We start from the raw sequence: 55,807 nt of genomic DNA, 5'->3' as shown, positions 1-55,807 counted from the left end.
CTGCCCGCTTCATAGCGCAGCTCCAGCGGCGCCGCGTCATAGCCGGTATGGGTGACATAGTTGATCGCGCCGCCCAGGGCCAGTGCGCCCCGATCAAAACCATTGGCACCGCGTAACACTTCGGCACGGCTCAGCCACAGGGGTTCGAACAGCTCATAGGGCGTACCCCCAGGGCCGGTCAGCGGCAGGCCGTCGAACAGCGTGTAGACCCCGGAGCCATGGCTGCCGGGCGCGCGGTTGATACCCGATCCGCGAATCGACAGCTTGACCCCATCATTGCCCGCCGATTGCGCAAACACCCCAGGTTGGTAGGCCAGCACGTCCTGGTTGCTGGCGACGCGGCCCTGGCCCACGCGCTGCATGTCGACCAGGTTGGTTGCCCCGGACACTTGTTGCAGGCGTTCGCGGGCGGCGGCCAACTCGCTCTGCTGCTGGGCGTCGATCACCACCTGGTCCAATTCGACGGGCGTGGCGGCGTGGGTCTGGGTACTGGCGAGGAACAGGCCGAGCAGGCCAAGGGAAGAAGGGCGGGGCAAAGGGGGGCGCATCGTACAACTCCAACGGCTGCGACTGGCGGACATGAACCATCAGACGCACGAAGTCGGCGTCGGAGCACGCCTGTCGTTGCCCAGGAGGGTGCAGGTTTTTGTTACCTGCTTTTGTAGCCGCGTTCTCTACAAGTGCCGTCGCTGGCCCGCTTGCCACTGCGCTTCGTATGGTTTGTGCATTCCCATTCACGTAGTGCACACCATGATTGCTTCCAGCCAACTCCCCAAGCGAAACCCCGCGAGCGGCCCGATCGAGCGTACCGCCACGATTCACCTGACGCCCCGTGAAGAGCAGGTCCTGTACTACTGCGCCCTGGCCAAGACCTCCTGGGAGATCGGCACGATTCTCGGCTGCAAAGCCTCCACGGTGAACTACCACATCGGCAACATCCTCAGGAAATTTGCCGTCTGTTCACGGGTCGCCGCCGTCATCAAGGCGCTGCGCTACGGCCTGTTGAAGCTCCAGTAGCGCCACAGCACCCTTTACTGAAAAGGAAATCCCCATGCACAGCAGAAAATGCAGCCACTGGTTGGCCAGCCATGATCCGTTTTGGCCGCGTATCCATCTTGGCGCGCTGCGCGAGCAGCTCGAGCTGCCTGCGCAGGTCAGCGATGCCCGCCTTGAAGTTGCCGCGCTTGGCGCGGTGCGCCATGTCGGGCAACTGTTTGCACACTGGCGCAAGGACCTGCGCGCGTTGGGCTATCGGCGTCTGGACGATGTGTCCGCCAGTGGCGGTCAGTCGCGCTTGACCGGCAGCTACCTGCGCGCCGTACGGGTACGCACACGCCAGGCATTGCATAGCGGCCTGCATATCGTGGAGTGTCGGTCAGGGGCGCGCGGCGATGAGTGAGCCAACCAGCGCCAGCCTTTCCAGCCTGTTTGTCGGCTTGGGCCTGGCCTCGTTCATGCCGCCGGTCGATGGCAATGCGCTGTTCGGTGCAGTGCTCGGAGCCTGGCTGGTGGCCAGTACCCGGAGCATGCTCAAGGCCTGGCAACGCCTGGGTTCGTTGTTCCTGTCGGCGGGGGTGGGCTATCTGTTCTCGCCGCTGGTGCTGTCGATGGCGCCGTTTCTCGACCGGGGGGTGGCCGCATTTGTCGCCGCCGTGGTGGTGATCCCGATCAGCATCAAGGTGATGATCTGGGTCGACAGCACGGACCTGCGCGATATCGTGCGGCGATTGCGCGGTGGCAATTGAACGCCGCGGTGCTCAGGCCTTGGCGTGCAACTGCTGGTTCAGGGCCTGCACCTGTTGTTCCAGTTCGCGCAGGCGGTGTTTTTCCTGCACCGCCAGGGTAATGGCCTGCAGGTCGAGTGGGTGCAGGGTGCGCAGTTGCTCAAGCAACTGCACTTCGCTGACACACGCCTGGGCCGGCTGGCCACGCAACTGAGGGCCTTCACCCAGCAATAGCCAGTCGAGTGAGAGCCCGTGGCGTAGCGCCAGTTCTATGCAAATCGAGTAAGGCACGCTGTCTCGTACCTTCCAGCTGCTCAAGGTTTGGGGGCTTACGCCCAATGCACTGGAAAGCCCGGAATCGGTACTGGAGGCAGTCACGATCTTCATGCGGGTCAGCACCGCAGCAAACCCACTCGCACTCATTTTGCGTATCCCTGTCGGATATTTACTTGGCGTCTTGTAAAAGTATATTCAAATTGAGTAAATAAGCTCAGTAACATTGACTGCTACCCGGAAGGAGATGGTCCTAATGATGAGAAAATCCAAACAAAAAAGGAAAAAATCCTTCAGTTGTTTTCCCTTCATCCTACAGGTGAATAACGATTCAACAACTTGTAATTACGTAGATGGTTTGCTGTTCGGGAAGTGCAGGGGGCGTATGTGAGTACTTACAAACTGGTTTGCCCGCACTGTAAAAGCCGTATGCGCATCCGTACCAGCGAAGGCCGCCATATCTTCCTGCGTGTGGCGTACCTGCAGTGCACCACCGAAGCCTGCGGCTGGGCGGTACGTGCCGAATTCGAGATGACCCATGAACTGTCGCCGAGCGGGATGCCCGACCCGGAAGTGTTCTTGCCGCGTGCGGGTTCAGACCTGCGCCAGGCGGCGTTGAAACCGCAGGAGCAGAAACCGGTGCCTGCCGAGCAGCTTAGCTGCTGAGCCCAGCCGTTTCCCGCCCATAAAAAAACACCCCGCCGAAGCGGGGTGTTGTTTGTTGCAGCAGCAATCAGCCGAGCAACTGCAGGCCTGCATGTTGCACCAGGTCCAGCAATGGTTGCGGGTACACGCCGAGCACGAAGGCCAGGATCGCGATGGCCAGCAGCATGACGCCGCCGGTGCGCTGTTCCCAGTTCAACGGGGCATCGTGACGGCGCAGGTTCGGCTCCATCAGGTACAGGGTGACCATCACGCGCAGGTAGTAGAACACGCCGATGGCGCTACCAATTACCAGGGCACCGACCAGCCACCACAGCTGCGACTCGACGCCGGTCGCGATGATGTAGAACTTGCCGATGAAGCCTGCGGTCAGCGGAATGCCGGCCAGCGACAGCATCATCACGGTCAGTACTGCGGTCAGGTACGGACGGCGCCAGAACAGGCCGCGGTACTCGTACAGTGCATCTGCGTCACGGCCGTTGTACGGCGAGGACATCAGGGTGATCACGCCGAATGCGCCAAGGCTGGTGATCACGTAGGTGACCAGGTACACGCCGATGGCTTCCACGGCCATGCCTTTGCTCGCCACCAGGGCGATCAGCAGGTAACCGAAGTGGGCGATCGAGGAGTAACCCAGCAGACGCTTGAGGTTGCTCTGGGTCAGCGCCAGCAGGTTGCCGATCAGGATCGAGGCCACCGCAATGATCGACAGCACGGTGGTCAGCACGCCGCTGCTGGCAGCGGGGGAGATCATGAACAGGCGAACCACGACCGCGAACACCGCCACCTTGCTGGCAGTGGCCAGGAAGGCGGCGACCGGTGCCGGAGCACCTTCGTAGACGTCCGGGGTCCACAGGTGGAACGGTACCAGCGACAGCTTGAAGGCCAGGCCGACCAGCATCATGCCCAGGCCCAGTTGGGCCATCAGGCTTGGCATGCTGGTGGCCGCCAGTGCCTTGCCGATGCCATCGAAGCTCAGGCTTCCGGCGTCGGCGTAGAGCAGGGCCATACCGAACAGCAGGAACGCCGAACCTGCAGCCGACAGCACCATGTACTTGATGCCGGCTTCCAGCGAGCGCTTGTTGAAGAACGCATAGGCAACCAGGCCATAGACCGGCACCGAGAGCAGCTCCAGGCCGATGAACAGGCCCGCCAGGTGTTGCGCGCACACCAGCACCAGGCCGCCGAGTGCCGACAGCAACAGCAGCAGGTACAGCTCTTCGCGGTTGCCCGGGTAGCCTTTGCCGCCATCACCCAGGTAAGCGTGGGCGAGGGTGACGCAGGCCAGGGTGGCCACCAGGATCAACGCCATGTACAGGCAGGCGAAGTTGTCCACGGTGAGCAGCGGGGTGACCGCCAGCGGTGCGACTTTCAGGGTCGGGATGATCGACAGCAGGGCCAGGTTCAGGCCTATGGTCGACAGCAGGAAGGTTTGCGAATGATTGCGGCGCCAGGCGATGGCCAGCATCACCACGACAATCGTGATACTGGTGATCAGCAGCGGCGCAAGCGCGATAAAGTGTTGAATCGTCAGGTCCATAGCGCTCTTACCGGGCCGAAGCGAGTTGAGTGAAGGCGGAGCCGAGCCACTGCTGCACACCGCTCATGGTGGCGGCGGAAGTGTCCAGGAACGGCTGCGGGAAGACGCCCAGCAGGATCAGCAGGCCAGCCAGGCCCAGTACCATGATCATTTCACGCGAATCCATGCCAGCCAGCACTTCGTCCGACTTCGACGGGCCGAAGTAGGCACGGTGGATCATGATCAGCGAGTACACCGAACCAAATACCAGGCCGGTGGTGGCGATGGCGGTGATCCATGGCGAGCTGACGAAGCTGCCGATCAGGATCAGGAACTCGCCGACAAAGTTGCCGGTACCCGGCAGGCCCAGCGACGCGGCCGCGAAGAACAGGCTGATGGCTGGCAGGTAGGCAATGCGATGCCACAGGCCGCCCATCTGGCGCATGTCACGGGTGTGCAGGCGCTCGTACAGCTGGCCACTGAGGATAAACAGTGCAGCTGCCGACACACCGTGCGCGAGCATCTGGATCACCGCGCCTTGCAGGGCTTGCTGGCTGCCGGAGTAGATCCCGATCAGCACGAAGCCCATGTGCGAAACGCTGGAGAAGGCGATCAGGCGCTTGATGTCGGTTTGCGCGAAGGCCAGGAAGGCACCGTAGAAGATCCCGATCAGACCCAGGGTCATGGCAATCGGGGCGAACTCGGCCGAGGCGTTCGGGAACAGCGGCAGGGCGAAACGCAGCAGGCCATAGGCCGCTGTCTTCAGCAGGATACCGGCCAGGTCGACGGAACCTGCGGTCGGTGCCTGGGCGTGCGCATCCGGCAGCCAGGAGTGGAACGGTACTACCGGCAGCTTGACCGCGAAGGCGATGAAGAAGCCGAGCATCAGCAGGTATTCAGTACCGGCTGGCAGGTCAGCCTTGAGCAGCTGGGTGTAATCGAAGGTGATTACCCCGGTGTTGCCGTAGTTGACCAGTACCAGGCCGAGGATGGCCACCAGCATGATCAGGCCGCTGGCCTGGGTGAAGATGAAGAACTTGGTCGCTGCGTAGATCCGGGTCTTCTTGCCGTCCGAGGAGCTGTGACCCCAGAGCGCGATGAGGAAATACATCGGCACCAGCATCATTTCCCAGAAGAAGAAGAACAGGAACAGGTCCAGGGCCAGGAACACACCGACCACGCCGCCCAGAATCCACATCAGGTTGAGGTGGAAGAAGCCGACGTGGCGCTGGATCTCTTTCCAGGAACACAGGACCGACAGCACACCGAGCAGGCCGGTGAGCAGGATCATCAGCAGCGACAGGCCGTCGAGGGCCAGGTGCAGGCTGATGCCGAAGCGCTCGATCCAGAGCACTTTGAACTCATAGGCCCACTGCGGGGCAGCACCTGGAGCAGGGGCCAGGGTGTAGTCCCCGTTGGCCCACAGCCAGAGGCCGATACCAAGCAGCAGGGACATGGTCAGCAGCGCAATCCAGCGCGGCAGGGTGGCGCCGAAGCGCTCACCCAGCCAGCACAGCAGGCCGCCGATGAAGGGGATCAGGATCAGCCAAGGCAAAATCATGACGGGCTCAATTCCTTTCGCAAAGTCGCAAGATTCATATCAGACCGCAGCCATCAGAACGGCGCCAAGTACAAGCACGGCACCAACGGCGATCGAGGCGGTGTACCAGCGCAGCTGACCGGTTTCGGTTTTGCTCATGGCGGCATGACCGCCTTTTGCCATACGCGGAATCAGGCCAATGCCCTGATCAAGCGGATCCCTGCGCAGGGCGTGGCTGATCAGCAGGTAAGGTTTGACGAACAGCTTGTCGTAGATCCAGTCGAAGCCCCAGGCGGCGAACCACCAGGCCGAAAGGACGCGGCCGATGCTGCTGTTGGCGATCGCGGTAGCCAGGGTACGTTTACCCAGGAACAGCAGCGCAGCCAGCAGGATACCGGCGATGGCGATGGCACCCGAGGCGATCTCCAGGCTGTGCTTGGCTTCGCCACCGGCATGCCCGGCGCTCTGCGGCAGTACACCGGCCAGCGGCGGATGAATCCACGCACCGATGAAGGTCGACAGCACGATCAGCACACCCAGCGGCAGCCAGTGGGAGATCCCGTGGCCGGCGTGGGCTTCGGTCTTCGCTTCGCCGTGGAAGGCGATGAAGATCAGGCGGAAGGTGTACAGCGAGGTCATGAAGGCACCGACCAGGCCGGCGTACAGCAGACCGTTGTTGCCGCTGGCGAAGGCTTCCCAGAGGATCTCGTCCTTGGAGTAGAAGCCGGCGGTCAGCAGCGGCAGGGCAGCCAGGGCGGCACCACCGACGATGAAGCTGGTGTAGGCCAGTGGCAGCTTCTTCCACAGCCCGCCCATCTTGAAGATGTTCTGCTCGTGGTGGCAGGCAACGATCACCGCACCGGAAGCAAGGAACAGCAGGGCCTTGAAGAAGGCGTGGGTCATCAGGTGGAAGATCGCGCCTTCCCAGGCACCTACGCCCAGGGCCAGGAACATGTAGCCGATCTGGCTCATGGTCGAGTAGGCGAGGATACGCTTGATGTCGGTCTGTACCAGCGCGGCAAAGCCGGCCAGCACCAGGGTCACGCCGCCGACTACACCTACCAGGTGCAGTACGTCAGGGGCCAGGGCGAACAGGCCGTGGGTACGGGCGATCAGGTAGACACCGGCGGTTACCATGGTTGCGGCGTGGATCAGTGCCGAAACCGGGGTAGGGCCGGCCATTGCGTCTGCCAGCCAGGTTTGCAGCGGCAGTTGGGCGGATTTACCGACCGCACCACCGAGCAGCATCAGGGTGGCCAGGACCATCCAGAAGTCGCCGGCCTGGAATTTCTGCGGTGCCAGCACCAGCAGTTCCTGAACGTTCAGGGTGCCCAGTTGCTGGAACAGGATGAACAGGCCGATGGCCATGAACACGTCGCCGACGCGGGTCACGATGAAGGCCTTGAGTGCGGCGTTACCGTTGTTGCGGTTGCTGTAGTAGAAACCGATCAACAGGTACGAGCACAGGCCTACGCCTTCCCAACCGAAGTAGATGAACAGCAGGTTGTCGCCCAGGATCAGGAACAACATGCTGGCAATGAACAGGTTGGTGTAGGCGAAGAAGCGCGAGTAACCGGCTTCACCGCGCATGTACCAGGACGCGAACAGGTGGATCAGGAAGCCGACCCCGACCACCACACCGAGCATGGTGACCGACAGGCCATCCAGGTACAGGGTGAAGTTCGGTGCAAAGCCGTCTACCGACATCCACTGCCACAGCAGCTGGCTGTACGCGCCGCCGGCAGGCGGGGTGACGTTGAACTGCCAGATCACGTAGGCGGCGACGATGGCCGAAAGCCCGATCGAGCCTACGCCGATCAGCGCGGACAGGTTCTCCGAGAACCGTCCACGGGAGAACGACAGCAGCAGGAAGCCGATCAGGGGGAATACGAACGTCAGAAAGAGTAGGTTCATCCGCGCATCTCACTGGCTGCATCGATGTCGAGGGTGTGGAAGCGACGGTACAGCTGCAGCAGGATCGCCAGGCCGATACTGGCCTCGGCGGCTGCCAGGCTGATCACCAGGATGAACATCACTTGTCCATCCGGCTGGCCCCAGCGGCTGCCCGCCACGATGAACGCCAGTGCAGAGGCGTTCATCATGATTTCCAGGCTCATCAACACGAAAAGAATGTTGCGACGCACCATCAGGCCGACTAGGCCGAGGCAGAACAGGATACCGGCGACGGCCAGGCCATGTTCGAGAGGAATAGCAGGCATGTGATTACTCCTTCGCCTCGTTGCGGCCGAGGTGGAAGGCCGTTACCGCTGCGGCGAGCAGCAGCATCGAGGCCAGTTCCACCACCAGCAGGTAAGGACCAAACAGGCTGATACCGACGGCTTTGGCGTCGACCGAGGTGTGGCCGATGCCGGCGCCGCTCTGCGTGCTGAACAGCACGTACAGCAGTTCAGCCAGCAGCAGTGCACCGAGGATCACCGGGCCAAGCCAGATCCCCGGCTTGAGCCAGCCGCGCTCCTGGGCGACCGAAGCCGGCCCCAGGTTGAGCATCATCACCACGAAGACGAACAGCACCATGATGGCGCCAGCGTAGGCGATCACTTCCAGTGCGCCGGCAAACGGCGCGCCGAGGGCGAAGAAGGTCATCGCCACGGCGATCAGCGAAATGATGAGGTAGAGCAGGGCATGCACCGGGTTGGTGTTGGTGATCACCCGAAGGGTGGACACCACGGCGACACCGGATGCGAAATAGAAAGCGAATTCCATCTTTCTTCCTTAAGGGAGCAAGCTCTTCACGTTGATCGGCTCGGCTTCGTTCTGCGCGGCGCCTTTCGGCTTGCCGGCAACGGCCATACCTGCAACACGGTAGAAGTTGTAGTCAGGGTTCTTGCCGGGGCCGGAGATCAGCAGATCTTCTTTCTCGTACACCAGGTCCTGACGTTTGAACTCGGCCATTTCGAAATCCGGGGTGAGCTGGATCGCGGTGGTCGGGCAGGCTTCCTCGCACAGGCCGCAGAAAATGCAGCGTGAGAAGTTGATGCGGAAGAACTCGGGGTACCAGCGGCCGTCGTCGGTCTCGGCTTTCTGCAGCGAGATGCAACCCACCGGGCAGGCCACGGCGCACAGGTTGCAGGCCACGCAGCGCTCTTCGCCGTCGGGGTCGCGGGTCAACACGATACGCCCACGGTAGCGCGGCGGCAGGTAGACCGCCTCTTCCGGGTACTGCAGGGTGTCCCGTTTACGGAACCCGTGGGAGAACACCATTACCAGGCTGCGCAGCTGTGTGCCGGTGCCCTTAACGATGTCGCCAATATATTTGAACATGGGTCAAATCCTCACTGGGCCGCAACAGCTGGCGTGTTCATCAACACGATCGCAGCGGTCACCAGCATATTGATCAGGGTCAGCGGCAGGCAGAACTTCCAGCTGAAGTCCATCACCTGGTCATAGCGTGGGCGCGGGATCGAGGCGCGCAGCAGGATGAACAGCATGATGAAGAACGCGGTCTTCAGGGCGAACCACAGGAACGGAACTTGCGGCAGGATGCCGAACGGACCGTGCCAGCCACCGAAGAACAGAGTTACCAGCAGCGCCGAGATCAGGATGATGCCGATGTACTCACCGACGAAGAACATGCCCCATTTCATGCCGGCGTATTCAATGTGGTAGCCGTCGGCCAGTTCCTGTTCCGCTTCCGGCTGGTCGAACGGGTGACGGTGAGTCACGGCGACGCCAGCGATGAAGAAGGTACAGAAGCCGAAGAACTGCGGAATGATGAACCACAGGTTTTGCGCCTGGTAGTCAACGATGTCGCGCATGTTGAACGAGCCGACCTGGATCACGATGCCCATCAGCGCCAGGCCCATGAACACTTCGTACGACACGGTCTGCGCCGATGCCCGCAGGCTGCCGAGCAGGGCGTACTTGTTGTTCGACGACCAGCCGGCGAAGAGCACGGCATACACCGACAGGCCGGCCATGGCGAAGAAGAACAGCAGGCCGATGTTCAGGTCCGCGACGCCCCAGGTCGGGGTGATCGGGATGATCGCGAAGGCAATCAGCAGGGCGCTCATGGCCACGACCGGTGCCAGGGTGAAGATCATCTTGTCGACGAAGGGCGGGTTCCAGTCTTCCTTGAAGAACATCTTCAGCATGTCGGCTGCGATCTGGAACATGCCGAACGGGCCGACGCGGTTCGGACCGTAACGGTCCTGCCACCAGCCCAGCAGGCGTCGCTCGACGAAGCTGAGCAGCGCGCCGCAGACCACCACCGCCAGCAAGACGACGATGGCCTTGACCACGGTGATGATCACATCGATCACTTCGGGGGTGAACCAGGTCATTGTGCTGCCTCCTGCAGGCCTTCGACGGATGCACCGAAGATGGCGGGCGGAATGCCGGCCAGGCCTTTGGGCAGGGCAACCAGGCCTGCGCCCAGTTCTTCATTGATGCGCAGCGGCAGACGCAGGGTCTGGCCAGCCACGTTCAGGCTGAGCATGGCGCCATCGTTGACACCCAGGCGGTCCGCTTCGGACTTGGCCAGGCCAACGTAGGCCTGCGGGATGCGCTCTTGTACCGGAGCGGCGCGCGAGGAGTTCTCTTCGCTGCCGAACAGGTGGTAGAACGGCACCGCCTGCCAGGTGCCACGGGCCGGGGAGAAGGCGCCCGGAACGCTGGCGAACCAGTTCAGCTTGTCGCCCTGGGACTCGATCAGGCGAGTGCCCGGGTCGCCTGCGCGCAGGTGACCACCGACTTCATCCTGAAACTTGTTCCAGGCCTGTGGCGAGTTCCAGCCCGGCGACCAGGCGAACGGCACCTGTTGACGCGGTTCGGCCGAGCCCGAGTAACCTTCCATGGAGAAGGCGAACGCGGTGTCCTTGTCCTGCGGGGTACGCGGTTCGTGCACGCTGATGTTGGCGCGCATGGCGGTACGACCGGAGTAACGCAGCGGCTCACGGGCGAGTTTCATGCCCTTGATGCGGAACGCGGCGGACGGTGCTGCGCTGACGATGCCGGCCAGTTGCGGGGTGGCCATCGAGCAAGCGTTGGTGACGTGGTCCAGTTGGGTCCAGTCGACCGGCTTGTTCAGCAGGGTGGCACGCAGGGCGTGCATCCAGCGCCAGCCTTCGTGCACCAGGATCGAGGCGTCCAGGTACGTCGGGTCGAACACCTGGAAGAAGCGCTGGGCGCGGCCTTCCTGGCTGACCAGGGTGCCGTCGCCTTCGGCGAACGAGGCCGCCGGCAGGACCAGATGGGCACGTTCGGTGGTCGCGGTCTTCTGGTGGTCGGCAACGATCACCACCTTGGCAGCGGCCAGGGCAGCGTCGACCTTGGCGGCCGCAACGCGGCTGAACAGGTCGTTCTCGAGCACGACGATGGCGTCGGCTTTACCGGCGATCACGGCGTCCAGGGCGGCGTCGATGGACTCGCCACCGAGCATGGCCATGCCCAGGCTGTTGGCTTCCGGAACCACCAGGCTCAGCGAGCCGGCTTTTTCGCGCAGCTTGAGGGCCTTGGCGATGTTCGCGGCGGCTTCGATCAGGGCCTTGGAGCCCAGCGAAGTACCGGCAACGATCAGCGGACGGTTGGCCGCGACCAGGGCGTCGGCGATGCGCTTGGCCAAGGCCAGGGCGTCGTCGTCCAGGCCTTCAACAGCCGGGGCGCTCGGGTCGATGGCGTGGGCCACGGCGAAACCGATACGGGCCAGGTCATCTGGCGCTGCGTGTACGCATTCTTCAGCGACGTCGTCGAGCTTGGTTTCAGCCAGGCTGGCGATGAACAGCGGGTACATGGCGTGCTGGCCGATGTTCTTCACGGCCGCATCCAGCCAAGGCTGTACGCGCATGGCATCGGCCATGGCTTCGGCCTTGCCCTTGACCGACTGGCGCAGGGCCAGGGCAACACGGGCTGCGGTCTGGGTAAGGTCTTCACCCAGCACGAAGACGGCGTCGTGGTCTTCCATGTCGCGCAGGGTCGGCACCGGCAGCGGGCTGTCGTTGAGCACCTGCAGGGCCAGGCGCACGCGCTCCAGCTCACCGGCTTCCATACCCGAGTAGAAGTACTCGGCACCGACCAGCTCGCGCAGGCCGAAGTTGCTTTCCAGGCTGGCACGCGGCGAACCGATACCAACGATGGTACGGCCACGCAGCATGTCGGCGGCCTTGTCCAGCGCGGCGTCCAGGCTCAGCTTCTGGCCATCGGCGAGCAGCGGCTGACGTGGGCGGTCTTCGCGGTTGACGTAGCCATAGCCGAAACGGCCACGGTCGCAGAGGAAGTACTGGTTGACCGAGCCGTTGAAACGGTTTTCGATCCGGCGCAGTTCGCCGTAACGCTCACCCGGGCTGATGTTGCAACCGCTGGAGCAACCATGGCAGATGCTCGGGGCAAACTGCATGTCCCATTTGCGGTTGTAGCGCTCGGAGTGGGTCTTGTCGGTGAACACACCGGTCGGGCAGACCTCGGTCAGGTTGCCGGAGAACTCGCTCTCCAGGGCACCGTCTTCGACGCGGCCGAAGTACACGTTGTCGTGTGCACCGAATACGCCCAGGTCAGTCCCGCCGGCGTAGTCCTTGTAGTAACGCACGCAACGGTAGCAGGCGATGCAGCGGTTCATCTCGTGCGCGATGAACGGGCCGAGTTCCTGGTTCTGGTGGGTACGCTTGGTGAAACGGTAGCGGCGCTCGTTGTGGCCGGTCATTACCGTCATGTCTTGCAGGTGGCAGTGACCGCCTTCCTCGCACACCGGGCAGTCGTGCGGGTGGTTGGTCATCAGCCATTCGACGACGCTGGCGCGGAACACCTTGGCTTCTTCGTCTTCGATGGAGATCCAGCTGCCATCGGTGGCCGGGGTCATGCAGGACATGACGATACGACCACGGGTGTCGTTCTCGTCGGTGTACTGCTTGACCGCACACTGGCGGCAAGCGCCAACGCTACCGAGCGCCGGGTGCCAGCAGAAATAGGGGATGTCGAGGCCTAGCGACAGACACGCCTGTAACAGGTTGTCTGCGCCGTTGACTTCGAGCTCTTTGCCGTCTACGTGGATAGTGGCCATGGTTCAAAGTTCTTCGTTGGCCCGCGTGTGCGGGCGTGGCTAATGGAAAACTTGTGTGCCTGCAGCCCGCTGCGGGTATCCCCGGGCGAGCTGGCCAAGCAGCGGGTGGCACGGACCACCCGCGTTCTATTCGTTATGCGCCGACAACTATCGGCTTGGCCAGGTCCGGGCGCAGGGCTGCGGTGGACGTCGCAGCGATGCCAGCCTCGAATTCCGGGCGGAAGTATTTGATCGCACTGCCCAGCGGCTCGACCGCACCTGGGGCATGGGCACAGAAGGTCTTGCCTGGGCCGAGGAAACCGACCAGACCCAGCAGGGTCTCGATGTCGCCCTGCTGACCCTGGCCATTCTCGAGGGCACGCAGGAGCTTGACGCTCCACGGCAGGCCGTCGCGGCACGGGGTGCAGAAGCCACAGGATTCACGGGCAAAGAACTCTTCCATGTTGCGCAGCAGCGAGACCATGTTGACGCTGTCGTCGACCGCCATGGCCAGGCCCGTACCCATACGGGTCCCGACCTTGGCGATGCCGCCGGCGTACATTTGCGCGTCGAGGTGCTCGGGCAGCAGGAAACCGGTACCGGCGCCGCCAGGCTGCCAGCACTTGAGCTTGAAGCCGTCACGCATGCCGCCGGCGCAGTCTTCGAACAGCTCGCGGGCCGAGACGCCGAATGGCAGTTCCCACAGGCCGGGGTTCTTCACCTTGCCGGAGAAGCCCATCAGCTTGGTGCCGTGGTCTTCGCTGCCTTCGCGGGCCAGCGACTTGTACCAGTCGGTGCCGTTGCCGACGATGGCCGGCACGTTGCACAGGGTCTCGACGTTGTTCACGCAGGTCGGTTTGCCCCACACGCCCACAGCGGCCGGGAAGGGCGGCTTGGAGCGCGGGTTGGCGCGGCGGCCTTCGAGGGAGTTGATCAGTGCGGTTTCTTCACCGCAGATGTAGCGACCGGCACCGGTGTGGACGAACAGCTCGAAGTCGAAGCCGCTGCCGAGGATGTTCTTGCCCAGCAGGCCAGCGGCCTTGGCTTCTTCGACCGCGCGGGTGAGGTTGCGCGCTGCGGTGGTGTATTCGCCACGCAGGAAGATGTAGCCACGGTAGGTTTTCAGCGCGCGGGCGCTGATCAGCATGCCTTCGATCAGCAGATGGGGCTGTTGCTCCATCAGCATGCGGTCTTTCCAGGTGTTGGGCTCCATTTCATCCGCGTTGCACAGCAGGTAGCGGATGTTCATGGATTCGTCTTTGGGCATCAGGCCCCATTTGACGCCAGTCGGGAAGCCCGCACCACCACGGCCCTTCAGGCCGGAGTCCTTGACGGTCTGGACGATATCGTCCTGGGACATCTGCGCAAACGCCTTGCGGGCGGCGGCGTAGCCGTCCTTGGTCTGGTACTCGTCGAGCCACAGTGGCTCGCCGTCGTCACGCAGGCGCCAGGTCAGCGGGTGTGTCTCGGCGCTGCGCGCGATGCGGTTGGCCGGGCCGAAGGAAGTGATGGTCATGCGTAACCCTCCAGCAACTTGGAAACGCCAGCAGGCTGGACGTCGCCAAAGGTGTCGTCGTCGATCATCAGCGCCGGGGCCTTGTCGCAGTTGCCCAGGCAGCACACTGGCAGCAGGGTAAAGCGCCCGTCTGCGGTGGTCTGGCCCAGGCCGATGCCCAGCTCGCTCTGGATCTGGCTGACCACCGACTCGTGGCCACCGATGTAGCAGACCATGCTGTCGCAGACGCGGATGATGTGGCGACCGACCGGCTGGCGGAAGATCTGGCTATAGAAGGTGGCCACGCCTTCGACGTCGCTGGCAGGGATGCCGAGCACTTCGCCGATCGCGTAGACCGCGCCGTCCGGCACCCAGCCGCGCGCCTTCTGGACGATCTTCAGGGCTTCGATGGACGCCGCGCGCGGGTCCTCGTAGTGATGCATCTCGTGCTCGATGGCCGAGCGCTCGGTTTCGCTCAGGGCGAAACGATCGGTTTGGATAAGCGTGTTATTCATGCTTAGCGGTCCACGTCAGCCATAACGAAGTCGATACTGCCCAGATACGCAATGAGGTCCGCGACCATGCTGCCGCGAATCACCGAAGGGATCTGCTGCAGGTGCGGGTAGCTCGGGGTGCGAATCCGGGTGCGGTAGCTCATGGTGCCGCCGTCGCTCGTCAGGTAGTAACTGTTGATGCCCTTGGTCGCCTCGATCATCTGGAAGGACTCGTTGGCCGGCATGACCGGGCCCCACGATACTTGCAGGAAGTGAGTGATCAGGGTCTCGATGTGCTGCAGGGTGCGCTCTTTGGGCGGCGGCGTGGTCAGCGGGTGATCCGCCTTGTACGGGCCTTCCGGCATGTTGCGCATGCACTGGTCGATGATGCGGATACTCTGGCGCATCTCCTCGACGCGGACCATGCAGCGGTCGTAGGCATCGCCGTTGTTGGCCAGCGGTACTTCGAATTCGAAGTTCTCGTAGCCGGAGTACGGGCGCGCCTTGCGCAGGTCGAAGTCCAGGCCGGTCGAACGCAGGCCGGCACCGGTAACACCCCAGGCCAGGGCCTCTTTGGTGTTGTACTGGGCGACGCCGATGGTACGACCCTTGAGGATGCTGTTCTGCAGGGCGGCCTTGTTGTATTCGTCGAGGCGCTTTGGCAGCCAGTCGACGAAGTCCTTGACCAGTTTTTCCCAGCCGCGCGGCAGGTCGTGGGCGACGCCGCCGATGCGGTACCAGGCCGGGTGCAGGCGGAAACCGGTGATCGCTTCGATCACGGTGTAGGCGCGCTGGCGGTCGGTAAAGGTGAAGAACACCGGGGTCATGGCGCCGACGTCCTGGATATAGGTACCCAGGAACAGCAGGTGGCTGGTGATACGGAAGAACTCGGCCAGCATGACGCGGATCACGTCGACCTTCTGCGGCACCTGGATGCCCGCGAGTTTCTCGACGGCCATCACGTACGGCAGGTTGTTCATCACCCCGCCGAGGTAGTCGATACGGTCGGTGTAGGGAATGAAGCTGTGCCAGGACTGACGCTCGGCCATCTTCTCGGCACCACGGTGGTGGTAGCCGATGTCCGGGACGCAGTCGACGATCTCTTCACCGTCCAGCTGCAGGACGATACGGAACGCACCGTGGGCAGAGGGGTGGTTGGGGCCGAGGTTGAGGAACATGTAGTCCTCGTTCGCGCCCTGACGTTTCATGCCCCAGGCTTCCGGGTTGAAGCGCGCGGCTTCTTCCTCGAGCTGTTGCTTGGCCAGGTTCAGCGAGAACGGGTCGAACTCGGTGGCGCGCGCCGGGAAGTCCTTGCGCAGCGGATGGCCTTCCCAGGTGGGCGGCATCATGATGCGGGTCAGGTGCGGGTGGCCTGGGAAGTCGATACCGAACATGTCCCAGACTTCGCGCTCGTACCAGTTGGCGTTTGGCCAGATACCGGTCACGGTCGGGATGTTCAGGTCGCCTTCACTCAGGGCCACCTTGATCATCACGTCGCTGTTACGTTCTACCGACATCAGGTGGTAGAAGACCGTGAAGTCGGCACCTGGCAGGCCACGGCGCTGGATGCGCAGGCGCTCGTCGACGCCGTGCAGGTCGTACAGCATGCTGTACGGCTTGGCGACGTTGCGCAGGAAGTTCATCACGTCCATCAGTTTGGCGCGGGCAACCCAAAGCACCGGCATGCCGGTGCGGGTTTCCTGGGCGATGAACGCCTCAGGGCCAAAACGTTGGTTCAATTCGACAACCACATCCTGGTCGTCAGCCTTGTAAGGCGGAATATAAATAGCGGTGTCCGCTGTCATGGTCTCGGTCGCTTTCGGTCAACGGTGAGAATGAAGCCAGGCCGCCTGTTCAGGTGAACAGGCAGCAGGTCGCTGGATCAGACTTCGTCGGGGCTGCGCAGGTGGGTGACCTGGATGCGCTGTTCACGACGCTGCTCTTTCTGCGAAGGCATCTCGGCGCGGTATACGCCTTGATCGCCAACGACCCACGAAAGAGGGCGACGCTCCTTGCCAATCGATTCCTGCAACAGCATCAGGCCTTGCAGGAATGCTTCAGGGCGAGGCGGGCAGCCAGGCACATAGACATCCACGGGGAGGAATTTGTCGACCCCTTGAACGACCGAGTAAATGTCGTACATGCCGCCGGAGTTGGCGCACGAACCCATGGAGATGACCCACTTGGGCTCGAGCATCTGCTCGTACAGGCGCTGGATGATCGGCGCCATCTTGATGAAGCAGGTGCCGGCGATAACCATGAAGTCGGCTTGACGCGGCGATGCCCGGATGACTTCCGCGCCGAAGCGGGCGATGTCGTGGGGCGCCGTGAAGGCCGTGGTCATTTCCACGTAGCAGCAGGAGAGGCCGAAGTTGTAAGGCCACAGGGAGTTCTTACGTCCCCAGTTGACCGCGCCACTGAGCACATCTTCAAGTTTGCCCATGAAGATGTTCTTGTGGACCTGGTCCTCTAGCAGCGAGTCGGAGACGGTTTCCCGGTCACCGATTGGATACTGCTCGTTGGGCGCATCCGGGTCGATTCTGGTGAGATTGTATTGCATTGCCAAAGCCTCATTGTTTCAGCTTCGCTTGCCGCTTACGACGAGCTTCCGGAGCCCAATCAAGCGCCCCCACTCGATAAAGGTAGACAAGGCCTGCCAACAGAATTGCTATGAAAACGAGAGCTTCGACGAATCCGGTCCAGCCGCTTTCGCGGACGGACACAGACCATGCAAAGAGAAAGAGGGCTTCGATATCGAAGATCACGAAGAGCATCGCGACCAGATAGAATTTGGCGGATAGACGCAGGCGGGCGCCGCCTGTAGGCAGCATGCCGGACTCGAAGGGTTCGTTCTTGCTGCGGCCCCAGGCCTTGCTGCCGAGCAGGGCGGACAGACCGAGCATGAAGGCGCACAGGCCGACGACACCCAAAAGGAAAATGGCAAAGCCCCAGTTGTGGGCGATGAGTCCTGTCGAATCGGGCATGCTGAAAATCCTTAACAGAGAGCAGTGGTCTCTGAGCTTGAAAAGAAGTAGAGCAGTGACGATATGTCGCAGCGAAATCTATCGTGCTGATTTTATGGGTAAACCTGGTGCAAGTAAAATTTCTGCAGCAAATTTATTCGTAGCATTAAGAACAAAACCCTTTGCCAATGCCCTGCAGGCCACGTAATACGGGCATTGCCCCGCCTTTTGTTAATTATGTTTCTTGCCTGGCGTAATGAAAGCCAAGTTTCGTAATGATAATTGATATCATTTAAGGGCGACTGTTTAATCTGTACTGAACAGTGCGCTGTCAAGTTCATTTGCGTCGTCATCAACTGCAAGTTTCTACACCCTCCGTTCTAACAGCTTTTCGGTGTGGAGTTGGCGCTCTGGATCAATGCTTTGAGCGGTTGGCGGTGGTGCACCGAGGCGCTGATTGCCCATTGGCCGAGCCAGTAGGCGAGGATAATCAGGTACTGCGCTGCAGCGAACGGCCTGACGAAGCGGTCGATGCCGATCAGGCTGTCGGAAAACACGAAGGCCACTGCGCCCAGGGCAGCGAGGCCGGCGCAGGCCAGGGCGCGCCAGAGCATGGCGGTGATTGCCAGGGCGTACACGCTGACCGGAATCAGTAGCTCGCCCAGGCCGCCGCGGATCAACAGGTTGAGCAGCAGGCCACCGCACAGCAGTGAGGCTAGCAGCGCCCAGGGTGCGAGGTTGCGGTTTTGCCCTGTATAGGCGCGCAGGTAGGCCAGGTGGGCGCAGAGGAAGGCGGCGAGGCCGAACACGAACAGGTCGCCGGGCCAGGCTAGCAGAATGTCACCCAGTACCGAGAAGCCCAGGCCGGTGGCAATCCAGCGGCGGTAGCTGTCGTTGGGCGCGCTGCGCAGCCACAGCAGCAGGGCGAGCACGGGAATGGGTTTGACCAACAAGGCCAGTAGCGGATGCCCGCCAGCGAGTGCGTATATATAGAAGGCAGCGGCGCACAGCGCGATGCACAGCAGGGTGATGGGGCGAGACATGGCCGATCCTTGGAGTTCTTGTGCTGCAAGGATAGTCAATTGTGCGGGTTTGCGGGAGCGCTTCACCTGTGGGAGCCGGCGTTGCCGGCGATAGGCTGCGAAGCGGCCTGTCTTGGCAAGGCTGTGTCTTGCTTCGCCGGCAAGGCCGGCTCCCACGGTGGCAAGCCAGAAAGCACAAAACCCGGAGCCCCATCACAGGCCCCGGGTTTTGCGTGTTACCCGAATGTCAGCAACCGATCACTGATCAGTGGAACTGCTCTTCTTCGGTGGAACCGGTCAGCGCGGTTACCGAAGACTTGCCACCCTGGATCACGGTGGTCATGTCGTCGAAGTAGCCGGTGCCCACTTCCTGCTGGTGCGCCACGAAGGTGTAGCCTTTCGAAGCGTCAGCGAATTCCTGCTCCTGCAGCTTGACGTACGCGGTCATGTCGTTGCGAGCGTAGTCGTGCGCCAGGTTGAACATGCCGTGCCACATGTTGTGGATACCAGCCAGGGTGATGAACTGGTGCTTGTAGCCCATGGCCGACAGTTCGCGCTGGAACTTGGCGATGGTCGCGTCGTCCAGGTTCTTCTTCCAGTTGAAGGAAGGCGAGCAGTTGTACGACAGGATCTGGTCCGGGTATTCCTTCTTGATCGCCTCGGCGAAGCGACGGGCTTCTTCCAGGTCTGGCTTGGCGGTTTCGCACCAGATCAGGTCGGCATACGGCGCGTAGGCCAGGCCACGAGCAATGGCTTGATCCAGGCCGGCGCGGACTTTGTAGAAGCCTTCCGGAGTACGCTCGCCCAGGACGAACGGCTGGTCGTACGGGTCGCAGTCGCTGGTCAGCAGGTCAGCGGCGTTGGCGTCGGTACGGGCCAGGATGATGGTCGGTACACCGGCAACGTCGGCAGCCAGACGGGCAGCGGACAGCTTTTGTACGGCTTCCTGGGTCGGTACCAGTACCTTGCCGCCCATGTGGCCACATTTTTTCACCGAGGCCAGCTGGTCTTCGAAGTGAACGCCGGCGGCGCCTGCTTCGATCATGTTCTTCATCAGCTCGTAGGCGTTCAGTACGCCGCCGAAACCGGCTTCAGCGTCGGCCACGATGGGTGCGAAGTAGTCGATGTAGCCGTCGTCGCCCGGGTTCTTGCCGGCTTTCCACTGGATCTGGTCGGCACGACGGAACGAGTTGTTGATGCGCTTGACCACGGTTGGAACCGAATCCACCGGGTACAGCGACTGGTCTGGGTACATGGACTCGGCCGAGTTGTTGTCGGCAGCCACTTGCCAGCCAGACAGGTAGATCGCCTGGATACCGGCTTTAACCTGTTGTACTGCCTGGCCGCCGGTCAGGGCGCCCATGCAGTTGACGAAGTCTTTTTCTGGGCGGAAGGACGGGTGGGCACCTTTGGTTACCAGGTTCCACAGCTTCTCGGCGCCCATGCGGGCCAGGGTGTGCTCTGGCTGCACCGAGCCACGCAGACGTACGACATCAGCGGCAGAGTAGGTACGGGTCACGCCTTTCCAGCGCGGGTTCTCGGCCCAGTCTTTTTCAAGGGCTGCAATTTGCTGTTCGCGTGTCAGTGCCATGGAAGTAAACCTCGTCGCATAGGTCGGTAAAAAGTGTTCGCTCTGTCGGCTGCGCTGTTCATTACAGGGGCAGCACCGATGGCTCGCTCATCAGAAGCAGGCGCAAGTCGTGTCTGGCGAAATGTGCGACGGTTGAACGCTGGTGTTCGAAAGGGGAAGCAGGTAGGTCCCTGGTGCGGACTGTCGGGCAGGGTGGCTCGTGGATGCCGAACTGCTTCGATCAGGCGTTACCGTGTACCGTTTGATGCGCTTCCGTCCCTCGGGACAACTTCGTTCCAGTCGCAATCTCGTCAAACACGCCTTGTGGGCTGTACAGACACGAGTCGACTCAGGTGGGTGAGTTGGAGTGCGACTCGAAGGCCCTTGCCAGGGCCTCTGATTAGCGGGAGCGGGGCCATCATGCCTCTGCCATTTGTGGTCGTCAAATGTTTTGTAGTGCTTTTTTATCGCCACTACATCTTTGGTCTAATGAGACTCCCCAGTCAGTTTCAAGGCCTTTGGTCGAGGCCTTGATTTGCGCGGCTTCAGTCCAAAGCGTCGACTTTTACCCGCAATGTCATGTTTTCACCGCGTTGCGTGCTGTAACTCAGGGCGGAGGCGCTGCGCTCGGACTGGCTTTGCTGATTGACCCCTGCCAGGGTGATCCACTCACCGAGGCGACCGGTGACTTTTGTGTCGGTACTTTGTACTTTCACTACATCAGGACGTTCCTGGCTCATGCGGTCATTGTTTGTGCTGATGTTCAGGTGAACGGTTTCGCCGGAGACGTTTGCAGTGACATAAAAGCCCTGGGTGACGTTGCGATACTCGGTCTGGCTTTGCAGGCGACCATAGCCGTCAGTCTGGGTGCTGGTGATGGGAATGCTCTGGCCGACCTGGATCAGTGCCGGGGTGCCTTCGCTGGCTTGTACCTGTTGCAGGCCGCCTTCGCGGTTGGCCGTGCCATAGCGGATGACCCGGGCGTTGCCGCGGTTGTCCTGGAAATTGCTGTCGTTGTTGTCGACGCTGATCAGCAGGCGCTTGGGCGCGGTGTCGAGTTGTTGCAGCAGGGTGCGCAGCTCATCGATCTTCTTTGGTTCGGCGTTGACGATCAGCTTGTTTTCGAAGGTGCTGACGCTGCCGTCCTTGCCGATGAACGATTGTGCGGCGGGCAAGAGTTCGGCGCTGGTGCGGTGGTTGAGCGGCAGCACTTCGGTGGCGGCCAGCGCGCCGAGGCTGAAGGTCAATAGCAGGGAGGCGAGCAGGGGGCGTAGCGGCATGTCCATGATCTCCGCGGGTGGAGCGGACATGATGGCAAATTTGTGCAGGGTTTGGGGATTGTGTTGAATTCATCGCGGGGCCAGCCCGCTCCCACAGGGGTGTCTGTGGGAGCGGGCTGGCCCCGCGATGCATTTAGGCCATTTCTTTCGAATCGCGAACCATGTCCACGTGCGGGATGCCCGCCTCGAGGAACTCTTCGCTGACCACCTTGAAGCCCAGGCGTTCATAGAACGCGGTGGCATGCACCTGCGCCGTCAGCATCTGCTGCTTCAGGTCGCGGTTCTGCGCTTCGACGATGGCGGCTTGCATCAATGCATCACCGACTTTCAGGCCGCGCCAGTCCTTGAGCACCGAGACCCGGCCGATCTGGCCGTCCAGCACCAGGCGGGCGGTGCCGATGGCGAAGTCGCCTTCGTAGGCCAGGAAGTGGATCGCCACGTTGTCGTCAGCGTCCCACTCCAGTTCCGGTGGCACGGACTGCTCAAAGATGAACACCGCTTCGCGAATGCGACGGATGTCGGCGTTGTCCTTCTGCCAGTCGGCAATGCGCACCTGGATCTTATTCATTGGCAAACCCCAGGCTGCCTTGCTTGACCAGCTCGCAGATCAGCATCAGGCCTTGCTCTTCGCCCAGCCACTGGCCCAGGTTTTCGATATGCAGGGCGTCAGCCGCGCAGATCAGCTTGAGCAGCTCGCGCAGCTCGCCCGGCAGCAGACGGCTCTGGCCGCTGGCGAACAACAGCAGGTTGTCGTCGACTTCCGACCAGGCCAGGCGCGCGCTCGGGTTGCGGATCAGGATCGCGCCCTGTTCCAGGCTGTCGACCAGCTCTTCTTCGCTCAGCTCTTCGCCCGACACCAGTTCCGGGTAGCGCGGCTCGGTCATGAACTGGCCGAACCAGGTCAGCAGCAGGCGCTCGTCGCTCATGTGCTCGGCCAGCAGGCCTTTCAGGCGGTCCAGCGCGTCGTGCTGGATCTGGTGCGGGTCGGCGACCGGCTGGGCGTCGGCGTCGCTGTAGCGGTCTTCATCCGGCAGGAACTGGCTGAGGAAGTCGGTGAAGTGGGTCAGCACTTCAGCCGCGCTTGGTGCGCGGAAGCCGACCGAGTAGGTCAGGCAGTTGTCTTCGGCGATGCCGTAGTGGGCAAGGCGTGGCGGCAGGTAGAGCATGTCGCCTGGCTCCAGTACCCACTCGTCGGTCTGCTCGAAGTCGGCGAGGATGCGCAGGTCGGCGTGCTCCAGCAGCGGGCTGTCGCTGTCGCACATCTGGCCGACTTTCCAATTGCGCTTGCCCTGGCCTTGCAGCAGGAACACGTCGTAGTTGTCGAAGTGCGGACCCACGCTGCCACCTGGGGCGGCGAAGCTGATCATCACGTCGTCGATACGCCAGCTTGGCAGGAAGCGGAAGTGCTCCAGCAGCTCGGCCACTTCCGGCACGAACTGGTCGACCGCCTGGACCAGCAGGGTCCACTCGCGCTCCGGCAGTTCGCTGAAGGTGGACTCCTCGAACGGGCCGCGACGCAGCTCCCACGGGCGTTCGCCGTGCTCGATCACCAGGCGCGACTCGACTTCTTCTTCCAGGGCCAGGCCGGCCAGTTCGTCGGCGTCGATCGGGCTTTCGAAATCGGTGAAGGCCTGGCGGACCAGGAGGGGTTTTTTCTGCCAGTAATCGCGCAGGAATTCGCGCGCAGTCAGGCCGCCCAGAAGCTGCAGTGGAGTATCAGATTTCATGTGTAACCTATTGAAAAAAAGTAAATTTCCTTCAGCAATAAAAACGCCCGGCTCAGCCGGGCGTTCATACGCAGTGCGCTAATCAGACGCGCTTGGCTTGCGCCGCTGCGTTGCCGATGTAGTTCGCCGGAGTCAATTGCTTGAGCTCGGCGCGTGCCTCGGCAGGCATATCCAGGCCATCGATGAAGGTCAACAGTGCTTCTGGGCTGATGCCTTTGCCGCGGGTCAGCTCTTTGAGCTTCTCGTACGGGTTCTCGATGTTGTAGCGACGCATCACGGTCTGGATCGGCTCGGCCAGGACTTCCCAGCAGGCGTTCAGGTCGTCGGCGATGCGTGCTTCGTTGATTTCCAGCTTGCTGATGCCCTTGAGGCTGGCTTCATAGGCGATCACGCTGTGGGCGAAACCGACGCCCAGGTTGCGCAGCACGGTGGAGTCGGTCAGGTCGCGCTGCCAGCGCGAAACCGGCAACTTGCTGGCCAGGTGCTGGAACAGTGCGTTGGCGATACCCAGGTTGCCTTCGGAGTTCTCGAAGTCGATCGGGTTGACCTTGTGCGGCATGGTCGAGGAACCGATTTCGCCGGCAATGGTGCGCTGCTTGAAGTAGCCGAGCGAAATGTAGCCCCAGATATCGCGATCGAAGTCGATCAGGATGGTGTTGAAGCGGGCGATGGCGTCGAACAGCTCGGCGATGTAGTCGTGCGGCTCGATCTGGGTGGTGTACGGGTTGAACACCAGGCCCAGCTCGTCTTCGATCAGGGCGCGGGCGTTGGCTTCCCAGTCGACCTGCGGGTAGGCCGACAGGTGGGCGTTGTAGTTGCCTACCGCGCCGTTGATCTTGCCCATCAGGGGCACGGCCGCTACCTGGGCGATCTGGCGCTCCAGACGGTAGACGACGTTGGCCAGTTCCTTGCCCAGGGTGGTCGGCGAGGCTGGCTGGCCGTGGGTGCGCGAGAGCATCGGCACGTCGGCGAAGCGGTGGGCCAGTTCGCGGATCGACTCGGCGATCTGGCGCATCAGTGGCAGCAGCACGGTGTCACGGCCTTCGCGCAGCATCAGGGCGTGGGACAGGTTGTTGATGTCCTCGCTGGTGCAGGCAAAGTGGATGAATTCACTGACCTTGGCCAGCTCCGGGAGCTTGGCGGCCTGCTCTTTGAGCAGGTACTCGATGGCCTTGACGTCGTGGTTGGTGGTGCGCTCGATCTCTTTGACGCGCTCGGCGTGCTCGAGGGCGAAATCATCGGCCAGGCCGTTCAGTACCGCGTTGGCTTCGGCGGAGAACGCCGGCACTTCGGCGATTTGCGGGTGGGCGGCCAGGCGCTGGAGCCAGCGAACTTCGACCAGGGCGCGGAAGCGGATCAGGCCGTATTCGCTGAAAATTGGGCGCAGGGCCTGGGTTTTGCCGGCGTAGCGGCCGTCAACAGGGGAAACCGCAGTGAGCGAGGAAAGCTGCATGGGGTGTTCTCGGACAGTCGGGCAACGAAAAGGGCGCATATCATACATGAAAAACGCACCCGGGTCGGGAGGCTGACAAAAGGTCCTGTGGGAGCCGGCCTTGCCGGCGATGGGTAGCACTCGATTTGCGGTGCGCTCATCGCCGGCAAGGCCGGCTCCCACAGTGACGGATTTCAGCCGCGTAGCATCGGATAAAGCTCTTTGAGCAGCTTGCGCCGGCTGATCACCAGTTGCCAGCGGTGGCCGCCCAGCTGTCGCCACAGGCGCGCAGCGCGGATACCAGCCAGCAGCAGGGCACGGATCTTCGAGGCATTGCTCGGCTGCTGCAAATGGCGCATGTCGCCATGCACCTGGATACGTTGGCGCAGCTGGCTCAGGGTGTCCTGGTACAAGGCTCCGCTGGAAGCGATGACATTTTCATGAACCAGGCCGAAGTGCTCGGCCTGGGACTGGATTTGCGGCAAACGGTTGCCAATCACGTCGAGCATGTCGCCGCGCTTGGCCAGCTGACGCTCCAGGCCGAGCATCGACAGGGCATAGCGCAGTGGTTCGCGCTGCAGGCTGCCAGGGTCGCGCTCAAGCGCGCTGGCCAGTGCGCGATAGCCGTCGCGCAGGTTGATGTCATCGCCGCCGAACACCTCCAGGGTGTCCTTGGGGTCGCGCACCAGCAGGCTGCCCAGCATGCAGCCGAGGTTGGCCTCGCTGGCCTGGCCGGTGCGGGCGATGCGATCAACCAGCACGGCGGCCTGGAACACACCACCCAACGCAATCAACTGCTCTTGCATTGCATTCATCAACGGCTGCTCCAGGCTTCGGCGACTTCGATCACGCCGCCACCCAGGCAGATTTCACCGTCATAGAACACCACCGACTGGCCGGGCGTGACCGCGCGCTGGGGTTCGTCGAACACGGCGCGGTAGCCGCTTTCAGTCTTTTCCAGGGTGCAGCCCTGGTCGCTCTGGCGATAACGCACCTTGGCGGTCAGGCGGCGCGGGCTGCTCAGGTCGATCGGGTTGACCCAGAAGATCTCCGAGGCGAGCAGGGCGCGGGAGAACAGCCATGGGTGCTCGTTGCCCTGGCCGACGACCAGCACGTTGCGGCTGAGGTCTTTCTCCAGCACGTACCACGGCTCGTCACCGGCGTCCTTCAGGCCGCCAATGCCCAGGCCCTGGCGTTGGCCGATGGTGTGGTACATCAGGCCGTGGTGCTGGCCGATCACTTCGCCGTCGGTGGTCTGGATTTCCCCCGGCTGGGCCGGCAGGTACTGCTTGAGGAAGTCGCTGAAGCGTCGCTCGCCAATAAAGCAGATGCCGGTCGAGTCCTTCTTCTTGGCGGTGGCCAGGCCGTGTTTCTCGGCAATTGCGCGAACTTGCGGTTTCTCCAGTTCGCCAACCGGGAATAGCGTGCGGGCGATCTGCTCGCCGCCGACGGCGTGCAGGAAGTAGCTCTGGTCCTTGTTCGGGTCCAGGCCCTTGAGCAGCTCGGTGCGCCCATCGGTGTCGCGGCGGCGCACGTAGTGGCCGGTGGCGATCAGGTCGGCGCCCAGCATCAGCGCGTAGTCGAGGAACGCCTTGAACTTGATTTCGCGGTTGCAGAGGATGTCCGGGTTCGGCGTGCGGCCGGCCTTGTACTCTTCAAGGAAGTGCTCGAAGACGTGGTTCCAGTATTCCGCGGCGAAGTTGGCGGTGTGCAGCTTGATGCCAATGCGGTCGCACACGGCCTGGGCGTCGGCCAGGTCTTCGCGGGCGGTGCAGTATTCGGTGCCGTCATCCTCTTCCCAGTTCTTCATGAACAGGCCTTCCACCTGGTAGCCCTGCTCCATCAGCAGGAGGGCGGAAACGGAAGAGTCCACGCCGCCGGACATGCCGACGATGACGCGTGTCTTTTCGGGTTCGTAAAGCGCAGGTTCGGACATAGGTATCGGATGCATGTCTGGGAAAAGACAACGATTCTATCAGGCCGCGCTGCTCAAGGCGAAAGCTGGCTCAATCGCGGATCAGGGTCAGGCTGTGCAACGGGCCGTTCAGGTAGTCGTCGATGCAGCGTGGCACCAGTTCGCTGCGCCAGCGGGTGGGGTCGGCGAGTAGCTCGTCACGGGTCATCCATACGGCGCGCACGATGTCGCTGTCCAGCACGCGTTGCGGGTGATGCTTGAGCGCGCGCGCGGCAAAGCAGATGCGCTGGTAGGTCACGCCGTTGCTGGGGGCGGTGTAGAGGTAGATGCCGACGATGCCGGTCAGCTCGACTTCCCAGGCGGTTTCCTCGAGGGTTTCGCGCAGGGCGGCCTGGAGCAGGCTCTCGTTGGCTTCGAGGTGGCCGGCGGGCTGGTTGAAGACGTGTTGGCCGGCCTTGAATTCTTCGACCAGGAGGAAGCGACCCTGGTCTTCAATGATGGTGGCGACGGTGATGTGGGGTTGCCAGGTCATGGTCTGTTCCTGTGTTGTGCTGGTGGGCCTTATCGCCGGCAAGGCCGGCTCCCACAGAGGTTAACGTGCATGGTCCTGTTGTGGGAGCCGGCCTTGCCGGCGATGGGGCGCAGTCGATCTGCAGAAAAGCAAAAACCCCGGTGCGTGGCCGGGGTTTTTGTTGTTACTTCAAGCGAACCTTACAGCGCGGCAACCGCGTTGTTGAAGGTCTGGCTTGGACGCATCACCTTGGCGGTCAGCTCGGCATCAGGGTAGTAGTAACCACCGATTTCAGCCGGCTTGCCCTGCACGGCGTTGAGCTCGGCAACGATGGTCGCCTCGTTCTCGGCCAGGGCTTTTGCCAGTGGGGCAAAGCGCGCTTGCAGCGCAGCGTCGTCAGTTTGTGCGGCCAGTGCCTGGGCCCAGAACAGGGTCAGGTAGAAGTGGCTGCCACGGTTGTCGATGCTGCCGACTTTACGTGCTGGCGACTTGTTGTCATCGAGGAACTTGCCGGTAGCCTGGTCCAGGGTGTTGGCCAGGACCTTGGCTTTCGGATTGGCGTAGGCGTTGCCCAGGTGTTCCAAGGACGCGGCCAGGGCCAGGAATTCACCCAGCGAGTCCCAGCGCAGGAAGTTCTCTTCCACTAGCTGTTGCACGTGCTTGGGTGCCGAACCGCCAGCGCCGGTTTCGAACAGCCCGCCGTTGTTCATCAGCGGTACGATCGACAGCATCTTGGCGCTGGTGCCCAGCTCCATGATCGGGAACAGGTCGGTCAGGTAGTCACGCAGGACGTTGCCGGTCACCGAGATGGTGTCCTGGCCAGCGCGGATGCGCTGCAGCGAAACGGCCATGGCCTCGACCGGTGCCAGGACGCGGATGTCCAGGCCGGCGGTGTCGTGGTCCTTCAGGTAAGCCTGGACCTTCTCGATCAGCACGCCGTCGTGGGCACGCTGTGGGTCCAGCCAGAAGATCGCCGGGGTGGCGCTGGCACGGGCACGGTTGACGGCCAGTTTGACCCAGTCCTGGATCGGCGCGTCTTTGGTCTGGCACATGCGGAAGATGTCGCCAGCTTCCACTTCCTGTTGCAGCAGCAGGTTGCCCTTGCCGTCAACAACGCGGATCACGCCATCAGCCTGGGCCTGGAAGGTCTTGTCGTGCGAGCCGTACTCTTCGGCTTTCTGCGCCATCAGGCCGACGTTTGGCACGCTGCCCATGGTGGTAGGGTCGAAGGCGCCGTGTTGCTTGCAGTCTTCGATTACCGCCTGGTAGATGGTCGCGTAGCAACGATCCGGGATGACCGCCTTGGTGTCTTGCAGCTGGCCTTCGGTGTTCCACATCTTGCCCGAGTCACGGATCATCGCCGGCATCGAGGCGTCGACGATTACGTCGCTCGGCACGTGCAGGTTGGTGATGCCCTTGTCGGAGTTGACCATGGCCAGCGGCGGGCGCACGGCGTAGACCGCCTGGATGTCCGCTTCAATTTCAGCTTGCTGCTCAGCCGGCAGTGCCTTGATGCGGGCGTACAGGTCGCCGATACCGTTGTTCAGGTTGAAACCAACCTGCTCCAGTACGGCGGCGTGCTTGGTCAGCGCGTCCTTGTAGTACTCGGCGACGATCTGGCCGAACATGATCGGGTCGGAGACCTTCATCATGGTGGCTTTCAGGTGGACCGACAGCAGTACGCCCTGGGCCTTGGCTTCTTCGATCTGGGCAGCGATGAAGCTGCGCAGTGCCTTGGTGCTCAGGACCGCGCAATCAACGATTTCGCCAGCCTTGACCGAGGTTTTTGCTTTCAGGACAGTGGTGCTGCCGTCTTTGCCCAGCAGCTCGATGCGCAGGGTGTCATCGGCGTCGATCAGGGCCGCTTTTTCGCTGCCGTAGAAGTCGCCCTGGCTCATGTGGGCAATGTGCGACTTGGAGTCGGCAGCCCAGGCGCCCATCTTGTGCGGGTGCTTGCGAGCGTAGTTCTTGACCGACAGCGGGGCGCGACGGTCGGAGTTGCCTTCGCGCAGTACCGGGTTCACGGCGCTGCCCTTGATGCGGTCGTAGCGAGCCTTGGCTTCCAGGTCGGCGTCGGTGGCCGGCGCTTCCGGGTAATCCGGGATGTTGAAGCCCTTGGCTTGCAGTTCCTTGATCGCCGCCTTCAGCTGCGGGACCGAAGCACTGATGTTCGGCAGCTTGATGATGTTGGCTTCAGGCGTGGTCGCCAGTTTGCCCAGTTCTGCCAGATGGTCGGCCACTTGCTTGTCGGCGCCGAGCTGTTCGGGGAAGGCAGAAAGGATGCGACCGGCGAGAGAGATGTCCCGGGTTTCAACGGCGATGTCGGCGGTAGCGGTGAACGCTTCGACGACGGGCAGCAGTGAATAGGTGGCGAGGGCCGGAGCTTCGTCGGTGAAGGTATAGATGATCTTGGATCGGGTGGGCATATTCGGGTTAACTCTCTGTTTTGCTGAGCGTGCGCAGAATCTCGAGGTGCGCAGGGTAGGCGCTTCGCTCAGACACATCTATGAGCAGAAGGTCGAGGGTTCTGTGCGGTGATGGTGGGTGCATCAGTCGAGTGTCAAACGGCTGAACTGCGGTAACAGCCCAGTCTTGTCGGGGCCCAAAGTCTGATTCCAGACGTGTCGCCCCTAGTGACCCTTTGGTCACCGGCGGAGTATACCAAACCCTTGGTCCTAGTCAGCAAGACGAACATGCAGGATGAGCTCTTATAGACGAAAGATGTAGATGAAATCGCCAGTTTGTGACGGTTTGCCGGGAAGGTTTCCGTTCTCTGTCAACTGGGTTAGGCTCTGGGGATTGCATGATGACCAATCAAACCAAAAAAGCGGAGTGCAGCATGGGATACCAGAAAATCAAGGTTCCGGCAGTCGGCGACAAAATCACCGTCAATGCAGACCATTCTCTCAATGTTCCAGACAATCCGATCATCCCGTTCATCGAAGGCGACGGCATCGGCGTCGATGTCAGCCCGGTCATGATCAAGGTGGTCGATGCTGCGGTCGAGAAGGCCTATGGCGGCAAGCGCAAGATTTCCTGGATGGAAGTCTACGCCGGCGAGAAGGCCACCCAGGTCTATGATCAGGACACTTGGCTGCCCCAGGAAACCCTCGATGCAGTGAAGGATTACGTGGTATCGATCAAGGGCCCGCTGACCACCCCGGTCGGTGGTGGCATCCGCTCGCTGAACGTCGCCTTGCGCCAGCAACTCGACCTGTATGTCTGCCTGCGCCCGGTGGTGTGGTTCCAGGGCGTACCGACCCCGGTGAAAAAACCGGGCGACGTTGACATGGTGATCTTCCGCGAGAACTCCGAAGACATCTATGCCGGGATCGAATGGAAGGCCGGCTCCCCTGAGGCGAACAAGGTCATCAAGTTCCTCAAGGAAGAAATGGGCGTCACCAAGATCCGTTTCGACCAGGACTGCGGTATCGGCATCAAGCCGGTGTCCAAGGAAGGCACCCAGCGCCTGGTGCGCAAAGCCCTGCAATATGTCGTGGACAACGACCGCAAGTCGCTGACCATCGTGCATAAAGGCAACATCATGAAGTTCACCGAAGGTGCCTTCAAGGACTGGGGCTACGAAATCGCCAAGAACGAATTCGGCGCCGAGCTGCTCGACGGCGGCCCATGGATGAAGTTCAAGAACCCGAAAACCGGCCGTGAAGTCATCGTCAAGGATGCTATCGCCGACGCCATGCTGCAGCAGATCCTGCTGCGTCCAGCCGAATATGACGTGATCGCCACCCTCAACCTGAACGGTGACTACCTCTCTGACGCCCTGGCGGCCGAGGTCGGTGGTATCGGTATTGCGCCAGGCGCCAACCTGTCCGACACCGTGGCAATGTTCGAGGCCACCCACGGCACCGCGCCGAAATATGCCGGCAAGAACCAGGTCAATCCGGGGTCGGTGATTCTCTCGGCCGAGATGATGCTGCGCCACCTTGGCTGGCTGGAGGCGGCGGACCTGATCATCAAGGGCACCAATGGCGCGATTGCCGCAAAAACCGTGACCTACGACTTCGAGCGCCTGATGGATGGCGCGACGTTGGTATCGTCGTCCGGCTTTGGTGATGCGCTGATCAAGCACATGTAAGCGACACAACCAAAACCGGCCAGTCCTTGCGGGCTGGCCGGTTTTATTTTTTCTGTTTGGGGAGGTCAGGCGTCGGCGGTCACCGTGGGTGAGGGGGCAATGGCATCGGCTCTGACGGGAGCGCTGATCTTGACCGCATGCAGTCCCTTGGGGCCCTGAATGATCTCGAAGGTGACGGCTTGGCCGGCTTTCAACGTTTTATATCCGTCCATTTCTATGGCCGAATAATGAGCAAAGAGGTCTTCGTCCTTGCCTTCTTCGTTGATGAAGCCGTACCCCTTGGCATTGTTGAACCACTTGACTTTACCGCTTGCCATCCTCATATCCCTCTGCAAAGGACTCCATCACTGGAGTATCATCCACTCCATCCGCATATGAACCTGCGAAAATTCTGGTTGACTGCGCGGATCTTTATCGACCACGGTGGGTTCTTATTGGTTGTAACACCGTTTTGCCGATAGTCAAGGTCAGGCGACGGCACGTTAAGTGCGTCGGTCAGGCGGTCAACCCATTACCTTAACCTGTCGAAATGATGAAATTCTTTCCATGCATGCACATAGCCAGATTCGACTAACATTCAATCAGGATCGCCCGCAACCGCATGAGGACGATAGTTCCGGCCTGGCGGTGCAGGAAGCCAAGCCGACACTGCAGGCCCCACCGATGTACAAGGTGGTTTTGTTCAACGATGACTACACACCGATGGATTTCGTCGTCGAAGTGCTCGAGGTGTTTTTTAACCTGAATCGCGAGCTGGCGACCAAGGTCATGCTGGCCGTCCATACAGAAGGACGGGCAGTGTGCGGATTGTTTACCCGCGACATCGCCGAGACCAAGGCCATGCAGGTCAACCAATACGCCAGGGAAAGCCAGCATCCGCTACTCTGTGAAATCGAGAAGGACGGTTAATCGCCGACCACTTGGGTATGAGGTGAAGCTATGTTAAACCGCGAGCTCGAAGTCACCCTCAATCTGGCCTTCAAGGAGGCCCGTTCGAAACGTCATGAGTTCATGACCGTCGAACACCTTCTGCTGGCACTATTGGATAATGAGGCCGCCGCCACTGTTTTGCGTGCCTGCGGCGCAAACCTCGACAAACTCAAACACGACCTGCAAGAGTTTATCGACTCCACCACGCCATTGATCCCCGTGCACGACGAGGACCGCGAAACCCAGCCAACCCTGGGCTTCCAGCGGGTACTGCAGCGTGCCGTCTTCCATGTCCAGAGCTCGGGCAAACGTGAAGTTACGGGCGCCAACGTGCTGGTCGCGATCTTCAGCGAACAGGAAAGCCAGGCAGTGTTCCTGCTCAAGCAGCAGAGCGTTGCCCGTATCGACGTGGTCAACTACATCGCCCACGGCATCTCCAAGGTGCCCGGGCATGGTGATCATTCCGACGGTGAGCAGGAAATGCAAGACGAAGAGGGCGGCGAGACCTCCTCTTCGAGCAACCCGCTGGACGCTTATGCCAGCAACTTGAACGAGTTGGCGCGCCAGGGGCGGATCGATCCGCTGGTGGGGCGTGAAAGCGAAGTCGAGCGTGTTGCGCAGATTCTGGCGCGGCGCCGCAAGAACAACCCCTTGCTGGTGGGTGAGGCTGGTGTCGGTAAAACCGCCATCGCCGAAGGCCTGGCCAAGCGCATCGTTGACGGCCAGGTGCCGGATCTGCTGGCGCAAAGCGTGGTCTACTCGCTTGACCTGGGTGCATTGCTGGCCGGTACCAAATACCGTGGCGATTTCGAGAAGCGCTTCAAGGCGCTGCTCAATGAGCTGCGCAAACGTCCACAGGCCATCCTGTTCATCGACGAAATCCACACCATCATTGGTGCCGGTGCGGCGTCGGGCGGGGTGATGGATGCGTCCAACCTGCTCAAGCCGCTGTTGTCTTCGGGTGATATCCGCTGCATCGGCTCGACTACCTTCCAGGAGTTCCGTGGCATCTTCGAGAAGGACCGTGCGCTGGCACGGCGATTCCAGAAGGTCGATGTCAGTGAGCCATCGGTGGAAGACACCGTGGGCATCCTGCGCGGGCTCAAGGGGCGTTTTGAGTCGCACCACAGCATCGAGTATAGCGATGAGGCCCTGCGTGCAGCTGCCGAGCTTGCAGCGCGCTACATCAACGACCGTCATATGCCCGACAAGGCCATCGACGTGATTGACGAGGCGGGAGCCTACCAGCGCCTGCAGCCAGTCGAGAAGCGCGTGAAGCGCATCGAAGTGCCGCAAGTCGAAGACATTGTTGCCAAAATTGCGCGGATTCCGCCAAAGCACGTCACCAGTTCCGACAAGGAGCTGCTGCGTAACCTGGAGCGCGACCTGAAGCTGACCGTGTTTGGTCAGGATGCGGCGATCGACTCGCTGGCCACGGCCATCAAGCTGTCCCGTGCGGGCCTCAAGGCACCGGACAAGCCGGTCGGCTCGTTCCTGTTCTCCGGGCCTACCGGTGTCGGTAAGACCGAGGCGGCGCGGCAGTTGGCCAAGGCACTGGGTGTAGAGTTGGTGCGCTTCGACATGTCCGAGTACATGGAGCGGCATACTGTTTCACGCCTGATTGGTGCCCCGCCGGGCTATGTCGGGTTTGACCAGGGTGGTTTGCTGACCGAGGCCATCACCAAGCATCCGCACTGCGTGCTGCTGCTTGATGAGATCGAGAAGGCGCACCCGGAAGTCTTCAACCTGCTGCTGCAGGTCATGGACCACGGCACGCTGACCGACAACAACGGGCGCAAGGCGGACTTCCGCAACGTCATCCTGATCATGACCACCAACGCCGGGGCCGAGACGGCTGCGCGGGCCTCCATTGGCTTCACGCACCAGGACCACACCTCGGACGCGATGGAAGTGATCAAGAAGAGCTTCACGCCGGAGTTCCGCAACCGTCTGGACACCATCATCCAGTTTGGTCGCCTGAGTCACGAGACGATCAAGAGCGTGGTGGACAAGTTCCTCACCGAGCTGCAGGCGCAACTGGAAGACAAGCGCGTCCTGCTGGAAGTCTCCGATGCGGCGCGCAGCTGGCTGGCAGCCGGTGGCTACGATGCCCAGATGGGCGCAAGGCCAATGGCGCGGCTTATCCAGGACAAGATCAAGCGGCCTCTGGCTGAGGAGATCCTGTTCGGTGAGCTGGCGGAGCATGGCGGTGTGGTGCACATCGACGTGGTTGATGGCGAGATGGTGTTCGAGTTCGAGACCACCGCTGAAATGGCCTAGCGGCCTGTGGGAGCCGGCATTGCCGGCGATGGGCCGCTTGGCGGCCCCTTCCCACGGCGGACAAAAGCCAAAAGCAGCACAAACAAAAACGCCCGGCATATAGCCGGGCGTTTTCGTTTGTATCAGTTAACGAGCGCGATAAGTAATGCGCCCTTTGCTCAGGTCATACGGCGTCAGTTCGACGCGGACCTTGTCACCGGTCAGAATACGAATGTAGTTCTTGCGCATTTTTCCGGAGATATGCGCGGTAACGACGTGCCCGTTTTCCAACTCCACGCGGAACATGGTGTTGGGCAGGGTGTCGACGACAGTGCCTTCCATTTCGAAGCTGTCTTCTTTCGACATGCAGTAAAGCCCTCGGTGTCCAGTTACTGGCCCGGTGCAACTGCGCCAGGCTAAAAAGTGGCGTGCATTGTGCCCGAAAAGTGGGGTTCAAGCCAAGGATTTCAGTTCAGGGTAACCCAGCGCTGGTTGATCAGCAGTTCGATGGGGCGGTACTGGGTCTTGTAATTCATCTTTTTGCAGTTCTTGATCCAGTAGCCCAGGTAGACCGCATCCAGGCCCAGGCGCAGGGTTTCGCCGATTTGCCAGAGGATTGCATAGCGTCCCAGGCTGCGCCGTTCCTCGTCGGGTTCGTAGAAGGTGTAGACCGCAGAAATACCATTGGGCAGCAGGTCGGTAACGGCTACTGCAAGCAGTTTGCCGGCTTGGCGGAACTCGAAGAAGCGCGAGAATGGCAGGTCGCGGACCAGAAAGGTGGAAAACTGGTCGCGGCTCGGCGGGAACATATCGCCGTCGGCATGGCGTTGTTCGATGTAGCGCCGGTACAGCTCGAAATATTCTTCGCTGAAGCCTGGGCGCACCGAGGTCACCGTGAGGTCGGCGTTGCGCTTGAGGATGCGCTTCTGCTGGCGGTTGGGGGTGAAGCGGCCTGCCGGGATGCGCGCCGGTACGCAGGCGTTGCAGTTCTGGCAATGCGGGCGGTACAGGTGGTCTCCGCTGCGGCGAAAGCCCATCTCCGACAAGTCGGCATAGACATTCACGTCCATCGGCTGGCTCGGGTCGAGGAACAGCGTGGTCGCCTGCTCGCCGGGCAGGTAGCTGCAGGCGTGGGGTTGAGTGGCATAAAACTTCAGCCGCGCCAGCTCTGTCATGATCAACCCCTCGGGACGTACTTTTGTTTTAAGTGTAAGCCAGCTATGAAAACTCGCCTAGCGAACGGCGTGCTGGCACACCCAGGTAGCGCTATTGGGTTGATCAAGGTAGCGCTGCAGGTAATCGGCAAAGGTGGCGCGGGCAATGGCGCGGGCGCCAAGGCTGTGCAGGTGGTTGGTGGGCATCTGGCAGTCGATCAGCACAAAGCCTGCAGCCTGCAGGTGTTCGACCAAGTGCACGAAGCCGACTTTCGAGGCGTTGTCAGCACGGCTGAACATCGACTCGCCAAAAAACAGCCTGCCCATGGCCAGCCCGTACAGGCCGCCGACCAGCTCGCCGTTCTCGCGCACCTCGACCGAATGGGCGAAACCCTCGCTGTGCAGCTTGAAATAGGCGGCCTGCATGTTGTCGGTGATCCAGGTGCCGTCGGCGTAGTCACGCGGGGCCGCGCAATTGGCGATGACGGCGGCAAAGTCCTGGTCGAACGTCACCTGGTAACGTTGCTGGCGGATGATTTTGCGCAGCGAGCGCGATACATGCAGTTCGTCGGGGAACAGCACGGTGCGCGGGTCGGGCGACCACCAGAGGATTGGCTGGCCCTCCTGGTACCACGGGAAACAGCCGTGGCGATAAGCTTGGACCAGACGCTCGGCACTCAGGTCGCCACCGGCGGCGAGCAGCCCGTTCGGGTCATGCAGGGCCTTTTCCAGAGGGGGGAATTCGAGGTTGGAGCGGCTTAGCCAGGTCAGCATCGTCGTCGGGTACTAGGGCAGAGGAGGGGAGGGCGCCCAGCATCGCGCGCCAGGCAATGCGGGTCAATTGCTTGAATTGTACTGAATCATTGTTGCCAGTGGCCTTGCGTGCATAAGTGGGGCAGCGTTCCATCCAGGCAACTTGCCCGTACATTTGTTGTCACACTTGCACAAAAACACCGCATAAGCCTTTGTCACAAAAGAAAATGCGTGCTCAAATTGCTGTATAGGAAATTGGCCCCCGTTTACGCCCGTTCCGGCGTGCCGCCATGGCGGTAGGCGGGCAGTAATGTTAAAAGTAGTGGTTTGTTGACCGTTCACCTGGGTCAACCACTGTTGGACGCGCATTGAGCGCAGGAATAGACGCGTTTTGAAGAAATCCACCGCAACACCCAATCCCCAGCCACTCTGGCGCCAGCAGCTGCACTACCGGCTCAAGGAAGGTGCGCTGATCGCCATTGGTGCGCTGTGCCTGTACCTGTGGATGGCCTTGCTGACCTACGATCAGGCCGACCCGGGCTTCAGCCATACCAGCAACGTCGAGCAGGTGCAGAATGCCGCCGGACGTGCCGGTGCCTATTTCGCCGATGTGTTGTTCATGGTGCTGGGTTACTTCGCCTACATCTTCCCGCTGCTGCTGGCGATCAAGACCTGGCAGATCTTCCGCGAGCGTCACCAGCCCTGGCAGTGGAGCGGCTGGTTGTTCTCCTGGCGGCTGATCGGCCTGGTGTTCCTGGTGCTGTCCGGCGCTGCGCTGGCGCATATCCACTTCCATTCCGCCCCGAGCCTGCCGGCCTCTGCCGGTGGCGCGCTGGGGGAAAGCCTGGGCGACCTGGCGAAAAACGCCTTGAACGTGCAGGGCAGCACCCTGATGTTCATTGCGCTGTTCCTGTTCGGCCTGACGGTGTTCACCGACCTGTCGTGGTTCAAGGTCATGGACATCACCGGCAAGATCACCCTCGACCTGTTCGAGCTGTTCCAGGGCGCGGCCAACCGCTGGTGGGCGGCGCGCAATGAGCGCAAGCGCTTGGTGGCGCAGCTGCGTGAGGTGGACGACCAGGTTCATGACGTCGTAGCCCCGGTGGTGGCCGACAAGCGTGAACAGAACAAGGCTCGTGAACGCATCATCGAGCGCGACCAGGCGTTGAGCAAACATGTTGCCGAGCGTGAGCAGCAGGCGCCGCCGATCATCATGCCGGCCCCGGTCAAGGCTCCAGAGCCCAGCAAGCGCGTGCAGAAAGAGAAGCAGGCGCCGTTGTTCATCGACAGCGCCATCGAAGGCACGCTGCCGCCGATCTCGATCCTCGACCCGGCGGAAAAAAAGAAGGTCAACTACTCGCCAGAATCCCTGGCGGGCGTCGGTCATCTGCTGGAAATCAAGCTGAAGGAATTCGGCGTCGAGGTTTCGGTGGATTCGATCCATCCAGGCCCGGTGATCACCCGTTACGAGATCCAGCCGGCCGCAGGCGTCAAGGTCAGCCGTATCGCCAACCTGGCGAAGGACCTGGCGCGTTCCCTGGCCGTGACCAGCGTGCGGGTGGTCGAAGTGATCCCCGGCAAGACCACCGTGGGTATCGAGATCCCCAACGAAGACCGGCAGATCGTGCGCTTCTCCGAAGTGCTGTCGTCGCCGCAGTACGACGAGGCCAAGTCCCCGGTCACCATGGCCCTGGGTCACGATATCGGCGGCAAGCCGGTGATCACCGACCTGGCCAAAATGCCTCACCTGCTGGTGGCCGGTACGACCGGTTCCGGTAAGTCGGTGGGGGTGAACGCGATGATCCTGTCGATCCTGTTCAAGTCGGGCCCGGAAGACGCCAAGCTGATCATGATCGACCCGAAAATGCTTGAGCTGTCGATCTACGAAGGCATCCCGCACCTGCTCTGCCCAGTGGTCACCGACATGAAGGACGCGGCCAATGCCCTGCGCTGGAGCGTGGCCGAGATGGAGCGGCGCTACAAGCTGATGGCCGCCATGGGCGTGCGTAACCTGGCCGGCTTCAACCGCAAGGTGAAGGATGCCGAAGAGGCCGGCGAGCCGATCTACGACCCAATGTTCCGCCGCGAAAGCATGGACGACGTGCCGCCAACCCTGAAGACCCTGCCAACCATCGTGGTAGTGGTCGACGAATTTGCCGACATGATGATGATCGTTGGCAAGAAGGTAGAAGAGCTGATCGCCCGTATCGCCCAGAAAGCCCGAGCCGCTGGTATTCACCTGATCCTCGCCACCCAGCGCCCGTCGGTGGACGTGATCACCGGCCTGATCAAGGCCAACATTCCGACCCGCATGGCATTCCAGGTGTCGAGCAAGATCGACTCGCGGACCATCATCGACCAGGGCGGCGCCGAGCAACTGCTGGGCCACGGGGACATGCTCTACATGCCGCCCGGCACCAGCCTGCCGATTCGTGTGCACGGCGCCTTTGTTTCCGACGAAGAAGTCCACCGTGTGGTTGAAGCCTGGAAGGCGCGTGGCGCACCGGACTACAACGAAGACATCCTCAGCGGTGTCGAGGAAGCGGGCAGTGGCTTTGACGGTGGTAGCGGCAGCGGTGATGGCGACGACGCCGAAACCGATGCGCTCTACGACGAAGCCGTGCAGTTCGTCCTGGAAAGCCGTCGCGCGTCCATCTCGGCCGTACAGCGCAAGCTGAAGATCGGCTACAACCGCGCCGCGCGGATGATCGAGGCGATGGAAATGGCCGGCGTGGTTACCTCCATGAACACCAACGGTTCGCGGGAAGTCATTGCCCCAGGGCCGTCACGCGACTGATGATCGAGACTGCCGGGCGCCCCTGATGGCGCCCGGCTCATTCACTTTGCAACGAGGATTACCATGCGCCTGATCCGCATGATGTTGGTTACTGCTATGGCCCTGTCCTCTGCGTCGGCATTTGCCGGCGACGCCGACGTGGCGCGTCTGACCCAGTTGTTGGAAAAGTCCAAGACCATTTCTGCCCGTTTCTCCCAGCTGACCCTGGATGGCGGCGGCACCCAACTGCAGGAAACCTCCGGCCAAATGTCGGTACAGCGCCCGGGGTTGTTCTACTGGCACACCGACGCGCCAAATGAACAGGTAGTGGTATCCGATGGCGCCAAGGTCACCCTGTGGGACCCGGACCTTGAGCAGGCGACTATCAAGAAGCTCGATGAACGCCTGACCCAGACCCCAGCGCTGCTGCTGTCGGGTGATGTCTCGAAAATCAACCAGAGTTTTGATATCACCGCCAAGGAAGAGGGCAATGTGATGGACTTCATCCTTAAGCCCAAGACCAAAGACACTCTGTTCGACTCGCTGCGCCTGTCGTTCCGTAATGGCCTGATCAACGACATGCAATTGATTGATAGCGTCGGCCAGCGTACCAATATCCTCTTTACCGGGGTGAAGGCCAACGAAGCGATCCCGGCCGGCAAGTTCAAGTTCGACGTGCCGAAGGGCGCGGATATCATTCAAGAGTGATGAGGTAGTACAGCCGTCCATGGACCTGTTTCGAAGCGACCCCGTTGCCCAGCCCCTGGCCGCGCGCCTGCGCCCGGCCAACCTGGACGAGTACGTCGGCCAGGAGCACCTGCTGGCGCGCGGCAAGCCGCTGCGCGAAGCATTGGAGCAGGGCGCGCTGCACTCGATGATCTTCTGGGGCCCGCCCGGGGTGGGCAAGACCACCCTGGCGCGGCTGCTGGCGCAGTTTTGCGAGGCGCATTTCGAGACGGTGTCGGCGGTACTGGCCGGGGTCAAGGAGATCCGCCAGGCGGTGGAGATCGCCAAGCAACAGGCCGCCCAGTACGGCCGGCGGACCATCCTGTTTGTCGATGAAGTGCACCGCTTCAACAAGTCCCAGCAGGATGCCTTCCTGCCTTATGTGGAAGACGGCACGCTGATCTTCATCGGCGCGACCACCGAGAACCCTTCGTTCGAACTCAACAACGCCCTGCTGTCGCGGGCGCGTGTATACGTGCTCAAGAGCCTCGACGAGCCCGCCCTGCATCGCCTGGTGCAGCGCGCATTGACTGAAGAGCGCGGCCTGGGCAAGCGTCAGCTGACCCTGGCCGATGAAGCCTTCAAGATGCTCCTGGCAGCGGCGGACGGTGATGGTCGGCGCCTGCTCAACCTGCTGGAAAACGCCTCGGACCTCGCCGAAGACGGCACCGAGATCGGCGTAGACCTACTGCAAAGCCTGCTGGGTGACACCCGCCGGCGTTTCGACAAGGGTGGCGAGGCGTTCTACGACCAGATTTCCGCCCTGCACAAGTCCGTGCGCGGCTCCAATCCCGATGGTGCGCTGTACTGGTTCGCGCGCATGCTCGACGGCGGCTGTGACCCGCTGTACATCGCCCGCCGCGTGGTGCGCATGGCCAGCGAGGACATCGGCAATGCCGACCCACGAGCCCTCAGCCTGTGCCTGGCGGCGTGGGATGTTCAAGAGCGCCTCGGCAGCCCGGAAGGCGAGCTGGCGGTGGCCCAGGCCATTACCTACCTTGCCTGCGCGCCGAAGAGCAACGCGGTGTACATGGGCTTCAAGACTGCGCTGCGCGAAGCCGGCGAGCACGGCTCGCTGGAAGTGCCGATCCACCTGCGCAATGCACCGACCAAGCTGATGAAGCAGCTTGGCTATGGCGACGAATACCGTTACGCCCACGATGAACCGGACGCCTATGCCGCCGGTGAAGACTATTTCCCGGAAAACCTGGCCCCGCGTCATTACTACCAGCCGGTACCGCGCGGCCTGGAGCTGAAGATCGGCGAGAAGCTCAAGCACCTTGCCGAACTTGACCGCAACAGCCCTCGGCAGCGGAGAAAACCGTGATTGCCCTGATTGCCGCAGTCTCCGCCGGTGGCATCGCCGGCACCTTGCTGCGCTTTGCTGCCAGCAATTGGGTCAGCGCGCACTGGCCACGGCACTTCTATCTGGGTACGCTGGCGGTCAATCTGATCGGCTGCCTGCTGATCGGCCTGCTGTACGGGCTGTTCCTGCACCGTCCCTGGGTGCCGGTAGAGTTGCGCGCCGGGCTGATCGTCGGCTTTCTGGGTGGCCTGACCACGTTTTCATCCTTTTCACTGGACACCTTGCGCCTGCTCGAAAGCGGGCAGGCGCCGTTGGCGTTCGGCTATGCCGGCGTCAGCGTAATGGGCGGCCTGCTCGCGACGTGGGCAGGCCTCACCTTGACCAAATTCTGAACCAACGAGAGACCGATATGCTCGATTCCAAACTGTTACGCGGCCAACTTCAGGAAGTGGCGGACCGCCTGGCCTCCCGTGGCTTCAGCCTGGATGTCGCGCGCATCGAAGCACTGGAAGAACAACGCAAGGGCGTACAGACCCGCACCGAACAACTGCAGGCCGAGCGTAACGCCCGCTCCAAGTCCATCGGCCAGGCCAAGGCGCGTGGCGAAGACATCGCCCCGCTGATGGCCGACGTCGACCGCATGGCGGGCGAGTTGGCCAATGGCAAGGTAGAGCTGGAGAACATCCAGGCCGAGCTGGACTCGATCCTGCTGACCCTTCCGAACCTGCCGGACGCCAGCGTCCCGGTCGGTGCCGATGAAGACGGCAACGTCGAAGTGCGTCGCTGGGGCACCCCGCGCAGCTTCGACTTCGCCATCCAGGACCACGTTGCCCTGGGCGAGCGTGATGGCTACCTGGACTTCGAAACCGCCGCCAAGCTGTCTGGCGCCCGTTTCGCCCTGCTGCGTGGCCCGATCGCCCGTCTGCACCGCGCCCTGGCGCAGTTCATGATCAACCTGCACACCAACGAGCACGGCTACGAAGAGGCCTACACCCCGTACCTGGTGCAGGCGCCTGCATTGCAAGGCACCGGCCAGTTGCCGAAGTTCGAGGAAGACCTGTTCAAGATCAGCCGCGAAGGTGAGGCGGACTTCTACCTGATCCCGACCGCCGAAGTGTCGCTGACCAACATCGTTGCCGGTGAAATCATCGATGCCAAGCAACTGCCGATCAAGTTCGTTGCCCACACCCCGTGCTTCCGCAGCGAAGCTGGTGCGTCGGGCCGTGATACCCGTGGGATGATCCGTCAGCACCAGTTCGACAAGGTCGAGATGGTCCAGATCGTCGAGCCAAGCCAGTCGATGGAAGCGCTGGAAGGCCTGACGGCCAACGCCGAGCGTGTGCTGCAGCTGCTGGAGCTGCCATACCGCGTACTGGCGCTGTGCACCGGTGACATGGGCTTCAGCGCGGTCAAGACCTACGACCTGGAAGTCTGGGTGCCGAGCCAGGACAAATACCGTGAAATCTCGTCGTGCTCCAACTGCGGCGATTTCCAGGCCCGCCGCATGCAAGCGCGCTGGCGCAACCCGGAAACCGGCAAGCCGGAACTGGTGCACACCCTGAACGGCTCGGGCCTGGCGGTTGGCCGCACCCTGGTTGCGGTGCTGGAGAACTACCAGCAGGCCGACGGTTCGATCCGTGTGCCGGAAGTGCTGAAGCCGTACATGGGTGGCCTGGAGGTCATCGGTTAAATGGAGTTTCTGCCGCTGTTTCATAACCTGCGTGGCCGCTCGGTGCTGGTCGTGGGCGGTGGCGAGATTGCCTTGCGCAAATCTCGCCTGCTGGCCGACGCGGGTGCCGTGCTGCGGGTGGTTGCGCCGCATATCGAGGCGCAACTGGCCGAGCTTGTTCAAGGCAGCGGCGGCGAGCTTCTGGCGTGTGGTTACCAGGAAGGCGACCTTGACGGGTGTCAGCTGATCATTGCGGCGACCGACGACGCTGCGCTCAATGCGCAGGTCTCGGCGGACGCCCAGCGGCGCTGTGTTCCGGTCAATGTCGTGGATGCGCCGGCGTTGTGCTCGGTGATTTTCCCGGCGATTGTCGACCGTTCACCGTTGGTGGTGGCGGTGTCCAGCGGCGGCGATGCGCCGGTGCTGGCACGCCTGATCCGGGCCAAGATGGAAACCTGGATACCCTCCGCGTATGGCGAGCTGGCCAGTTTGGGCGCGCGCTTCCGTGACCGGGTCAAGGCGTTGTACCCCGACGTCAACCAGCGTCGCGGGTTCTGGGAAGATGTCTTCCAGGGTCCGATTGCCGAGCGCCAATTGGCTGGGCAGGGCGCTGAAGCCGAACGCCTGCTGCAGGCCAAGGTAGACGGTGCACCGGTGCAGAAATCGGGTGAGGTTTACCTGGTGGGTGCCGGGCCGGGCGATCCGGACTTGCTTACCTTCCGCGCGCTGCGCTTGATGCAGCAGGCGGACGTGGTGCTGTACGACCGTCTGGTGGCGCCAGCGATCATCGAGATGTGTCGTCGTGATGCCGAGCGCATTTACGTCGGCAAGCGTCGCGCGGATCATTCAGTGCCGCAGGAGCAGATCAACCAGCAGTTGGTGGACCTGGCCCGTCAGGGCAAGCGTGTGTTGCGCCTCAAGGGCGGCGATCCGTTCATCTTCGGCCGGGGCGGCGAAGAGATCGAGGAGTTGGCCGAGCAGGGCATCCCGTTCCAGGTGGTGCCGGGGATTACCGCTGCCAGCGGGTGTTCGGCGTATGCGGGCATTCCGCTGACGCACCGGGACTACGCACAATCCGTGCGTTTTGTGACGGGGCACCTCAAGGATGGGACCAGCAACCTGCCGTGGAATGACCTGGTGGCGCCGGCGCAGACCCTGGTGTTCTACATGGGCCTGGTAGGTTTGCCGACCATCTGTGCCGAGCTGATTCGCCATGGTCGCGCGGCGGACACGCCAGCGGCGCTGGTCCAGCAGGGCACCACGAGCAATCAGCGGGTGTTTACCGGCACGCTGGCCGACTTGCCGCAACTGGTGGCGGAGCATGAAGTGCATGCGCCGACGTTGGTGATTGTGGGTGAGGTGGTCAAGCTGCGGGACAAGCTGGCCTGGTTCGAAGGCTCGCAAGCCTGAAAGCATCGCCGGCAACGCCGGCTCCCACAGTATTGGCAGCATTGCAGATATCTGTGGGAGCCGGCCTTGCCGGCGATGACTCACGCAAATCTACCTCAATTCTCCCAGATACCCCGCCCAGCCAAGCGCTCCCGATCATGCGCCAAGCCCAAGTCCTGCAGCGGGCCTTTGGGCATAATCCCGTTCGGATTGATGGTCTTGTGGCTCATGTAGTAGTGGTGTTGGATATGGGTCATGTCCACCGTCTCGGCCACCCCGGGCCACTGATACAGCTCGCGTAGCCAGTTCGACAGGTTCGGATAGTCAGCGATGCGTCGCAGGTTGCACTTGAAGTGCCCGTGATACACCGCATCGAAGCGCACCAGTGTAGTGAACAGTCGCCAGTCGGCCTCAGTCAGGTATTCCCCGGCCAGATAGCGTTGCTCGTCCAGAATCCGTTCCAGCCGATCCAACTCGGCAAACACCTCATCGAATGCCTGCTCATAGGCGCCTTGCGCCGTGGCAAAACCTGCCCGATACACGCCATTGTTGATGGCCGGGTAGATCCGCTCGTTCAGCGCATCGATCTGCGCCCGCAGCGGTTCGGGGTACAGGTCCAGGCGGTTGCCTGTCAGCTCATCGAATGCCGAATTGAAGATCCGGATGATCTCCGACGACTCATTGTTGACGATGCGCTGCTCCTGCTTGTCCCACAGCACCGGTACCGTCACCCGGCCGGTGTAGTTTGGATCATCGCGGGTGTAGCGCTGGTGCAGATACGCCAGGCCATCCAGCTTGTCCCCCGTCGAGCCGAGAGCCGTGTCGAAGGTCCAGCCGTGTTCGCCCATCAGCCAGCTCACCACTGACACATCGATCAGGCTTTCCAGGCCCTTGAGCTTGCGCAGGATCAGCGTGCGATGCGCCCAAGGGCAGGCAAGCGACACGTACAGGTGATAACGGCCGGCTTCTGGCGCGGGCAGTTGATTGCGGCGTTGCGCGTTCTCGCGCTGGAAGGCGCCGTCTTTGCTGCTTTGGTACCACTGGTCGTGCCAGCGTCCGTCGATCAACAGGCCCATGATGAGCTCCTTGGCAATGTATTCAGGTTGGAACCCAGTCTACGGACTAGGGTTCGAACGAATAGCGCAAAGAGTGCACCTGTTTGATCGACGGATTCGATCAGTCGTCTAGCTCAGGCGTTCATCCCAATAACGCCGGGCCAGGCTGAAGGCCTCGTCGCGGCTGTGACCGAGCCCGCGCAAGGCCAGGGCCATGGTCGCGACCAGGGCCATCTCGCCATAACTGTCACGGGCGTCGCCGTTCCACACGGCGAGCAGGTGCTCGGGCACCAGGCTGGCGGGTTTGACGTGGCGTTGGATCGACATTTGCGGCCATTCCTCGTCCCACTCCAGCCCGCCGACGGTGCCGTACAGGTGGCTGCTGGCGTCAGGGTTGATCTCGATCTCGCCGCCGTCACCCTTGACCACGATGGCCGTGTCGCCGAGCAGGCGGCTGGCTTCGCGGTGCACGGCCTGGTAGCCGGGGTGGAAGATGCTTTGCAGGCCGCAGCGCGCGCCCAGCGGGTTGAGCACCCGAGCCAGGGAGTGGATGGGCGAGCGCAGGCCGAGGGTGTTGCGCAGGTCGATCATCCGTTGCAGGCGGGGTGCCCAGTCCTGCAACGGGATGAAGGCCAGGCACCGCTCGTCCAGCGCGCGCTCGACGGCGCTCCAGTCGCGGCACAGGGGAATCTCCAGCAGCCCCAGCACTTGCTCGGTATACAGGCGGCCGGCCGTGTGTGCGCCGCCGCCGTGCAGCAGGATGCGCACGCCATTGTTGGCCAGGCAGCGCGCAGCCAGCAGGTACCATGGCAGGTGACGCTTCTTGCCGGCATAGCTGGGCCAGTCCAGGTCCACGGCGATCGACGGCGCCTGCACGCGGGCGCGCAAGGCTTCGGTGAAGCCGGCGAGCTCTTCAGGGCTTTCTTCCTTGTGCCGCAGCAGCATCAGGAAGGCGCCCAGCTGGGTCTCCTCGACCTTGCCGTCGAGCAGCATGCCCATGGCTTCACGGGCCTCTTCGCGGGTCAGGCCGCGGGCACCACGCTTGCCCTTGCCGAGGATGCGAACGAACTGGGCGAAAGGGTGCTCGGTGGGCGTTTCAGTGATCAGTGGCAGCGGTTCGGTCATATGCAATTGGTCGGCTTGGGCAGGCCCGCGAGCTTGGCGGCGAGTTTGGCAGGAGTGCCGTTGAACAGGCGATTGAGGTGCAGGCTGTTGCCCTTTTCCGGGCCGAGCTTCAAGGCGGTGTACTTGATCAGCGGGCGGGTGGCCGGGGACAGCTGGAATTCGTCATAGAACGCGCGCAGCAGGCTCAGCACTTCCCAGTGCTCGGCAGTCAGGCTGATGCCTTCACGCTCGGCCAGGGCCTGGGCGACGTCCTCGGACCAGTCGCCCAGTTCTACCAAGTTGCCGTCCTTGTCCAGGGCAATGTCGCGGGTGCCGACAGTCAGGGTGCTCATAGCCAGCTGTTGACCTTGTCGTAGTGCAGGGACAGCGCGACGAAGGCCGGGTAGTCAACCGCGTTGACGGCGTCGCTGTTGATGGCGCGGGCTTGCAGGTCTTCGGCCAGGGCGAACAGGCGTTGCTCAAGGTTGTGTGCTTGCAGCGTCTTGAGCGGTTCGCTACCCGGTTGCAGGGCATAGACCGCGTCGCCGCACAGCAGCAGGCCGTCGTTCGGGCCCAGCAGGCACAGGCAACTGCTCAGGCGGTTGTCGCCAAAGGGCGAGTGGGAAATGACGTGCAGGGTGCTCATCAGAGGGTTACCACCTGGTCAAAACGTTCAATCAGCGCCGCCAGGGCGGCGTCATCCAGCACCTTGACCGGCAAGCTCAGGCTGTCGGCAGGCAGGCCACGTTCTTGCAGGCTGCTGCCTGCGGCAAACAGTTCCTCGACGCCAAACATCGGCAGTGCCTGCAGGTTGGCGGCAAGGTTCTTTTGCTGCACCTGGCCGGGTTGCTGGCCAGGGGCGAGCTGGAAGACCCCGTCATCCAGAAACAACATGCCCAGCGGAAGGTCGAAGGCGCCGCCGGCCAGGGCGATATCCAGGGCTTCGCGGGCCGAAGGGCCGGCCCAGGGGGCCTGGCGGCTGATGATCAACAGGGACTTGGCCATTAATCGCCTCCGAAGCAGACCAGGCGGTCGGCGGTTTGCGCAGCTTCGTGCAGTTGGCCGAGGCCGGAGAGGTCCCAGGGTGCGGGCAGGTTCACGGCGTTGCGCTGGTAGCGTGCGGCCTCTTCCTCGTTCAGTACGCCACGGCGCAGGGCCGCGGCGATGCACACTACGGCGTCGAGCGCGTGCTCGGTGACGAAGGCGCGCCAGTGTGCGGGCACGTCGAACTCATCCTGGGGCGTGACGATATTGCCCGAGGCGCTGTGCACGCCGTCCTGGTAGAAAAACAGCCGGACAATCTCATGCCCACCGGCCAAGGCGGCCTGGGCGAACAGCAGTGCGCGGCGTGAGGAGGGTGCGTGGCCGGGGGAAAAAACCGCGATGGCGAACTTCATGGCAGGCTCTGTCTATAAATCTGTGCAAATGATAAAGCAAAAAGCCCGCAGTGGCCTGCGGGCTTTGATGGATACAGCCTTGCACGAATCGTGTGGGGCCCGGCCTTGCCGGCGATGGACCGCAAGGCGGCCCCCAACCCTCAAGCGTGCGACTTGGCCTCAGGCAGGAACCAGTTCAGCACCAGCGCACAGATCCCGCCGGTTGCCACACCGGATTCCAGCACATTGCGCAGCGCTGCCGGCATATGTGCGAGGAATTCCGGCACCTGCGCCACGCCCAGGCCCAGCGCCAGGGACACGGCGATGATCAGCAGGGCGCGACGGTCGAGGCTGATGCTGGCGAGGATATTGATACCCGACGCGGCCACCGCACCGAACATCACCATGGCGGCACCACCCAGTACCGGCTCCGGCACTGCCTGAATCACCCCAGCCACGCTCGGGAACAGGCCGAGGATGATCAGCATCGCGGCGATCCACACGCCGATATGGCGGCTGGCAATCCCGGTCAGCTGAATCACCCCGTTGTTTTGCGCAAAGATCGAGCTTGGGAAGGTGTTGAACACCCCGGCCAGCAACGAGTTGGCACCGTTGACCAGCACGCCGCCCTTGATGCGCTGCATCCACACCGGGCCTTCGACAGGCTGGCGCGAGACCTTGCTGGTGGCGGTGACATCACCGATGGCTTCGAGGGAGGTGACCAGGTAGATCACCAGCATCGGAATGAACAGCGCCCAAGAGAAACCCAGGCCGAAATGCAGCGGTACCGGCACCTGGAACAGCGCGGCTTCGTGCATACCGGTGAAGTCCAGGCGTCCCAGGTAGCCGGCCAGCGCGTAGCCGACGGCCAGTGCGATGACGATGGCGCAGCTGCGCATCCACACCACCGGGATGCGGTTGAGGATCACGATAATGGCCAGCACAACCCCTGACAGCAGCAGGTTTTCGCCGTTGGCGAAAGTGCCGTTGCCCATGGCGGTGAAGCCGCCGCCCATGCTGATCAGGCCGACCTTGATCAGGGTCAGGCCGATCATCAGCACGACAATGCCGGTGACCAGCGGGGTGATCAGGCGTTTGACGAAGGGCAGGATCCGCGAGATGCCCATTTCGACGAAGGAGCCGGCGATTACCACGCCGAAGATGGCGGCCATTACGCCTTCAACCGGCGTGCCTTGCTTGACCATCAGTGCGCCGCCGGCGATCAGCGGGCCGACGAAGTTGAAGCTGGTGCCTTGCACGATCAGCAGCCCGGCGCCGAACGGGCCGAAGCGCCGGCATTGCACGAAAGTGGCGATCCCGGAGATTACCAGCGACATCGAGACGATCAGGTTGGTGTCGCGGGCCGAGACGCCCAGGGCCTGGCAGATCAGCAGGCCGGGGGTAACGATCGGCACGATGATCGCCAGCAAATGCTGCAGTGCGGCCAGCATGGCGATCAGTGGGCGTGGGCGGTCCTCCAGGCCGAGGACCAGTTCATTGGCTTGCGCGGGTGCGCTGGTCCCTTGTTCGATTGAGCTCATGCAGGTGCTGCCCCGGGAGAAAAAAGGAGCGCATTCTACGGGGCGATGGCCATTTGCGGTAGTGCTGGTGCTGTGCGGGCTGGATTGGCGGTTTCAGCCAGGCAAAAGAAAACCCGCCGAAGCGGGTTTCTTTCATTCAGCAGCGGTGATCAATCGTCGCGGCTCATCAGGCCGAACAGTTGCAGCAGGCTGACGAACAGGTTGTAGATCGACACATACAGGCTGATGGTCGCCATGATGTAGTTGCGCTCGCCGCCGTGGATGATCGCGCTGGTCTGGAACAGGATGCAGACCGACGAGAACAGCACGAAGCCGGCGCTGATGGCCAGTTGCAGGCCGCTGATCTGGAAGAACAGGCTGGCGAGCACGGCGCCCATCAGGACGAAGAAGCCGGCGGTGATGAAGCCACCGAGGAAGCTCATGTCCTTGCGGGTGATCAGCACGTAGGCGGAGAGGCCGCCGAACACCAGGGCGGTCATGGCGAAGGCGGAGCTGACGACTTCGGCGCCGCCGGCCATGCCCAGGTAGCGGTTGAGGATAGGGCCGAGCAGGAAGCCCATGAAACCGGTGAGGGCGAAGGTCGAGACCAGGCCCCAGGCGGAGTCACGCAGTTTGTTGGTGAGGAAGAACAGGCCGTAGAAGCCGATCAGCACCACGAAGATGTTTGGGTAGCCGACGCGCATTTGCTGGGCCACATAGGCCATGATGCCGCTGAAGGCGAGGGTGATGGCCAGCAGGCCGTAGGTGTTACGCAGGACGCGGCTGACTTCTTGCTGCTCGACCTGCTGGCCGTGGTTGACGGCGTAATCCTGTTCGCGCATGGCGACACTCCTGTGGGTTTGTAACGTTCAGATGCAAAGATCATAACAGAGGCATGCAAACCCGCGACACAGAGAGTTTGACAGCGTGTTTCATTTCGGTATTATGGCGGCCGCTGTTCTGTGGAAGCGTGGCCGAGTGGTTTAAGGCAACGGTCTTGAAAACCGTCGATGGGCAACTATCCTAGAGTTCGAATCTCTACGCTTCCGCCATATTTTTTACCGAAAAGCCCTGATTATTCAGGGCTTTTTGCGTTTCTGGGGCAGAGAAAAACCACCCATGGGAACACCCTTGGGAATGGGTTGTTTTGTCAGCGCTGACAATACTTCTGCTATTTGGTGGGTTTCGCCAACGCTCCGACGCGCCGATAAACGCGCTCAGTGATGTCGCCTTTGGTGTGCCCAAGCAGCAGGCTGGCGTGCTCAATATCCGTGATTTCCGATGCAGCCTTGGGGCGTATATCTCGGAATTGGAACTGACCGATTCGGCCAGCCAGCACCTGGTCGCCAGAGTCGATCGCCTCTTTCACTGCTTCCTCTCGGGCGTCATCCCATCGACGCCGAAGCATCGGCGCGGTCACCCGCAGGCCGCCGCTCGTGAGAATCAGGTACGGCGAGTTATGTGGCTCGTTTCGTATTAGGATCGCCCTGATTAGAGCGCCCAGGTCGCTTTCTGCGCCGTCCACTTCGAGCATGATTCGCAGCTTCTTGTGGGTTTTCTTCTGCTTCACTCCGAGGACGTTGTCCTCGATGTCGTCCCTCCTCATTACCAGCACGTCCGCCGGACGCTGGCCCGTCAAATACGCCAAGTCCATGGCGACCTTCAATTCATCCGCCGCCTTCGCATACACAGCTTTCCAGATGGCATCATTCGCGTAGAAATCGCGCGGGACTTCCTTGTTCTTCCGTATGCCTTGGCAGGGGTTTTCCCGAATGGTCAGGCCCCACTCCCGTGCCATATTGAACACGTGCGAGAGGGTGGCTATCTCCCGGTTTGCCCGGACCTTGGCACTCCTTGCATCCCGGTACTGTGCGATCTGCGAGGGCGTTATGCCGTCAATGGGGGCCTTTTCGAAGTACGGCCGTAGCTGGCGGAGTTCGGCCAGGTTGTCTTTCTGGGTGCGTGGCGCCTTCTTCGGGATGATGTCTCGTTCGTACCTGTCGAAAATGGCAGACATAGTTAGCAGATCTTTCGGTTTTTCCTTCGCTTCCAGCTCGGCCCACTTCAGACGGGCAAGGCTCAGGTCGGTACCGAGGGGGATTGGTTTGCCAGATTTGTCCAGGTAGATGTAGCTGATCCATACCTTGTTCGGATGCTTCTTGCTCTTACTGCTTCGCTTGCGCCTGTACATGCCTGGCGGCAGATCCCTGTTATCAGTTTTCCTTGGGCGCATATCACCTTACCTTCGATATATCTGGCGTCCACATGGGTGCCAGAGTGGGAGGCGGTGCGAGCGGCACCACCTCAAGGGTCACGCCCAGTTTCATGCGGGCATATTGGCGGCCAACAAGCGGTCGAGCGCCTCGACTCTCGACGAAGTGCCACTGGCGCTCTTCTAGCCAGCGGCGCTGGTAGCCCCTGGCCTTGTAGCCGGTCAGCTCGGCCAGTTCTTTTTCCGTGAGGATTTCGGTTTCCATGGGATAGGCTCCACGCCGCGCATGGCGGCAGAGGGGGGGAGGGGTTAGGCAGTCAGCACTTCGCGCACAACTTCCCAGAGCTGGGCAGGCGTCCACTGGTACCGGTCAAAGTCCGTGTCAGGCTGAATGCCAATGCGGCAGGTGGAGTGGGCGCCGCGCGGGAACTCGTTACGCTTTTGCATGACGGTGGCGACTCTGCCATCCCCGCCTGGTTCGGTACGATGGTAGTCGTACGCAGCGGTCCGGTACTCGCCACCCGCGTAGATCAGGTCGGTGCCTTGGTGAACCATGTCGGCTCGGCCGTCTAGCGTCCACGGCCGCCCGCCTGGCGCTTGCCTTCATGCAGGTACAGTACGAACTCGCCTTCGGCGTGACGTATAGGCTCGTAGCAGTGGTTGATCTGTTCACCGGCAAGCACGCGGGACACGAAGCCGAAGCGGTGGTCGTGAATGGCCGAGTGCTCAAAGCACTTGCGGCGGGGCAGTTCGGGATGCCAGACATGCATGCGCTGCTCACCCTGCAGTTGCACCTGGACAAAGCCCAGGCCGTGGAGGGTGATTTTGTCCGTCATCAAGTCGTCGATGATCATGGCAATAGCTCTCCTCGCCCACCTACCGGCAGGCTTGAGTTGTTGTAGGTGGAGGGGTTACGGGTAGTTGTGGGAGATTCGGTCGGCAATGCTGTCTAGGCGCTCAGCCATGTGCCACATGTCGTTGTTGTCACGGCGACTCACGACCAGCGACCTGGTGACGTTGCGGCCCATCAGGATGGCGACGGCCAACCGGATCAGCGCAGCTTCAAGCTTTCGGCGGATGAAGCCTTTACGCGGGATCATGCCCTCGGCCCCTTCCAGATTATCCAGGCCATGTAGAGCGGGGCGGCGATTGGTAGGAGGATCATGATGGTTCGTTCCCTTCACGCATTGCGCTCTGCTTGTCGCGCTGGATGATGGCCGTGCAAGAAGCATGGCCGTGGAAGCATGCGTCTGGCATGCCTTTTGGCTCTGAGCAGCAGCAGTCGGAGCAGATCCAGCCGCATTCACCCCGGGCTGCTTGGCTTCTCTGTCGCGCACGTCCTTGGTGTTGCCTTCGAGGTGTGCGGGAAGCTCGTTAGCGGGCATCACAGTGATCTTGAGTTCAATGCTCACAGCGAATACCTCTCTTCATTCCATGCGCCTGGCGCAGTAGTTGGGGTAGGGGTGACGTCTTGTTCGTGCGGGGAGAGCTGGCGCTCGTTGCCGGCCTGGTGCTTTTAGCGGCCTTTGAGCTGGCTGTCGGGAATGCAGCTGAGGCCCGTAGCGGTGTACCAGCAGGTGGCGGCACGTTCGTCGTCGTGGAAGGTATTGACGCCCCACGGAAGAGGCGCCGCGCTGGCGCCGGTGGCCAGCAGCAGGAGGCAGAGGGCTAGGCGGGTCATGCTGCCTCCTCGCGTTCGTGCTTGATCATGTCGAGGAACGACTGGGGCAGCTCGACGGCTTCGCTGCTGGGGGACCAGGACAGAGGCGGGCTATTGCGGATCATCTCGTTGAGTAGCTCGAAAGCGGCAAGCAACTGGTCATCGTTGATTTCACCGTCTTCCGGCAAGTCGTCACAGAAGTGGTCGCCGGGATCGATCTGGCTGGGGTAGTTCGGCGTGCAGAAGACCAGCTTCAGGTCGGCTGGCTCGATCTCATGCTCGAGTAGATAGTCACGCAGGCTTTCCTCATCGAAGAAGTACTCGTCCCCGTCGTACTCGGTGATCGCCTCGCCACCCCATGCGCGCTTCGGCATGGCTGCGTACTTGGCCGCACGACTTTCTGAATGGCATGCCTTGCACCATCCGTTGGTTGCGTGGATCGGGTGCTCCGGGTTCTTCTCACATTGTCGGTGGGTCGAACCGCAGTAGCGGGCCATGTGCTCATCATTGCCCCAGAATCGGCCAGAAGGATCGACCCAGCCCGTCACGGTCTGGATGCTGGCGGCTTCGGGGGATTCGTACATCACGACTTTTTCTTCGCGCACGGAAATTCCTTGCCGCAATATCGCGGCTGTTCAATAGAGGGGATAGGGGTTACAGCGGAAAGAGTACAGATGTACTCCTGTCAGGATTTATAAGCCCGGACGGGGGCAGCGCTTGCGAAACTCGTAGACCATTGAGCGCAGATCCACCAGAGACTCCTGAAGATCGTCGCGGGCGGTATCGATCGCTTCGAATAGCTCCCCTTCACCGTCGTCGCCACCCTCATCTACGGCCAGCAGAGCCAGCCCATAGGCCTGAAACTTCGCCATCACATCATCGGCTGACTTGGCCATGTACTCGGCATGCTCGATTGCGTAGTCCTCTGGCGATCGATCAGGCAGCGCCACGTCTGCCGGCGCGCTCGGCTCTGCGCTGGCGGATAGAGTCTTGCAAATCTCTTCGTAGAGAGCGGAGCCAAGGGTGAACATGCCAAGGCGCGAAGCTCGGTGCAGCAGCGCATCCCGTTCGGCCAGATGGGCGCGCAGGGTGTCACGTTCGGCTATCAGCCCTTCAATGTAGTCAATTGCCCGCGACACGCCGACAAGTGACTGGGACTTTTCTACCGCATCGCAAGCGTCCATGAGGCCTTGATCAGGCCCGGCAGTTCCACCGGTTGTGAGGGCGCAAAACATCAGCCTCCTCGAGGCTTCCCCGAGTGCAGAAATTCCGCCTTTGAATACAACCAAGTCTTCCTTGAGTTGCTCGTTCTCAATCTTCAATGCAGTCATCGAGTTTTTACGGTCTCGCGACGCTTCGTATTTTTCTGTCAGAGCTTTTCCCTCTGCTCGCAACCGCTCAACCTCTCCCGCATCGGCGTGGGTGTAGAGCTGGTCACCGCGTTGCAGTGGATTGCCGTTCTCGCCGTAGATGAAGTCGATGAACACGCCGTCGTCTCCCTCGTCGACTATGGCCACCGGCTCGCCCTGGTGCTGGGTGGTTGGCTGGGCATGAGCGCAGATAGTGTCCCAGATCTCGACAGCGCCACCGCCGCAAACCCGTACCTTCTCGGCGATCAGCTCGGCGAGATCGTCCGTCAGCTCGCTTGGGAAGCTGACCATCTGTTCGGTGTTGCTGGATCGGTTTTTTGTGGGCATGGGGATACCTCGGAGTTACTATCGCCACGAGTGAATGGAGAATTGTTATGTCGATATGTTTGGCGATCTCTGATGTGGACTGGGCGATCACAAAAGACGTATTCGCGGTAATCGGAACAGTAATAACCGGTCTTGGTGTCGTTACTGCCGCGATAATAGGATTCTGTGGTCTTGCGACTTGGAGGCGGCAAATTAAAGGGCAGAACGACCATGAGCTGGCTCGCCGATTGCTCGTTGAGCTATATCGGATGGTGGAAAAATTTCAAACATACCGCGCATGGTGGATTTACACTCATGAGGTAAATCGAGAGGGTGATCCGGTGTTCTGCGGCAATCCTCAGGATCGACATGCCCGCAAGGAATTGGGTTTCAGTCGCAGAGTAGAAAGTCTTCAAGAATCTTATGCACAAATAGCAGCCTCGTTGTTTGAGGCCCAAGCTCTCTGGGGGGATGAGGTCGTCGACAGAGCAATAAATATTAAACGTCTAATAGATGAGTATGCTGATTATGTAAATTTGATGCTTCTGTCAAAAGATCCTTCAGAGCCCGAGGACGAGCGTGAGGATCACTTGGAGGCATTAAATTCCCGGCGGCTCGTATTCAAATATAGGCTCAGGGACAAAGATGATTATGGAGATGAGCTAGAGCGAGCGGTTCGTAATTTTGAAGGCGCACTGAAAGTAAAGCTGGCGCGCTAAAGAGGCTCACAGGTGCGGCGGGAAAAGCGATGTTCAGGGCTAGCGCCTGTTGCTTATGCGGCCGCTGTTGATTCTGGCGAGTAGTCCACCCAAGAGAGCTTTGTGGGTGATCTACGCTTCGCATCGCTCTGGGGCAGTTTGATTTTTGCTCTGATGATCACGTCGCGGCACCGACCTAGCTTACGAATGCGCTCGGCGTATTCGGCAGCGTACTACGGAGCATCGAACATGCTGCTGAGTTGGGCGACTCGCTTGCCGTCCATGATCTTTATCACGCGATCCTCGACAGCCTGTAGATACCGTCTTGC

At 61.6% G+C, this 55,807-nt stretch carries 56 protein-coding genes, 1 tRNA gene and 2 pseudogenes (1 of these 59 cut by a window edge); 15 read left to right on the top strand and 44 right to left on the bottom strand.

Annotated features, from left to right (window positions below; all coding sequences use genetic code 11):
* On the bottom strand, positions 1-548 hold the beginning of the coding sequence (locus tag M5G11_RS02935; protein ID WP_273912237.1) for a TonB-dependent receptor family protein. The gene continues 1,555 nt to the left of window position 1, outside the view; the window shows 548 of its 2,103 coding nt (coding positions 1-548); its start codon is at positions 546-548; the stop codon falls past the left edge of the window.
* Positions 549-750: 202 nt separating this feature from the next.
* On the opposite strand from M5G11_RS02935, the gene M5G11_RS02930 reads away from it, so the two are divergent.
* From M5G11_RS02930 to M5G11_RS02920, 3 genes are read left to right on the top strand one after another with little or no spacing between them, the layout of a single operon-like run.
* Positions 751-1,017, top strand: coding sequence for a response regulator transcription factor (locus M5G11_RS02930; protein ID WP_273912236.1), 267 nt, complete (start codon positions 751-753; stop codon positions 1,015-1,017).
* A 34-nt stretch (positions 1,018-1,051) separates the two neighbouring features.
* On the top strand, positions 1,052-1,399 hold the full coding sequence (locus tag M5G11_RS02925; RefSeq protein WP_273912235.1) for a head completion/stabilization protein: 348 nt from the start codon (positions 1,052-1,054) through the stop codon (positions 1,397-1,399).
* Positions 1,392-1,745, top strand: a complete 354-nt coding sequence (locus M5G11_RS02920; protein WP_273912234.1) for a putative holin — start codon at positions 1,392-1,394, stop codon at positions 1,743-1,745. The genes M5G11_RS02925 and M5G11_RS02920 overlap by 8 nt, the downstream gene beginning before the upstream one ends.
* A 12-nt stretch (positions 1,746-1,757) precedes the next feature.
* Here M5G11_RS02920 and M5G11_RS02915 read toward each other — a convergent pair whose 3' ends face one another.
* Complete coding sequence (locus M5G11_RS02915) at positions 1,758-2,147, bottom strand: helix-turn-helix domain-containing protein (protein WP_273912233.1); 390 nt, start codon at positions 2,145-2,147, stop codon at positions 1,758-1,760.
* 237 nt (positions 2,148-2,384) lie between these two features.
* Between M5G11_RS02915 and M5G11_RS02910 the strand changes: the two genes are divergently transcribed.
* Positions 2,385-2,663 carry an Ogr/Delta-like zinc finger protein gene (locus tag M5G11_RS02910; protein WP_273912232.1) on the top strand — a complete coding sequence of 93 codons (279 nt, stop codon included), beginning with the start codon at positions 2,385-2,387 and terminating at the stop codon, positions 2,661-2,663.
* Positions 2,664-2,730: 67 nt separating this feature from the next.
* Here M5G11_RS02910 and nuoN read toward each other — a convergent pair whose 3' ends face one another.
* The 23 genes from nuoN to M5G11_RS02795 all read right to left on the bottom strand — a co-directional run bounded on the left by nuoN (position 2,731) and on the right by M5G11_RS02795 (position 29,545).
* On the bottom strand, positions 2,731-4,200 hold the full coding sequence (nuoN, locus tag M5G11_RS02905; protein WP_273912231.1) for an NADH-quinone oxidoreductase subunit NuoN: 1,470 nt from the start codon (positions 4,198-4,200) through the stop codon (positions 2,731-2,733).
* 7 nt (positions 4,201-4,207) lie between these two features.
* Positions 4,208-5,740 carry an NADH-quinone oxidoreductase subunit M gene (nuoM, locus tag M5G11_RS02900; RefSeq protein ID WP_273912230.1) on the bottom strand — a complete coding sequence of 511 codons (1,533 nt, stop codon included), beginning with the start codon at positions 5,738-5,740 and terminating at the stop codon, positions 4,208-4,210.
* Positions 5,741-5,779: 39 nt separating this feature from the next.
* Positions 5,780-7,633 (bottom strand): NADH-quinone oxidoreductase subunit L, encoded by a 1,854-nt coding sequence (gene nuoL / locus M5G11_RS02895; protein WP_273912229.1) that lies wholly within the window; start codon positions 7,631-7,633, stop codon positions 5,780-5,782.
* Complete coding sequence (gene nuoK / locus M5G11_RS02890) at positions 7,630-7,938, bottom strand: NADH-quinone oxidoreductase subunit NuoK (RefSeq protein WP_273912228.1); 309 nt, start codon at positions 7,936-7,938, stop codon at positions 7,630-7,632. Before nuoK ends, nuoL begins: the two co-directional genes overlap by 4 nt.
* A gap of 4 nt (positions 7,939-7,942) precedes the next feature.
* A complete protein-coding gene (gene nuoJ / locus M5G11_RS02885) occupies positions 7,943-8,443 on the bottom strand; it encodes an NADH-quinone oxidoreductase subunit J (RefSeq protein ID WP_273912227.1) in 501 nt (166 codons plus the stop codon).
* Between the two features lie 9 nt (positions 8,444-8,452).
* Positions 8,453-9,001: an NADH-quinone oxidoreductase subunit NuoI gene (gene nuoI / locus M5G11_RS02880; RefSeq protein ID WP_163944920.1), complete on the bottom strand. Its 549-nt coding sequence runs from the start codon at positions 8,999-9,001 to the stop codon at positions 8,453-8,455.
* An 11-nt stretch (positions 9,002-9,012) separates the two neighbouring features.
* A complete protein-coding gene (gene nuoH, locus M5G11_RS02875; protein ID WP_273912226.1) occupies positions 9,013-10,020 on the bottom strand; it encodes an NADH-quinone oxidoreductase subunit NuoH in 1,008 nt (335 codons plus the stop codon).
* Positions 10,017-12,731 (bottom strand): NADH-quinone oxidoreductase subunit NuoG, encoded by a 2,715-nt coding sequence (gene nuoG / locus M5G11_RS02870; RefSeq protein ID WP_273912225.1) that lies wholly within the window; start codon positions 12,729-12,731, stop codon positions 10,017-10,019. Before nuoG ends, nuoH begins: the two co-directional genes overlap by 4 nt.
* A 133-nt stretch (positions 12,732-12,864) precedes the next feature.
* Positions 12,865-14,226 (bottom strand): NADH-quinone oxidoreductase subunit NuoF, encoded by a 1,362-nt coding sequence (gene nuoF, locus M5G11_RS02865; RefSeq protein ID WP_273912224.1) that lies wholly within the window; start codon positions 14,224-14,226, stop codon positions 12,865-12,867.
* Positions 14,223-14,720: an NADH-quinone oxidoreductase subunit NuoE gene (gene nuoE / locus M5G11_RS02860; protein ID WP_273912223.1), complete on the bottom strand. Its 498-nt coding sequence runs from the start codon at positions 14,718-14,720 to the stop codon at positions 14,223-14,225. Before nuoE ends, nuoF begins: the two co-directional genes overlap by 4 nt.
* A 2-nt stretch (positions 14,721-14,722) precedes the next feature.
* Positions 14,723-16,504: an NADH-quinone oxidoreductase subunit C/D gene (gene nuoC, locus M5G11_RS02855; RefSeq protein ID WP_273912222.1), complete on the bottom strand. Its 1,782-nt coding sequence runs from the start codon at positions 16,502-16,504 to the stop codon at positions 14,723-14,725.
* A 77-nt stretch (positions 16,505-16,581) separates the two neighbouring features.
* Positions 16,582-17,259, bottom strand: coding sequence for an NADH-quinone oxidoreductase subunit B (locus M5G11_RS02850; protein WP_273912221.1), 678 nt, complete (start codon positions 17,257-17,259; stop codon positions 16,582-16,584).
* 10 nt (positions 17,260-17,269) lie between these two features.
* Positions 17,270-17,683 (bottom strand): NADH-quinone oxidoreductase subunit A, encoded by a 414-nt coding sequence (locus M5G11_RS02845; protein WP_116551515.1) that lies wholly within the window; start codon positions 17,681-17,683, stop codon positions 17,270-17,272.
* A 359-nt stretch (positions 17,684-18,042) separates the two neighbouring features.
* Positions 18,043-18,705 carry a lysoplasmalogenase gene (locus M5G11_RS02840; protein WP_273912220.1) on the bottom strand — a complete coding sequence of 221 codons (663 nt, stop codon included), beginning with the start codon at positions 18,703-18,705 and terminating at the stop codon, positions 18,043-18,045.
* 244 nt (positions 18,706-18,949) lie between these two features.
* Positions 18,950-20,275, bottom strand: a complete 1,326-nt coding sequence (aceA, locus tag M5G11_RS02835; protein WP_273912219.1) for an isocitrate lyase — start codon at positions 20,273-20,275, stop codon at positions 18,950-18,952.
* Between the two features lie 524 nt (positions 20,276-20,799).
* Positions 20,800-21,564, bottom strand: coding sequence for a secretin N-terminal domain-containing protein (locus M5G11_RS02830; protein ID WP_273912218.1), 765 nt, complete (start codon positions 21,562-21,564; stop codon positions 20,800-20,802).
* 103 nt (positions 21,565-21,667) lie between these two features.
* Positions 21,668-22,102, bottom strand: a complete 435-nt coding sequence (locus M5G11_RS02825) for a GNAT family N-acetyltransferase (protein ID WP_273912217.1) — start codon at positions 22,100-22,102, stop codon at positions 21,668-21,670.
* Positions 22,095-23,261, bottom strand: coding sequence for a ribosomal protein uL16 3-hydroxylase (locus M5G11_RS02820; protein WP_273912216.1), 1,167 nt, complete (start codon positions 23,259-23,261; stop codon positions 22,095-22,097). Before M5G11_RS02820 ends, M5G11_RS02825 begins: the two co-directional genes overlap by 8 nt.
* Positions 23,262-23,343: 82 nt before the next feature.
* Positions 23,344-24,714 carry an adenylosuccinate lyase gene (purB, locus tag M5G11_RS02815; protein ID WP_273912215.1) on the bottom strand — a complete coding sequence of 457 codons (1,371 nt, stop codon included), beginning with the start codon at positions 24,712-24,714 and terminating at the stop codon, positions 23,344-23,346.
* Positions 24,715-24,887: 173 nt separating this feature from the next.
* Positions 24,888-25,508: a high frequency lysogenization protein HflD gene (gene hflD / locus M5G11_RS02810; RefSeq protein ID WP_273912214.1), complete on the bottom strand. Its 621-nt coding sequence runs from the start codon at positions 25,506-25,508 to the stop codon at positions 24,888-24,890.
* Complete coding sequence (gene mnmA / locus M5G11_RS02805; protein WP_273912213.1) at positions 25,508-26,629, bottom strand: tRNA 2-thiouridine(34) synthase MnmA; 1,122 nt, start codon at positions 26,627-26,629, stop codon at positions 25,508-25,510. Before mnmA ends, hflD begins: the two co-directional genes overlap by 1 nt.
* A 70-nt stretch (positions 26,630-26,699) precedes the next feature.
* Positions 26,700-27,140: an NUDIX hydrolase gene (locus M5G11_RS02800; protein ID WP_273912212.1), complete on the bottom strand. Its 441-nt coding sequence runs from the start codon at positions 27,138-27,140 to the stop codon at positions 26,700-26,702.
* A 179-nt stretch (positions 27,141-27,319) separates the two neighbouring features.
* A complete protein-coding gene (locus tag M5G11_RS02795) occupies positions 27,320-29,545 on the bottom strand; it encodes an NADP-dependent isocitrate dehydrogenase (RefSeq protein ID WP_273912211.1) in 2,226 nt (741 codons plus the stop codon).
* Positions 29,546-29,958: 413 nt separating this feature from the next.
* Here M5G11_RS02795 and icd point away from each other — a divergent pair, with 413 nt between their 5' ends.
* Positions 29,959-31,215: an NADP-dependent isocitrate dehydrogenase gene (gene icd / locus M5G11_RS02790; protein WP_273912210.1), complete on the top strand. Its 1,257-nt coding sequence runs from the start codon at positions 29,959-29,961 to the stop codon at positions 31,213-31,215.
* Positions 31,216-31,280: 65 nt separating this feature from the next.
* Here icd and cspD read toward each other — a convergent pair whose 3' ends face one another.
* On the bottom strand, positions 31,281-31,532 hold the full coding sequence (gene cspD / locus M5G11_RS02785; protein ID WP_273912209.1) for a cold shock domain-containing protein CspD: 252 nt from the start codon (positions 31,530-31,532) through the stop codon (positions 31,281-31,283).
* Positions 31,533-31,761: 229 nt separating this feature from the next.
* On the opposite strand from cspD, the gene clpS reads away from it, so the two are divergent.
* Both clpS and clpA read left to right on the top strand, forming a co-directional pair.
* Entirely contained in the window at positions 31,762-32,124 is a 363-nt protein-coding gene (clpS, locus tag M5G11_RS02780) for an ATP-dependent Clp protease adapter ClpS (protein WP_273912208.1), read from the top strand.
* A 30-nt stretch (positions 32,125-32,154) separates the two neighbouring features.
* Positions 32,155-34,425 (top strand): ATP-dependent Clp protease ATP-binding subunit ClpA, encoded by a 2,271-nt coding sequence (gene clpA / locus M5G11_RS02775; protein WP_273912207.1) that lies wholly within the window; start codon positions 32,155-32,157, stop codon positions 34,423-34,425.
* 126 nt (positions 34,426-34,551) lie between these two features.
* On the opposite strand, the gene infA is transcribed toward clpA, so the two are convergent.
* The 3 genes from infA to aat form a co-directional block, all read right to left on the bottom strand.
* Positions 34,552-34,770: a translation initiation factor IF-1 gene (gene infA, locus M5G11_RS02770; RefSeq protein ID WP_002553999.1), complete on the bottom strand. Its 219-nt coding sequence runs from the start codon at positions 34,768-34,770 to the stop codon at positions 34,552-34,554.
* A 101-nt stretch (positions 34,771-34,871) separates the two neighbouring features.
* A complete protein-coding gene (locus tag M5G11_RS02765) occupies positions 34,872-35,579 on the bottom strand; it encodes an arginyltransferase (protein ID WP_273912206.1) in 708 nt (235 codons plus the stop codon).
* Positions 35,580-35,636: 57 nt separating this feature from the next.
* Positions 35,637-36,332, bottom strand: a complete 696-nt coding sequence (gene aat, locus M5G11_RS02760) for a leucyl/phenylalanyl-tRNA--protein transferase (protein ID WP_273912205.1) — start codon at positions 36,330-36,332, stop codon at positions 35,637-35,639.
* A 370-nt stretch (positions 36,333-36,702) separates the two neighbouring features.
* On the opposite strand from aat, the gene ftsK reads away from it, so the two are divergent.
* From ftsK to cysG, 6 genes are all read left to right on the top strand, one after another.
* Entirely contained in the window at positions 36,703-39,108 is a 2,406-nt protein-coding gene (gene ftsK / locus M5G11_RS02755; RefSeq protein WP_273912204.1) for a DNA translocase FtsK, read from the top strand.
* Between the two features lie 63 nt (positions 39,109-39,171).
* Positions 39,172-39,795, top strand: a complete 624-nt coding sequence (gene lolA / locus M5G11_RS02750; RefSeq protein WP_273912203.1) for an outer membrane lipoprotein periplasmic chaperone LolA — start codon at positions 39,172-39,174, stop codon at positions 39,793-39,795.
* 19 nt (positions 39,796-39,814) lie between these two features.
* Positions 39,815-41,140 carry a replication-associated recombination protein A gene (locus M5G11_RS02745; protein WP_273912202.1) on the top strand — a complete coding sequence of 442 codons (1,326 nt, stop codon included), beginning with the start codon at positions 39,815-39,817 and terminating at the stop codon, positions 41,138-41,140.
* Positions 41,137-41,511, top strand: coding sequence for a fluoride efflux transporter CrcB (gene crcB / locus M5G11_RS02740; RefSeq protein ID WP_273912201.1), 375 nt, complete (start codon positions 41,137-41,139; stop codon positions 41,509-41,511). The genes M5G11_RS02745 and crcB overlap by 4 nt, the downstream gene beginning before the upstream one ends.
* Positions 41,512-41,528: 17 nt before the next feature.
* A complete protein-coding gene (gene serS / locus M5G11_RS02735; RefSeq protein WP_273912200.1) occupies positions 41,529-42,809 on the top strand; it encodes a serine--tRNA ligase in 1,281 nt (426 codons plus the stop codon).
* Complete coding sequence (gene cysG / locus M5G11_RS02730) at positions 42,810-44,198, top strand: siroheme synthase CysG (RefSeq protein ID WP_273912199.1); 1,389 nt, start codon at positions 42,810-42,812, stop codon at positions 44,196-44,198.
* A 95-nt stretch (positions 44,199-44,293) separates the two neighbouring features.
* Here cysG and M5G11_RS02725 read toward each other — a convergent pair whose 3' ends face one another.
* The 8 genes from M5G11_RS02725 to M5G11_RS02690 form a co-directional block, all read right to left on the bottom strand.
* Positions 44,294-45,253 carry a glutathione S-transferase family protein gene (locus tag M5G11_RS02725; RefSeq protein ID WP_273912198.1) on the bottom strand — a complete coding sequence of 320 codons (960 nt, stop codon included), beginning with the start codon at positions 45,251-45,253 and terminating at the stop codon, positions 44,294-44,296.
* A 108-nt stretch (positions 45,254-45,361) separates the two neighbouring features.
* Positions 45,362-46,357: a glycosyl transferase family protein gene (locus tag M5G11_RS02720; RefSeq protein WP_273912197.1), complete on the bottom strand. Its 996-nt coding sequence runs from the start codon at positions 46,355-46,357 to the stop codon at positions 45,362-45,364.
* Positions 46,354-46,689, bottom strand: coding sequence for a TusE/DsrC/DsvC family sulfur relay protein (locus M5G11_RS02715; protein WP_273912196.1), 336 nt, complete (start codon positions 46,687-46,689; stop codon positions 46,354-46,356). The genes M5G11_RS02720 and M5G11_RS02715 overlap by 4 nt, the downstream gene beginning before the upstream one ends.
* Entirely contained in the window at positions 46,686-46,982 is a 297-nt protein-coding gene (gene tusB, locus M5G11_RS02710) for a sulfurtransferase complex subunit TusB (protein WP_273912195.1), read from the bottom strand. The genes M5G11_RS02715 and tusB overlap by 4 nt, the downstream gene beginning before the upstream one ends.
* A complete protein-coding gene (gene tusC / locus M5G11_RS02705; protein WP_273912194.1) occupies positions 46,982-47,341 on the bottom strand; it encodes a sulfurtransferase complex subunit TusC in 360 nt (119 codons plus the stop codon). The genes tusB and tusC overlap by 1 nt, the downstream gene beginning before the upstream one ends.
* Positions 47,341-47,733 (bottom strand): sulfurtransferase complex subunit TusD, encoded by a 393-nt coding sequence (gene tusD, locus M5G11_RS02700; RefSeq protein ID WP_273912193.1) that lies wholly within the window; start codon positions 47,731-47,733, stop codon positions 47,341-47,343. Before tusD ends, tusC begins: the two co-directional genes overlap by 1 nt.
* Before the next feature lie 140 nt (positions 47,734-47,873).
* Positions 47,874-49,253, bottom strand: a complete 1,380-nt coding sequence (locus M5G11_RS02695) for a nucleobase:cation symporter-2 family protein (protein ID WP_273912192.1) — start codon at positions 49,251-49,253, stop codon at positions 47,874-47,876.
* A gap of 149 nt (positions 49,254-49,402) precedes the next feature.
* Positions 49,403-50,074 (bottom strand): Bax inhibitor-1/YccA family protein, encoded by a 672-nt coding sequence (locus M5G11_RS02690; protein WP_273912191.1) that lies wholly within the window; start codon positions 50,072-50,074, stop codon positions 49,403-49,405.
* A 122-nt stretch (positions 50,075-50,196) separates the two neighbouring features.
* Between M5G11_RS02690 and M5G11_RS02685 the strand changes: the two genes are divergently transcribed.
* Positions 50,197-50,284, top strand: a tRNA-Ser gene (locus M5G11_RS02685).
* Positions 50,285-50,403: 119 nt separating this feature from the next.
* Here the strand turns inward: M5G11_RS02685 and M5G11_RS02680 are convergent.
* The 7 genes and pseudogenes from M5G11_RS02680 to M5G11_RS02650 all read right to left on the bottom strand — a co-directional run bounded on the left by M5G11_RS02680 (position 50,404) and on the right by M5G11_RS02650 (position 54,801).
* Positions 50,404-51,465, bottom strand: coding sequence for a tyrosine-type recombinase/integrase (locus M5G11_RS02680; protein WP_273912190.1), 1,062 nt, complete (start codon positions 51,463-51,465; stop codon positions 50,404-50,406).
* A gap of 1 nt (position 51,466) precedes the next feature.
* The gene (locus tag M5G11_RS02675; protein WP_273912189.1) at positions 51,467-51,709 is read right to left on the bottom strand and encodes a DUF4224 domain-containing protein; all 243 of its coding nucleotides are present in this window, start codon (positions 51,707-51,709) and stop codon (positions 51,467-51,469) included.
* Between the two features lie 44 nt (positions 51,710-51,753).
* Positions 51,754-52,298, bottom strand: a pseudogene (locus tag M5G11_RS02670) (hypothetical protein).
* 57 nt (positions 52,299-52,355) lie between these two features.
* Entirely contained in the window at positions 52,356-52,544 is a 189-nt protein-coding gene (locus M5G11_RS02665; protein ID WP_273912372.1) for a hypothetical protein, read from the bottom strand.
* Between the two features lie 308 nt (positions 52,545-52,852).
* Positions 52,853-53,125, bottom strand: a pseudogene (locus M5G11_RS02660) (hypothetical protein).
* Positions 53,122-53,709, bottom strand: a complete 588-nt coding sequence (locus M5G11_RS02655) for a hypothetical protein (protein ID WP_273925241.1) — start codon at positions 53,707-53,709, stop codon at positions 53,122-53,124. Before M5G11_RS02655 ends, M5G11_RS02660 begins: the two are co-directional and overlap by 4 nt.
* 87 nt (positions 53,710-53,796) lie before the next feature.
* Entirely contained in the window at positions 53,797-54,801 is a 1,005-nt protein-coding gene (locus M5G11_RS02650) for a hypothetical protein (protein ID WP_273912187.1), read from the bottom strand.
* A 47-nt stretch (positions 54,802-54,848) separates the two neighbouring features.
* On the opposite strand from M5G11_RS02650, the gene M5G11_RS02645 reads away from it, so the two are divergent.
* Positions 54,849-55,499: a hypothetical protein gene (locus M5G11_RS02645; RefSeq protein ID WP_273912186.1), complete on the top strand. Its 651-nt coding sequence runs from the start codon at positions 54,849-54,851 to the stop codon at positions 55,497-55,499.
* Positions 55,500-55,807 lie beyond the last annotated feature (308 nt).

It is taken from the genome of Pseudomonas fontis, assembly GCF_028656955.1.
Lineage (GTDB): Bacteria > Pseudomonadota > Gammaproteobacteria > Pseudomonadales > Pseudomonadaceae > Aquipseudomonas > Aquipseudomonas fontis.
The sequence above is the reverse complement of the archived record's forward strand: the minus strand, read 5'-3'. Positions and strand labels throughout refer to the sequence as shown.

Coding starts and splice junctions, on each gene's coding strand:
- M5G11_RS02930 (WP_273912236.1), top strand. CDS start 751: ATGATTGCTTCCAGCCAACTCCCCAAGCGAAACCCCGCGAGCGGCCCG.
- M5G11_RS02925 (WP_273912235.1), top strand. CDS start 1,052: ATGCACAGCAGAAAATGCAGCCACTGGTTGGCCAGCCATGATCCGTTT.
- M5G11_RS02920 (WP_273912234.1), top strand. CDS start 1,392: ATGAGTGAGCCAACCAGCGCCAGCCTTTCCAGCCTGTTTGTCGGCTTG.
- M5G11_RS02915 (WP_273912233.1), bottom strand. CDS start 2,147: ATGAGTGCGAGTGGGTTTGCTGCGGTGCTGACCCGCATGAAGATCGTG.
- nuoN (WP_273912231.1), bottom strand. CDS start 4,200: ATGGACCTGACGATTCAACACTTTATCGCGCTTGCGCCGCTGCTGATC.
- nuoM (WP_273912230.1), bottom strand. CDS start 5,740: ATGATTTTGCCTTGGCTGATCCTGATCCCCTTCATCGGCGGCCTGCTG.
- nuoL (WP_273912229.1), bottom strand. CDS start 7,633: ATGAACCTACTCTTTCTGACGTTCGTATTCCCCCTGATCGGCTTCCTG.
- nuoK (WP_273912228.1), bottom strand. CDS start 7,938: ATGCCTGCTATTCCTCTCGAACATGGCCTGGCCGTCGCCGGTATCCTG.
- nuoJ (WP_273912227.1), bottom strand. CDS start 8,443: ATGGAATTCGCTTTCTATTTCGCATCCGGTGTCGCCGTGGTGTCCACC.
- nuoI (WP_163944920.1), bottom strand. CDS start 9,001: ATGTTCAAATATATTGGCGACATCGTTAAGGGCACCGGCACACAGCTG.
- nuoH (WP_273912226.1), bottom strand. CDS start 10,020: ATGACCTGGTTCACCCCCGAAGTGATCGATGTGATCATCACCGTGGTC.
- nuoG (WP_273912225.1), bottom strand. CDS start 12,731: ATGGCCACTATCCACGTAGACGGCAAAGAGCTCGAAGTCAACGGCGCA.
- nuoF (WP_273912224.1), bottom strand. CDS start 14,226: ATGACCATCACTTCCTTCGGCCCGGCCAACCGCATCGCGCGCAGCGCC.
- nuoE (WP_273912223.1), bottom strand. CDS start 14,720: ATGAATAACACGCTTATCCAAACCGATCGTTTCGCCCTGAGCGAAACC.
- nuoC (WP_273912222.1), bottom strand. CDS start 16,504: ATGACAGCGGACACCGCTATTTATATTCCGCCTTACAAGGCTGACGAC.
- M5G11_RS02850 (WP_273912221.1), bottom strand. CDS start 17,259: ATGCAATACAATCTCACCAGAATCGACCCGGATGCGCCCAACGAGCAG.
- M5G11_RS02845 (WP_116551515.1), bottom strand. CDS start 17,683: ATGCCCGATTCGACAGGACTCATCGCCCACAACTGGGGCTTTGCCATT.
- M5G11_RS02840 (WP_273912220.1), bottom strand. CDS start 18,705: ATGTCTCGCCCCATCACCCTGCTGTGCATCGCGCTGTGCGCCGCTGCC.
- aceA (WP_273912219.1), bottom strand. CDS start 20,275: ATGGCACTGACACGCGAACAGCAAATTGCAGCCCTTGAAAAAGACTGG.
- M5G11_RS02830 (WP_273912218.1), bottom strand. CDS start 21,564: ATGTCCGCTCCACCCGCGGAGATCATGGACATGCCGCTACGCCCCCTG.
- M5G11_RS02825 (WP_273912217.1), bottom strand. CDS start 22,102: ATGAATAAGATCCAGGTGCGCATTGCCGACTGGCAGAAGGACAACGCC.
- M5G11_RS02820 (WP_273912216.1), bottom strand. CDS start 23,261: ATGAAATCTGATACTCCACTGCAGCTTCTGGGCGGCCTGACTGCGCGC.
- purB (WP_273912215.1), bottom strand. CDS start 24,714: ATGCAGCTTTCCTCGCTCACTGCGGTTTCCCCTGTTGACGGCCGCTAC.
- hflD (WP_273912214.1), bottom strand. CDS start 25,508: ATGAATGCAATGCAAGAGCAGTTGATTGCGTTGGGTGGTGTGTTCCAG.
- mnmA (WP_273912213.1), bottom strand. CDS start 26,629: ATGTCCGAACCTGCGCTTTACGAACCCGAAAAGACACGCGTCATCGTC.
- M5G11_RS02800 (WP_273912212.1), bottom strand. CDS start 27,140: ATGACCTGGCAACCCCACATCACCGTCGCCACCATCATTGAAGACCAG.
- M5G11_RS02795 (WP_273912211.1), bottom strand. CDS start 29,545: ATGCCCACCCGATCCAAGATCATCTATACCTTCACCGACGAAGCTCCG.
- icd (WP_273912210.1), top strand. CDS start 29,959: ATGGGATACCAGAAAATCAAGGTTCCGGCAGTCGGCGACAAAATCACC.
- cspD (WP_273912209.1), bottom strand. CDS start 31,532: ATGGCAAGCGGTAAAGTCAAGTGGTTCAACAATGCCAAGGGGTACGGC.
- clpS (WP_273912208.1), top strand. CDS start 31,762: ATGCATGCACATAGCCAGATTCGACTAACATTCAATCAGGATCGCCCG.
- clpA (WP_273912207.1), top strand. CDS start 32,155: ATGTTAAACCGCGAGCTCGAAGTCACCCTCAATCTGGCCTTCAAGGAG.
- infA (WP_002553999.1), bottom strand. CDS start 34,770: ATGTCGAAAGAAGACAGCTTCGAAATGGAAGGCACTGTCGTCGACACC.
- M5G11_RS02765 (WP_273912206.1), bottom strand. CDS start 35,579: ATGACAGAGCTGGCGCGGCTGAAGTTTTATGCCACTCAACCCCACGCC.
- aat (WP_273912205.1), bottom strand. CDS start 36,332: ATGCTGACCTGGCTAAGCCGCTCCAACCTCGAATTCCCCCCTCTGGAA.
- lolA (WP_273912203.1), top strand. CDS start 39,172: ATGCGCCTGATCCGCATGATGTTGGTTACTGCTATGGCCCTGTCCTCT.
- M5G11_RS02745 (WP_273912202.1), top strand. CDS start 39,815: ATGGACCTGTTTCGAAGCGACCCCGTTGCCCAGCCCCTGGCCGCGCGC.
- serS (WP_273912200.1), top strand. CDS start 41,529: ATGCTCGATTCCAAACTGTTACGCGGCCAACTTCAGGAAGTGGCGGAC.
- cysG (WP_273912199.1), top strand. CDS start 42,810: ATGGAGTTTCTGCCGCTGTTTCATAACCTGCGTGGCCGCTCGGTGCTG.
- M5G11_RS02725 (WP_273912198.1), bottom strand. CDS start 45,253: ATGGGCCTGTTGATCGACGGACGCTGGCACGACCAGTGGTACCAAAGC.
- M5G11_RS02720 (WP_273912197.1), bottom strand. CDS start 46,357: ATGACCGAACCGCTGCCACTGATCACTGAAACGCCCACCGAGCACCCT.
- M5G11_RS02715 (WP_273912196.1), bottom strand. CDS start 46,689: ATGAGCACCCTGACTGTCGGCACCCGCGACATTGCCCTGGACAAGGAC.
- tusB (WP_273912195.1), bottom strand. CDS start 46,982: ATGAGCACCCTGCACGTCATTTCCCACTCGCCCTTTGGCGACAACCGC.
- tusC (WP_273912194.1), bottom strand. CDS start 47,341: ATGGCCAAGTCCCTGTTGATCATCAGCCGCCAGGCCCCCTGGGCCGGC.
- tusD (WP_273912193.1), bottom strand. CDS start 47,733: ATGAAGTTCGCCATCGCGGTTTTTTCCCCCGGCCACGCACCCTCCTCA.
- M5G11_RS02695 (WP_273912192.1), bottom strand. CDS start 49,253: ATGAGCTCAATCGAACAAGGGACCAGCGCACCCGCGCAAGCCAATGAA.
- M5G11_RS02690 (WP_273912191.1), bottom strand. CDS start 50,074: ATGCGCGAACAGGATTACGCCGTCAACCACGGCCAGCAGGTCGAGCAG.
- M5G11_RS02680 (WP_273912190.1), bottom strand. CDS start 51,465: ATGCGCCCAAGGAAAACTGATAACAGGGATCTGCCGCCAGGCATGTAC.
- M5G11_RS02675 (WP_273912189.1), bottom strand. CDS start 51,709: ATGGAAACCGAAATCCTCACGGAAAAAGAACTGGCCGAGCTGACCGGC.
- M5G11_RS02665 (WP_273912372.1), bottom strand. CDS start 52,544: ATGATCCCGCGTAAAGGCTTCATCCGCCGAAAGCTTGAAGCTGCGCTG.
- M5G11_RS02650 (WP_273912187.1), bottom strand. CDS start 54,801: ATGCCCACAAAAAACCGATCCAGCAACACCGAACAGATGGTCAGCTTC.
- M5G11_RS02645 (WP_273912186.1), top strand. CDS start 54,849: ATGTCGATATGTTTGGCGATCTCTGATGTGGACTGGGCGATCACAAAA.